This window comes from Bacteroides cellulolyticus, assembly GCF_025567135.1.
Taxonomy (GTDB): Bacteria; Bacteroidota; Bacteroidia; order Bacteroidales; family Bacteroidaceae; genus Phocaeicola; species Phocaeicola cellulolyticus.
Genome location: NZ_JAOQJJ010000007.1, coordinates 1 through 57,671 on the forward strand (window position 1 = coordinate 1; position 57,671 = coordinate 57,671).

Below are 57,671 nucleotides of genomic sequence, written 5' to 3' on the forward strand. Positions count from 1 at the left end.
TAAGGACTCGCTTTTCTATTGTACAAACAGGGCACTGGCATCTGTAGGTACGAACTTATTTGTGAATTACTCATATGTATAAAATTAATTTTGAATAGTTACTTATTTGATTAATTATATCTTTATATGTTACCATAATCACATAATTTCTTTTTATACTCCAGTCATCCTAACAATTTCGTAAATAATACAACCTTTATCCGAAACATTAGCCTTTTTCCCATTTGATATATATTTCCAGATACAAAAATAGTGATAAATAATTAATCTAAATGGAAACTACTTTATATATTAGTTTTCCATATTAATAATCTGATATCTATAAAAACTGCACTGCCATGCATTTGAGTTTACATATAAGAAATGACTATCCCATAGTAAACACCGGATTATCACCGGTACTTTCATGCTCATTATAACAAAATCCTTCCCATTCGAAAAGTTTAAGATGTTCAGGGTCTTCTATCCTGTTTTTCAAGATATAACGCGTCATTTCGCCGCGACACATCTTGGCATAGACAACCACTGTAGAAAGCTTACCGTTTTTGTAAACATGAAAATCAGGAGTTATTACTCTGACTTCACTGCACACACGTTTCCAGTCGAAAAGATCCTTCATCTCGCTACTGGCAAGATTTATAAGAATTCCTCCCTTTTTCTTAATTTCATCAATAAAGAAATCAGTCAAAACAGGTTTCCAATAATCAAACATTGTCACGTTATCCCTTTCCGGAAGTCTCACATCTCCTTCCAGACGATAATTCTTTATAACATCTAGCGGACGGAGTAATCCATAAAGAAAAGAAGTTATTAACAGATGTTTCTGCGCATATTTCAAGTCCTCATCCGAGAAATCCTTCACAGCAAGACGTTTGAACACCATACCTGTGTACGACAAGATGGCAGGAAGACCATTATTATCTTCCGAAAAGAAATTATGATATCTGAAGTAATTCTCGGCAGCAAGTTTGGAGTTTATTTTAAGCATTCGCCCTAGTTCCTCTTTATTGAATTGCGACATATACATCGCATTCTGCACAGCCTCGTTATAAAATACCGGTTTTGTGGTTAACGGTGCTTTTTGCTTACTTTGCGCTGTCATTGTTTTAGCGCAAGATATATAAACCAACATAATCAGAATAGTGTTTAATCAATATTATCTTTTATCTAATATCTAATCAGAAATATCTTCTGTGATGTTTCATAAAGTAATCTTATTGGGGAATATCAGTATATTCCTCAGATTTACAAAGATAACTCTTCTAATGAAACATTCACGTCATACAAACAGCAGCCGAGAGAATACTTTCAGAGAAGAAAAACATCCCGAAGCGACAAAAATCTAAATTCATTTATACATTTCATTTAAATCTTTCTCCCTGCACCTGTTGAAGAAATAATCCAGTATGAACCGGGCATTCTTCCTCACCAGCTCTTTACCGTGTTCCAGTCCTTGTGTGTTATTTAAGGCTGCATCCTTCAGGTATCCTCTATCAAGAAGTTCGCAAGCCAGTTCGTATGGTATCAATTGGTTATTTGTCAAGAAATTAAACGCATTCTTTTCTGCCATTTCCTTATTATAATATGGATTATCAGGAGAAGCGATACATTCACAATAGTTACGCACAACAGATATTCCTTGTTTAGGAGTAATACACAACATCAATACGTCATTTCCCGTATCAGGAATTTTCAGTCCTGAAGCTATTTTATATTTCATCTTGTTTGAAATGAAATCGTTCATCTCTTCTTTTCCTTTCAGGAATACAAAATGTTTTCCTTTAGTTGCCGCAACGAAGTCATCGTATGCCGCCTTTTTGTTAGCATCCGAGAGTTTATTCTTAATGTCATCAAGTTCTGGAAAATCTTTAATGCTATAGATATTCATAGCCCCGTTGTGTTGCCAATACTTTCCAAACTTGAACAGAGTTGTTGCAACTATCATATCACCCGGTATTAACTTTGGAGCGTTCAGTTCAATAGAATCTTTTGTTACTTTATAAGTTTCCTCCTTGCCTGAAACCTCTTTGAACACATAATAATCATCTGTATCGTCCGTCACCAGATAAAATGCTCTCATCCTGCTGTCCACATCCATATATGGTGCATCCACATGATTGACAGCCTGTTCCTCAAGAAGAAGTTTCAAATATTCAGGAGCAGTAATGGCAAGAAGAGGAGTTCTGCCCGACACCACGCTGTTCATCTTAAAGGAATATATCATCATATCCATCGTACGGTCATCAAAATCCTTACGCTTCTGATATTCCACTATTTCATCAGATACGGTATCCAGATAAGATTCATAACAACCCATGTTGATATATGAGTCAAAATAGAACCACTCTACTTTATTTCTGTATTCAATGAAATCACCCTCTGTCAAATAAGAGAAATCAAAGAAATCCTGAAGTCTTTCATTCACCGGAGCTGTCTCGAACTCCTCGTCGAAGATATCGTATATTTCATTTGCCAATGCCAAAATACCGGTATTCTCAGGATTATAGATTTTCTCCCCTATTTTATCTCTCTGAAAGCAATGCCACAGAATGAAGCGTACGTCTTCCACATTTATTTCGTCGGGATAATAATCTTCGCCCGTTTCATAGAAAGGCAATCGGCTGCCATAGCGTTTTTCGCACTGCGAAGTGAATACCTGCCAGACACCGGTCTGCGAAATAATATCTTCAAACCATCCGACAAGAAATATCGCCGTGTCTTCGTAAATCTCGTCTTCCGGCTCTGTTTCTCCCTCCATTATGTCATAATCATATAACAATTCAATTATTCTGTTTACCAATTTACAGTAATAATTGTCTGTCGCATCGGTTTTTGTATATGGATGCATAGACACCCATTCTCTAGGATAAATTTTTCTCATTATTACCAGTTTTTGATTATATTCAATAAATATCACGCCAATACCTCATTCACAATCTGCAACATCTTTTTGTTGTTAACCTGTGTTCTGAAATGTACTGTATAACCTTGCGAAGAAAGATTGTCGAAAAACACCTTGGCACACTCTATCTTGAGATTTTCCAATCCACGGGTTCCGGTCATATTGTCAACATCTTTAGACTCCACTACTATGTTCAGTTCCTTTTCACCATTTTTCTTTTTTACCACATACATAAAGTCTGGGCTATAAGTACCTCCTGCCACAGTAGGAATAGCTATACTGTTTCGCGGAATCTTGCCATAGACAACAACCTCGGCTATGTCAGCATTTATATTTTCCAGTTCCAATGGAGAATCAAACGCCTTAGTATTATACAGATATTTTGCCATAGGCTCTCCTTCTACTACCTTTGTACCTATCCTGCCCTGAGCTATTTCTTTTCTTACTGTGCCATCACTGTAAGTCAATGCCGTCGCTCCGATATTTCCATTCGTCTTTTTATATTTGAAATGCCCCATCAGGTTTTCCGCCTTCCATTCGGCAAATTTACTGATTATAATCCCAGCCGACTGCTCATTAAAGAAGGAGTTCTTCAGTCTACCATGCTTTTCCACATAATTGTTTAACGCACTGTGCAGCACAGGTATGGGAATATTGGTAGCCAACGAAATACGTTTCAGGAATACACCGTATGGCAGTGAGTTCTTTATCGTATATTGCACTCCCCCATCCATAAGAAGAGACATCTGTTCGCCGTCACTCTTCACCACATCCCTATGACTTGTGATGACCTGCTCGGAGAAAACACCTTCCGACTCTAAAATATATGCCAGAGCATCCCGGATTTTAGAATTTAGTTCTTCTTCATACCAGATGGTATATCGCCTGTTCAGAATACTCCACAATTCGCTGATTTCCTCAAAACGAGCTTTTCGTATTCCCACAGGCTTGTTTTTCAACTTATTATTATCCTTAATCTTGTCAGATACAACTCCCGAACGGAACAACGGATATTCATCAAAGAATTTTACCCTGTTTTCAGGAACAATGGAAAGCATATCCGAATCATCGGGATCCAAATATCTTTTTGTCAGAAGTTCTGCTATAAGGTCTCTCTTGTCCACTCTCATTTTTGCGGCTATCGTACCAATATGTCTGAATGAGATAAATACAGTTTCAGGAACCTCGCTGTTAATTTGCTCTACTAATTTGTCGGCAAAATCAGCTTCAGTGAAATCCACAATATAATTAAGCATGAAATCCTCATTTGAGATTCTGTTGCCACACTCATCAACCGGGAGACGCAATCCACGGCCTACCTCCTGAAGCTTTGAGTTGTCACTTCCGCTGGAACGTAGTTTGGCTATGGTGAATACGTTGGGATTGTCCCACCCTTCCTTTAGCGTCCATTTGGAAAAGAGAAATCTTCGCAATATATAATTACCGTCTTTATCCCTGAAAGAAAGAAGCTGTTTCTTACCGTTAAGGATATCGTCCACCTCGCGTGCTATATCCTCGTCCGAAGAGCTGTTGTCCTGCGCAAAATACCCTGCATGACAGGCTTTTATATCACTAAGGCTTGCTTCCAGATAATCCCTATATTCTTGTTCGCTGTCGCTCAGTACGGCTATAGTTTCTTCAAGCTTTTCTTTCAGCAACCGTTCGAAAGTTTGTAGCAGATAAGGTTTCTTGCCATCGGAACTTTCTCTATACGAAGTTATATCGTCAATAAAAAACAGGGCCAAAGTCTTGATTTTGAACTTCCTTCCGCTAAAATTTGAACGTTCGGTTTCAAAATGCCTTTCCAGTGCAAGACGGAGCATCTGCTCCTGATATGAATTCATGTATATGTCCACATCTATCTCCTCTCCCACATTCTTCGTCAATCCATTGGAGAGTTCTATACAGTTTCTGTCTATGGTTTCTATCATGATGCCGCTGAACTCTTCCGCCATTACGGACAGCGAATCACCGACATGCAGATGAAACGTACGTGTAGGCTTGTCAGCACTCCTATACTGGAAGGTAGCCACATCATTTTTCACTGCGGACAACAGTTTCACCTTTTCATTCTTCTTTGAGACAGGCTCGAAATGCTCCTTTGCAACCCCCTTTATCAGTCCCTGATTGAATGCCTGGCAGGCGTTAAGGTCATAAAGCAGGTTTTTATATTCCTGAATAGCCCTCTTGGTCTTACCTTTACCAATAGTAATTTCCGGGAAAGTGGCACCAAAACGTATTATACACTGTGGTGCAAGCTCATCCATTATCACACCGAAGGCTTTCTGTTCGCGCGAAAACTTGTGCGGTTCGTCTATTATGACAAACGGCCTTGTGGCACGCAGAGCATTAAAAGGACGATAAAAGCCCTCTACAACCGTTCCGTAATCATCACGGCTAAGCATATAACCTTTAGCCACTTTCAGCAGCTGCATATTAACCAGAAGAACATATATCTTGTTGGAATTGCGGCTTGAGCCTTTTACGAACTCACTTACAGCCGTAGGGAAATACTGCCTTCCCTTTTTCTTGTTCTTCGCAGGCTCCAATGTGAGCAATTCTATTTCAGCTTCATATCCGCAGACATCGCGGAAATGACGTTTCACTGCATAATCACCCATAAACTGCCTTGCTCCTGCCTTTATGGGAAGTGTAGGCACAGCCACTATGAATTTGTTGATACCGTAACGTTTGTGCAGTTCGTACATGGCATGGGTATATACATACGTCTTTCCCGTACCTGTCTCCATTTTTATATCCAGATTCAGGCACTTACTGTCATAGCTGTATCCCTTGTATTCCACAGACAGCCCATTGGCATCCTGAATATTCTTTATATTGGCTCCTACACCATCTATATATGTAGTTATCTGCGGATTGGCATAATATACTGATGGCGGCTCTATAGTGGTCTTATGAAATACATCGGCTATAGCGTCCACGGCTTTCTGCTGATGTGGCAACGATGGTTGAAGTATAAGTTCCATATATATTTATGTCAATAACGGATATCAAAATTAATACGCATATTCTTTTCCCCAGCCTGAACTGTCTGCATATTGTCTTTCAGTCCCTGCTGCTCATTCCAAGACAGCGCATATCCATATACCACTATATTCTGCGGATTGAATTCAGCCTCTGTCTGATATTTGTCAAGCAGTCCTCCTACAGCCTCATTCGTAAGTCCGGGGTTAATAATATAGAGGTGGTTAGGCATACAGTAAACCTCGTACCCGTCGAAATCGAGTGTTTCTATCTCCGGAGTCAATCCGTAGCCGTCCCTTACAAGCCATGTGGCAATAATGGCAGGTACACCGAACTCATCAACAAGCGTTTTGTCGCCAAATATATATTTCGGGTCATAATTTTCTATTTTTTCCACTGCTATGTCCGAAGGCTCTTGCAGAGTATAATGCCTGAATCCCAAATCGCCGTGGAACAGAGGATTTTCCTGTTTTATCTTGTTGGCGGCACGCTTGATGCGCTCCATACCTATTTCGTCTATGGTTCTGAAACCACATTTGAAAGCTTCAGAATCCTTTTCACACAACTCTTGCAACTGAACCAATATAAAAGTCCTGTCACCACCATCTTCAGAATTTTTCTTCATTAAAGCATGAGCCGTAGTAGAAGAGCCTCCAAAGAAATCAACAATAATGGAGTCTTTTTCCGTTGCTATAGTAATAATCCTATTCAATAAATCTATAGGCTTTGGAAAATCAAATACTTTTTTCCCGTCAAACAAATCCCTGACTTCTCTTGCAGCCTTCTTATTGCCCTCAAGGTCGTTCCATAATGGAGAAGGTCTCTTGGTTCGCCCATCAAGATAATATTTAACATACGGCCACCAAACTTCCTCATTATTGCGCATGGTCTTTTTCCAAAGAATCATATTGTTTTTCACGAGATTCTCATACGAAGTTTTCTCTACACGCCAACGACTGTCATACCCTGCAGTAGCCGAAGGATACAAAATTTCTCCATCAGGATTTTTTATTCCATAATATAGATTAGGACGATCTTCACGTTTATCATTAGAGCCGGTCTTTCTCAATTGGTCATATGCGTAAAAGCCTACATCATCCTTATCCTGGAAACGCTTTTTGTCTTTTTCAGAAAGTTCCAGCCCGTTCAATTCATAACCTTCCTTCCTTGAATATACAAGAATATAATCAAAAGAACTTCCAAGTCCGCCACTATCCTGCCCGGTAGTCTGACCGGTAGACCTGACGATATTACCAAGAAAATTCTCTTCCCCAAACACATCATCACACAACAACTTCAGATTACTCTGTTCATTATCATCTATGGATATAAAAATCACACCGTCGTCAGAGAGCAAGTCTCTGGCAAGCACAAGGCGGGGAAGCATGAACATCAGCCATGCAGAATGAGTGGCCGAGCCACGACGTGTCAAATCAAGAATTCTAATCGCTTGTTCCTCAGAAATACTAAGTTTGGAAGACAGTTCTTCGGGAGTAAACTTGAAAGAATCGTTATATACAAAACCGTCGGAACCGGTGTTGTACGGAGGGTCTATGTAGATGCACTTTATGCGTCCGGCATAAGATTTCAGCAAATGCTTCAACGCATCTATATTGTCACCGCTGATATATACGTTTTTGCTGTCCTTGTTCTCGGGCATGCTGTTATGTTTTTCATCAGGGACAACAACTGTTGTGGTATCGAGCGAAGCCAACAGTCTGGCATAATTCTTACCCAAAAAACGAAGTTCATACCCCTCATCCGTCACATTTATCTTGTCTTTCAAATATTCTTTAAAACGTTCTATATCGAAAGAACCGTCGGCATGGAAGCATGCTGGAAAATTTTCCCTCAGCACTTCCACTTCTTTAGCTCCGAGGGTGACATTATTATTCTTTTCAGTTATATCCTTTATCATTATTCATTTGAGTTATTATGCGACAAAATTAATATTTTTTTCACATATCTGTCCACCATATAAACACCAACCTAGCTTCAATCCTCGTTTAATTCCTCAAAGAAACCTTCCACACCGCCTTCAATCTGCTTACCCCAATCCTCTATCTGTTTTGAAAAATCTTTCAAGGCGTTTTTGGTCATTTTTGCATAAATCCTGCCTTTCAGCTTTCCTATCTCCTTCAGTTCGTCATCGGTAAACTCGTATTTCGACATTTCCTCTTCAATCTTCTCATACTCAGAAGCTATCTTTTCCCAATCTTCTTCCGTAAATTCATCATACCTGTCTTCCACCTGTTCTACCAGCGAAGACAGATGTTCTATCGGAGTTTTTGAGGTTTCGCATGACGAGATACATAACGAAAAAGCTATTGCAGCCAGGAATACATTAAATTTATTCATAATCAATGGTTTATATTTGGTTCTTAATATACATCGGCATATTCACTGTTCCCACATTCTTCAGCACTCCGTCTGCTACAAGAATTTTCAGAGTGCGCAAAGCTTTAGACTTGTTGAAACCAGTCAGCTTTTCAAAATCCGCACGGCGCATGAAACGGTTATACACAAAGTATCTGTCAATCTTGACTATTATATCAGCTTGTTCCATATTTCCGGAATGACGGGAATCATCAATATCATGTTCGAAATGAACCTTATTAAGCATTTCTAGCAATTTCTTGTCGGGAACAAAGCGGATACCTTTTACCTTTATGTCTTTGGAAGATACATATTTAGGATCTACATCGGGAGCGCATTTAAGACTGAGATTAAAACTGCCGATACCCTCCAAATTGACAGAATAACCCTCGCAGAAGGCATTATAGAATTCTGTCTGCAGGGCTGTCAGCACTCCCCATACATCAGAAGCGGTAAGGGAACATTTCTGGTTTACTCTCTCACCAAGGTTTCTTGTATTCACAACTCCTTTTGATATTACTTTGGCATGTAGTTTACGGGACGTAACTCCCTCTTTTTCAGGATTACTATACAAATCAAATTTTACAGGCATACTTTTATTCTTTTTATGTTTTACGCTTTTCAATTAAAAATTCCATATCAAAGATAGCGGAACACGTACGTGTAACGCGCGGAACACGAACGTGCAACGAGCGGAACACAAACGTGTAACGCGCGGAACACGAACGTGTCACGGTAAATATGGCAAGAAATTTTGACATAAGAAAGCATCCGCAAAATAAATATGTTTCGCCATGCAACAATTAACAATTAATAACAAGGGGTGGAGGATTTTTTCATTACCTTTGTTTTTAAGTACAAACTACACATTTTTATATGCAAAACAGTGACAGCATCATCATAATTCCTACTTACAACGAGAAGGAAAACATTGAGAATATAATCCGTGCCGTGTTCGGACTGGAAAAGTTTTTCCACATCCTTATTATAGAAGATAACTCGCCGGACGGAACAGCAGACATAGTGAGAAGGCTGCAGAAAGAATTTCCGGAAAGGCTTTTCATGATTGAAAGAAAAGGTAAACTGGGACTAGGAACTGCATATATCACAGGATTCAAATGGGCTATAGAAAAGAAGTATGACTATATTTTCGAAATGGATGCCGACTTCAGCCATAACCCTAACGACTTGCCAAGACTCTACAAGGCTTGCCATGAAGACGGCGGAGATGTGGCTATCGGTTCAAGATACATCAGCGGAGTGAACGTGGTTAACTGGCCTATGGGCAGAGTTTTGATGTCGTACTTCGCATCCAAATATGTGAGATTTATCACCGGAATACCTGTACACGACACTACTGCCGGATTCAAGTGCTACAGACGTGAAGTACTTGAGACCATCGATCTGGATAAAATCCGCTTCAAGGGATATGCTTTCCAGATTGAAATGAAATTCACTGCCTACAAGTGCGGATTCAAGATTATAGAAGTGCCGGTTATATTCATCAACCGTGAACTCGGAACTTCTAAGATGAACAGCAGCATATTCGGTGAGGCTGTGTTCGGAGTAATGAAACTGAAATGGGATAGTTGGTTCAAAAAATATCCTAAAAGAAAAGGTTGTTAGTTTTCAGACATTGGTTATTAGTTTTTAGAATTAGAAATCTAATCAATTAGTCAATTCTTAATATATAAAGATGAAAAGAATTTGGATAAAGAATGCTGTCATCGTGAACGAAGGCAGACAGTTTAAAGGCTCGGTTGTTACTGAGGATGAAACAATATACAGAATTATCGAAGGCGATGCTACGCCTGAATGTGATATAAACGAGACCATTGACGCAGAAGGTTGCTTCCTGCTTCCTGGAGTGATTGACGACCATGTGCATTTCCGCGACCCTGGACTTACACACAAGGCTGATATGGCTACAGAAACCGCTGCAGCTGCTGCCGGAGGTGTGACTTCGTTCATGGATATGCCTAACTGCAATCCGCAGACCACTACCATCGAGGCTCTGGAAAACAAGTTTGCCGATGCCGCTACCAAGTGCGTGGTGAACTATTCTTTCTATTTCGGGGCAACGAACAATAATGCCGACCAGCTTAAAGATCTTGACAAGACTCACGTCTGCGGCGTGAAACTGTTTATGGGCGCAAGTACAGGCAACATGCTTGTGGACCGCATGGAAGCTCTGAAGAAGATATTCTCCGAAGCGGGAATGCTGATTGCAACTCACTGTGAGGACCAGACCGTGATTAGCCGCAACACAGCCGAAGTGAAAGAAAAGTATGGCGAAGATGCCGACATTTCTCTTCATCCGATAATCCGCAGCGAGGAAGCTTGCTATAACTCATCATCTCTTGCCGTGAGACTGGCTAAAGAGACAGGAGCGCGTCTTCATATCCTGCATGTAAGTACAGCGAAGGAACTCGAACTGTTTGAGGATAAACCTCTGAAGGAAAAGAAAATCACTTCGGAAGCTTGCGTTTCGCATCTTATGTTCTGCGATGAAGACTACAAGACTCTTGGCGGACGCATAAAATGTAATCCTAGCATCAAGACACGTGCAGACCGTGACGCTCTGAGAAAAGCATTGAGCAGCAATCTTATAGACGTGATAGGTACAGACCACGCTCCTCACCTTCTCTCCGAAAAACAGGGCGGTGCACTGAAAGCTGTATCGGGTATGCCTAGCCTGCAATTCTCATTGGTAAGTATATATGAGCTTGTCAAGGAAGGTGTGTTGTCAGTGGAACAGCTTGTGCAGAAGATGTGTCATGCACCTGCCGAGCTGTATCAGATTAAGGACAGAGGATTTATCCGCGAGGGATATAAGGCAGACCTGGTGATACTGAATCCTGACCATGAATGGACTGTCACTGCCGACTGCATAAAGAGCCGTTGCGGTTGGAGCCCAATGGAGGGAAGAAACTTCCATGCCAAGGTTGAGAAGACCCTGGTAAACGGAACCGTGGTTTACGAAAATGATACCGTAAATACTGCCCACAGAGGTCAGGCACTGGTATTTAACAGATGATTTGTTAGTTTTTAACTATTTAATTTTTAATTATTAATTCCTCAAATGCGTACAGACATCACCGTAAAGGAATACGACATACACGAACTGGCTGACTACATAAACTGGATTTACTTTTTCCACGCATGGGGATTTCAACCCAAATATTCGTCAATAGCCGATATTCATGGTTGTGACGGCTGCCGTGCAATGTGGCTTGTATCTTTCAAGGAAGATGAAAGACCAAAGGCTTCCGAGGCGATGCAACTGCACAAGGAGGCACAGAGAATGCTAAACAGTCTGGACGGACGCTTCAAAGTTTATGCCATGTACCGCCTGATGGATGCCAATTCGGACGGCGACAATCTGATAATGGAAGGGACAAGATTTCCGCTGTTAAGGCAACAATCAAGAGTTAAAGACTCTGACCCGTTTCTGTGTCTTAGCGACTTCGTCAGACCTGCATCCTATGGTATGACTGATACTGTGGGATGTTTTGCCACCACAATTGACCCGGAAATGGAAAAGGAATTCGAAGACGATGACTACAAGCATATGCTATGCAAGACTTTGGCTGAAAGACTGGCTGAAGCGGCAGCAGAAAAGATTCATGAAACAATCAGAAAATCGGTCTGGGGATATGCTCCTGACGAAAACCTGAGTGTGAAAGAGCTGTTGGATGAAAAGTATTGTGGAATACGTCCTGCTGTAGGCTATCCCTCACTTCCAGACATCTCGGTGAACTTTCTGCTTGATGATTTGTTGGATATGAAGCGCATAGGAATAACTCTGACTGAAAACGGAATGATGCATCCTCATGCTTCAGTGAGCGGACTGATGTTCGCACATCCGCAGTCAAGATACTTCAGTGTCGGAAAAATAGACGAAGTGCAACTTGCCGACTATGCTGAGAGACGTGGCAAGACTGCCGATGAGATGAGAAAGTATCTGAGGGCAAATGTTGGGTAATCAGTTGTTAGTTATTAATTTTTAATTTTTAATTCTAAATGATCTTACTTAGAGTTGCAATATTTTTTCTGCTGATGCTGTTGTTACCGGACTGGTACATACACCGTGTATATATAAGGTGTAAGAAAAACAAGCTTTACAGCAGGCTTCTTTGGTGGCCTACCATAGGTCTGCTACTGCTGCTGGCTATCTTCATAGCCTTACACGACAGTCTGCACGACTATTTCGGCATATACCTTATCGTAACTTTATGTTTCTGCATTCCAAAACTGACGTTTGTATTATTCAGCCTTATACTGAGGAGTATCAATAAAATTGCTGGATTGAAAATACCTCACGCAACCATATCTACCCTGCCTGCTCTGGCTATGCTGGGGTACATTCTTTTCGGAGCAATAAAGGGAAAAGAAAACTTCAAGGTTAAAGAGGTAACATTCACATCGGCAAACCTGCCTGAAGTATTCGACGGCTACAGGGTTATGCAACTCTCTGACATACATTCCGGAAGCTGGAAAGGAAATCCGGAAGCCTTGAAAAAAGCCATAGACTTATGCAACAGACAAAACGCAGATTTGGCTTTGTTCACAGGCGATCTTGTAAACAGCCGTTCCGACGAACTTTTAGAGTTCACAGAAATTTTCTCTGAACTGAAAGCAAAAGATGGTGTTTACTCCGTATTGGGAAACCATGATTACGGGACATACGTCAAGTGGAATTCCGAAGCAGACAGGATTGCAAATATAGATTCTCTCATTGCCCGTGAAAACAGAATGGGATGGAGAATGCTGAACAACAGTCATACCATCATCAGAAGAGGTAATGACTCTATAGCAGTGATAGGAGTAGAAAACAGCGGACGCCCGCCCTTCCCAGACTATGCCCGTCTGAAAGAGGCCTCAGCAGGCACCGAAGGTATGTTCCAGATACTGATGAGCCACGACCCTACCCACTGGCGCAGGCAAATTCTACCGGAATCGGATATTGAACTCACACTGTCGGGGCATACACACGATATGCAGATTACGTTCTTTGGGTTGTCTGTATCATCGTTCATTTATCCTGAACACAACGGCATGTATATGGAAGGAGAAAGAGGACTTTACGTAAACATAGGACTAGGGCACGTACTGTTCCCGATGCGACTTGGAGCATGGCCGGAAATAACAGTAATCACACTAAAGAAAAAATAACAGAAACTCAAAAACTCATAAATATGAAATTATTGTACATCATCTATCAGATTTGCATTGGTTTGCCGATATTCCTTGTAACAACAATTCTTACGGCACTGACAACAATGATTGGATGCCATCTTGGCAACGGACATTTCTGGGGGTATTATCCCGGAAAACTCTGGTCACAAATAACATGTTACACTTTACTTCTGCCTATAAAAGTAAAAGGGCATGAAAATATAGACCAGAAACAATCATATGTGTTTGTAGCAAATCATCAGGGTTCGTTCGACATCTTCCTGATATACGGTTTTCTGGGAAGAAACTTCAAATGGATGATGAAGAAAAGCCTTAGAAAAATACCATTTGTGGGTAAGGCATGCGAATCGGCAGGATTTATCTTCGTTGACAAATCTGGACCTAGAAAAATACACGAAACAATAGAACAGGCATTCCATGTGCTGAAAGACGGAACTTCACTGGTGGTTTTCCCTGAGGGAGCTAGAACATTCACCGGACACATGGGTATTTTCAAGAAAGGAGCTTTCCAACTGGCAGACGAACTTCAGTTACCGGTCGTTCCTTTGACGATAGACGGCTCGTTCAATATACTTCCGCGTACTGGAAAACTGTTGTCATGGCATCCTATGAAGCTTACTATCCACAAGCCTATTTTCCCGAAATGCAAAGGTCCTGAAAACATCAAGGAGCTTATGGAAGAATCGTATAAGGTAATAGAAAGTGCGTTACCGAACGAATATAAAGGAAAAGTCGATAATCCTGACCAATAAATCTATAGCATAAAAAACAGCTCCGGCATATTGGAATTTGTTTCCTTATGCCGGAGCTGTTTTTTTATATAAAATCAATATGAATTGATTACCATTCTACGAATTTGCCACGAGCTCTGCGTTCTGCAAGAATTTCTTTCAGACGTTTGTTCTTCTCTTTTGCGATGTATTTACGTCCGAAGATGTTAGGGATGGCAACCCCAAGGGAAATACATAATATCACCATACCGGAAGTAATACCGCTCTGTATAGCCTTCATCAAGATTGAAATCTGTTCAGGCGATTCCACATTCATATTGATGATACCGAAAAGCATACGATACATAAGCACTCCAGGAATCATAGGAATGACAGAAGGGATAGTCAACACGTGGTTTGGACAGTGGAACCAGTGTACAGCCTTGATAGCTATAAGACTCACCAATACAGAACCGGCAAACGATCCTATCACTAGTCCCATATCAAGACCTATATTGTCTGTACTTGGACCGAGGTTCACAAAGTTACGTGTACAAACAGCTATTATACCTCCTATGGCAACAACCCACAAAAGACGGCGCGGTATATTGAATATCATAGAGAATCCCATTGCTGAGATGGCAGCAGCTATGGCATATTCAATATAATTGTGGTGAGGAACCATACTGATGGTCGGGAAGAAATTTTCAATATGACATATCTTAACGGCAAATGCTATACCGAAAGCCATGGCAGAAACCATAAGCAATGTATTGACCGCACGTACTATACCGACCTGAATATAATTGTCCAGCATATCATCAACAAAGTTTATCAACGGCACTCCCGGTACAATGAACAATGCACATGCCAAAAGCGGATGCCATGGAGTGGTTGTCCACGAAGCAGGCAATAATGTAGATGCCCATGCCAACATTGTAGAAATAAAAGCAGCAATAGCAATACCCATGTAATGATTTAGACCTGACTCATTACATTTGGCACGTACTCTCATACCGATAATGGCAGCTATTGACGCATAAAGGAAAGCAACCCAGTCGCAACCGAACTGGATACAGAATCCACCGCAGGCAAAACCGGCACCGACAGCAACCTGCCAAGGAGTATAGTTACGCTTGCGTTTACGAATTTCTTCCAGCTCCTCTTCATATTGGTCAAGGGTGTAGTCATTCTCGATTGCACGCCATGACAATTTGCTCACAGCCGATATGGCAGTCATGTTCACTCCATGACCATCTATCCTCTGGAATTTTGTGAATGAATAATCACCATCACTCACATTCACCATAAGCATGGTAAAGCTGACGTTGATGTGAAGTTTTTCTTCCGGAATACCTAGGAAAGCGGCAGTACGCTTCATATTCCTTACCACACGGTTGGTGTCTGCAAGGCTCTCAACCAGAAGTTTTCCGGTGCGTAAAAGTAAATCTACTCTTCGATGAAGCAACAGCTCATCGTGTACTTTTTCAGTCGTCTGAAGATGTTCCATATAGTCAAGTTTTGTTTTCGGCTGCAAAGGTATTAATTATTCCTATTTTATGTGTATCTTTGTAGCGCAATATTATACAAAAAAATATCCGGATTTGGTAAGAAACAGAAAAATCACATATCGTTTCCACAGTTTTGTGGAAAAATTACACACCTTTTAATAATAAAAACTACTTGACAATACATTTTAAACAGTTTATTTTCAGCAAATTAGATTCTCCGTCTCAATTATGGCATATGGATTGCCATTAATTTAACGGCATCTAAAATATTAACAGATTTGTATATGAAACGATTTTTGACAAGAAAGGACTTGAAATTCAAGAAGAAACAAGCCATTTACTCATGCATCTGCATTATCTTAGTAGTAGGTCTTTATCTTATCTTCAACAGAAAAGAAAAACCTGTTGTTGAAAGACCTATTGTATGTGTGCAACCTGTTGTACAGGAGAATGTTGAAATCTATGGAGACTATGTAGGACGAATCAGGGCACAACTTTTCGTTGAAGTAAGAGCCAGGGTAGAAGGCTTCCTTGAAAGAATGCACTTCGAAGAAGGTAGTTACGTTAAAAAAGATCAGATACTTTTTGTTATCAATCAGGACCAATACCGCGCAAAAGCCGATAAGGCTAGAGCACAGCTAAAGAAAGACGAGGCTACGGCACTGAAAGCCAAACGTGATTTGGACCGTATCCGCCCACTTTATGAACAGAACGCTGCCAGCCAGCTTGACTTGGATAATGCCATAGCCGCATACGAAACAGCAGAGGCAAGTGTAGGTATGAGTAAGGCTGACCTAGAACAAGCTGAACAGGAATTGGGATATACAATCGTACGCTCTCCTATTTCAGGACATATCAGTGAAAGACTTGTTGACCCTGGAACTCTGGTTGGTACCGGAGGTAAATCATTGCTAGCTACAATAGTAAAGAGTGACACTGTTAACGTGGATTTCAGTATGACAGCCCTTGACTATCTAAAAAGCAAGGAAAGAAACGTTACTTTTGGTCAGAGAGACACTACACGTACATGGAAACAGACAGTAACAGTTACACTGCCGGACAATACCGTATATGAACATAAAGGTCTGGTGGATTTCGCAGCTCCACAGGTTAACCCTAAGACTGGTACATTCCAGGTAAGAGCCGAATTGCCGAATCCTGAACATGTTCTTCTTCCAGGACAATTTACTAGCGTAAAAGTTCTTCTTGACGTAAGAGAGAATGCTACCGTAATTCCAAAGAAATCGCTTATCATCGAAAAAGGTGGGTCATACGTATTCGTGATGCGACGTGACTCCGTAGCAGAAAGACGCTTCATCGAGATAGGTCCGGAATTCAAGAACGATGTTGTAGTGGAAAGAGGTCTGGCACCGGGAGAAATGATTGTGACAGAAGGTTACCACAAGCTCACACCGGGAGTGAAAGTACAGGTAGCTCCTGAAGATATAAGCAATGAGGAAAACAAGGCTGACAATGACAGCAGCACTACAAGCAAGTGAAATTAACACAGAGGTAAACTAACCAAGCTACACATTTATGAAAGTAAGTTTCTTTATAGACAGGCCGGTATTCTCGGCTGTCATCTCAATACTTATTGTCATAGTAGGTATCATAGGATTGATGATGCTTCCTATCGACCAATACCCACAGATAACTCCGCCTGTGGTTAAAATCAGCGCCTCATATCCGGGTGCGAGTGCCGTAACCGTTTCTCAGGCGGTGGCAACTCCTATCGAGCAGGAACTCAACGGTACTCCGGGTATGCTTTATATGGAATCAAACAGTTCGAATACAGGTAGTTTCTCGGCTACTGTCACTTTCGACATTTCAGCCGACCCAGATATGGCATCCGTTGAAATACAGAACCGTGTGAAACTGGCTGAATCAAGACTTCCGGCGGAAGTTGTTCAGAACGGTATCGAAGTGGAGAAACAGGCAGCCAGCCAGCTTATGACTCTGACTCTGATGTCTGACGACCCGAAATTCGATGAGATTTATCTTAGTAACTTTGCTACACTATATGTACTCGACCTTCTTCGCCGTATTCCTGGTGTAGGCCGTGTATCGAATATCGGTAGCCGCTATTATGCAATGCAGATTTGGGTTGATCCGGCAAAACTTGCCAATTACGGACTGACAGTGCAGGATTTGCAGAGTGCTCTTAAAGACCAGAACCGCGAATCGGCAGCCGGAGTACTCGGCCAGCAGCCTATGTCAAACGGTATTGACATAACTATCCCTATTACAGCTCAGGGACGTCTTTCTTCGGCATCCCAGTTTGAAGAAATAGTTCTTAGAGCTAATCCTGACGGTTCTCTCATCAGAATGAAAGATGTGGCAAGAGTTTCTCTTGAAGCATCATCATACAGTACCGAGAGTGGAATCAACGGTGGTAACGCAGCGGTACTTGGCATATACATGCTTCCGGGAGCCAATGCGATGGAAGTTGCACAAAGAGTAAAAGATACAATGGAGGAAATCAGCCAGACATTCCCTGAAGGTCTGGAATACAATTTCCCGTTCGATATGACAAACTACATCTCGCAGTCTATCCATGAGGTGTATAAGACTTTGTTCGAAGCCCTGTTCCTGGTGATTGTGGTGGTGTTCCTGTCTCTTCAGAGCTGGAGAGCGACGCTCATCCCTGTGGTTGCAGTACCTATATCGCTTATCGGAACATTCGGTTTCATGCTGATATTCGGGTTCTCACTCAATATGCTTACACTGTTGGGACTTGTTCTTGCCATCGGTATCGTGGTGGACGATGCCATTGTGGTAGTGGAAAATGTGGAACGAATAATGGAGGAAGAAAAACTCAGTCCTTACGAGGCCACAAAGAAAGCTATGGAAGGTCTTGTTGGAGCCGTAATCGCAACATCACTTGTGCTGGCTGCGGTGTTCGTTCCTGTAAGTTTCCTTTCCGGTATCACAGGTCAGTTGTACCGCCAGTTTACTGTAACAATCGTAGTGTCAGTACTTCTTTCCACTGTTGTGGCATTGACATTAAGTCCGGTGATGTGTTCTCTGATATTGAAACCTACAGATCCGAACAAGCCTAAAAACAGGGTGTTCAACTGGATAAACAAATGGCTGGGTATCGGTAATAACCAGTACGTGAAATATATAAAACGTATAATCAAGAATCCTCGCCGGGTAATGGCAGGTTTCGGTATGGTTCTTGTATTCATATATGTATTCCACAGATTAGTACCAACCAGCTTCCTTCCGGTAGAAGATCAGGGATATTTCACTGTAGAACTTGAATTGCCTGAGACTGCCACACTTGAGCGTACACGCAAAGTTACTGACAGGGCAATCGACTTCATAATGAAAGATCCTGCTGTGGAATATGTACAGAACGTTACAGGTACTAGTCCACGTGTGGGAACAAGTCAGGCAAGAAGTCAGCTCACAGTCATTCTGAAAGAGTGGAAAGAGCGTGACAACACTACAATAAACGAAATTATGGACCGAGTTCAGAAAGAACTTGAAACATATCCAGAGAGCAAGGTGTTCCTTTCTACTCCACCGGTAATTCCGGGACTTGGTACAGCCGGAGGTTTCGAAATGCAGCTTGAAGCCAGAGGTGAGGCTACATACGATGATCTTGTGCGTGCCACAGACACTCTGATGCATTATGCTTCTATGCATAAAGAAATTGCAGGTCTGTCATCGTCACTGCAGGCTGAAATTCCACAGTTGTATTTCGATGTTGACCGCGACAAAGTAAAATTATCTGGAGTACCAATGGCAGATGTATTCTCTACGATGAAGACTTATACAGGTTCGGTTTATGTGAACGACTTCAACATGTTCAACCGTATCTACCGTGTATATATACAGGCTGAAGCTCCTTATCGTCAGCAGCGCGAGAATATAGGTCTGTTCTTCGTAAAAGGTTCGTCAGGCGATATGATCCCGCTTACAGCACTTGGAACAACAGATTACACAACAGGACCTGGTAGTATCAAACGTTTCAACATGTTCAACACATCAGTTATACGTGGTACAACCGCCAATGGCGCCAGTTCAGGTCAGGTAATGGAGATATTGGAACAGATAGCACGCGAAAAACTTCCTGACAACATAGGTGTGGAATGGAGCGGTCTGTCATATCAGGAAAAACAGGCAGGCGGACAGACAGGTATCATATTGTCACTTGTATTCCTGTTCGTATTCCTCTTCCTTGCGGCACTCTATGAAAGCTGGACAGTGCCTATCGCGGTATTGATTTCACTTCCGGTTGCAGTGCTCGGAGCATACGCCGGAATAACATTATGCGGACTTGAGAACGATACCTACTTCCAGATTGGTCTTGTAATGCTTATCGGTCTTGCAGCAAAGAATGCCATCCTTATCGTGGAATTCGCAAAAGACGAGGTAGATAAAGGCAGAGATGTGATAGAATCTGCCATACATGCGGCACAATTACGTTTCCGCCCTATCCTTATGACATCATTGGCATTTATCCTTGGTATGCTTCCAATGGTATTGGCTACAGGTCCGGGATCTGCCAGCCGACAGGCAATCGGTACCGGAGTATTCTTCGGAATGATTATAGCCGTTACAGTAGGTATCGTGCTTGTACCTTTCTTCTTCGTAATGATTTATAAGGCTACAGGCAAAATGAAACAGAAACGTATCAACATAAAGAAAGCATAACTTATGAAACATATAGCATCTATATTAAGACTGACAATCTTTTTCCTTATGGCTTCCACTATCGGTGGTTGCCAGTTAGGAAAGCACTATACACGTCCTCAGATTGAGATGCCTGAAGTGCTTGACAGCATGAGCATGGACAGTACATCAATGGGTGATTTCCCTTGGGAAGAACTTTACACGGACACTACACTGCAGGCTCTGATAAGAAAAACACTTGAATACAACAAGGATATGCTTATAGCCGGCGCACGTATAAAGGAGCTGGCTGCCATGAAGCGTATCGATTGGGCCAACATGTTTCCGGCTATAACCAACAGGATTTACGCCGAAGAGGAAGAGGAGAATTATGGTGGAAACAACCGTAAACCGGACGACCAGTTTGATATTAAACTCGGTGTTTCATGGGAACTTGATTTATGGGGTAACCTACGCTGGGCACGTGATAAGGGTATAGCTGATTTTATGGGATCTATAGAAAATCAGCGTGCTCTGAAAATGAGTCTCATAGCACAAATGGCACAATCATATTTCGAATTGGTGGCATTAGACAATGAATTATCCATAGTTCGAAAGACCGTCGATGCCAGACGTGAAAGTCTGTATCTTGCCAGAATCAGATACGAAGGCGGGTTAACAAACGAAACAGCGTTCAGACAGGCTCAGGTGGAATTAGCCAGGACTGCAACTCTTATTCCTGATCTTGAAAAGAAAATATCATTGAAAGAGAATGAAATAGCTTTCCTGACAGGCGAATATCCACATCATATAAACCGCTCAGTGCTGCCTGAAGATGTATTGCTGCCGGCGACCCTACCTGTTGGTTTGCCATCGAGTCTTTTGGAAAGACGTCCTGATGTAAGACAGGCTGAACAGTCGCTTATCGCCGCAAATGCAGCAGTTGGAATTGCATTCACAAATATGTTTCCAAGATTGACCTTGACAGCATCATACGGAGCTGAGAGTGAAGAATTAAAAGACATTTTCAAATCTCCGCATCATCTTATTGCCGGTTCGCTCATTACCCCAATATTTAATTTCGGCAAGAACCGCGCAGCGCTTAAAGCCAAGAAAGCCGCATACGAACAGGCTACATATGCCTATGAGAAAGCAGTGCTAAACGCATTCAAGGATGCAAGAAACGCTATCGTAGAATTCAACAAGACACGTGATATATACGAAACCAGATTGAGACTGGAACAGGCTTCAAAAAGCGCTCTTGACCTTGCCGAACTGCAATATATCAACGGTGTTATCGGATATATCGACTTGCTGGATGCGCAGCGTGGTTATCTGGATGCACAGATTGGATTGAGTAATGCCATACGCGACAAGCAGATTACTCTTGTAAATCTATACAAGGCTCTTGGCGGCGGATGGTCACAAGACGAAAAATAAAATAAAAGAATCCATACCTAAAGTTTTCAGGCGGTGTTCAGTGATAATATCACAGAGCACCGCCTGAAATGTTTTTAAATGACTTTTAAACTGTATTTAATTGAAGAACTTTATACCGATAAATATAGTTCTAGGCTGTGTAGGACCGTAGAAGTATTTTGAGTCACGTCCTATACCTTTATCCAAGTCTTTCTGGAAAGCATTGAACATATTGTTCACACCACCGTTCAACTGAAGTTTCAGATGGTCGTTCAATACAAAAGTGTAGTTAAGTTTCAGGTTAAGTTCCATAAAATCCGGAGTCTTTTCAAGAACATCTTTCTCTATATAACCGGCAAAGTGAGGTACCAGCATACGTCCTGTATATACACCAGACAATGAAAAATCAAAATTCTTGTTCTTGAATGGAGCAGAAGTAAACGTAAAATAACCGTACAGGTCAGGAGTACGCGTCATCTTCTTTGTAGGTGCCACATCTGCATCCTCGCTCCAATAAACAGCCTCTGTATATCTGCTTTGCTGTGCAGTAAAACCTAACTGCAACTGGGCATCCCTGCCATGAGCAATCTTATAGTCGATATTCGCTCCATACACTCTCGCTCCACGTCCGTTGCAACGCTCCTGTATGGTAGTTCCCTGCTGATCGCCTTCACCTATATTTTTAAGATAGAATACATCATTAAGCATTGTGTAGAAACCTTCAATCAAAAGGTTTGACTGGAAATGACCGAACGAAGCACTCCAATCTACCGAACCGCTGAAACTGTTTGAGCGTTCAGGCTTGAGCCCTTCCGCCAGACGTATAATCATAGCCTCACCACCTACCGCAGCTACGTGAAGATCCTCATCGTATGCCTGTGGAGCACGGAAACCTGTTGACCAAGTCAGACGTCCCTGTACCTTATCCGATGGTTTCCACAAGGCATTCACACGCGGACTGAATATCACATTATCCACAAGATTATGCTTGTCAAGACGGAATCCTGCCAACAAAGTGAACTTATCCATCTTCCATTCGTTCTGGGCGTATGCGCTGGCCACTTTTACATCCTGCTTTAAATCGCGGTTATATCCCGCCATGATGTCATGCAAGGCATTGTACTGATATTCCAGACCACCGGTAAAAGTAGCCGGAGAGAAAAGGCACTTATCCATATTACCTACATACATTGCTCCACCTACGGCAGTAAGGTCGTCAGTAGTTCCGTATGCCTTACCCGGATCATCAAGTTCCTGTGTACCATAATAGCTGTTACGGTCTGTATGCTGAACAGAACCGTAAACAGAGAGTTTATGACGATATTCATTGAAGAAAACATCATAAGTCAAGCCACCACTGTTTATTATATGTTTAGTCTGCTCACAAATATCTGCCTCATGAGGCTGCAGATTGAAATTGCTTCCTCCACGTCTGAATTCATTTGTTGTATGATATTCCAGGCTGATTCGGCTGAAATGAGTCGGGCGGTAATAAGCTCTGAGTCCGAATGTATTCATATTCAGTTTTCCCAGTTCCGAGAAACCGTCGCCATCAGCGTCATACGGATTTCTGTTTCTATAAGACTGATACAATGCTATACCGTATGTATTATCAGAAGATACGAGCGAGGCATTCGCTCCCATATACTGTTCCCAAGATTTTCCTCCAAGGTTAGACATATTGGTAGAAACCTGAAATGAATTGTTTACAGGATCTTTTGTTATGATATTGATAGTACCACCTACAGCGTTTGCACCGAAAAGAGCCGATCCACCGCCACGCACTACCTCTACCCTCTCTATCATATTCACAGGAATCTGCTCTAGACCATACACTCCAGACAATGCGCTCATCACCGGACGGCTATTGATAAGAATCTGCGAGTATGGCCCTTCAAGGCCATTTATACGAACCTGCGGGAAACCGCAGTTCTGACAATTATTCTCCACGCGCAATCCTGACTGATAGTTAAGCGACTTTGCCAAATCAGTAGAATTTACCATTTCGAACAGTTTATTGTTCATCACATTCACCACCACAGGAGCAAGTTTCCTGCTTGTTTCATTTCTGTTGGCAGACACCACGACTTCATCAGTCATGATTGTTTCTTCCGAGAGGACAAAATGCACATCTACAGTATATTCATCGCTCACACTCACCTCTTTAGTCTGTTGTGCATACCCAACAGAATTCACTTTCAACGTATATTTACCTGCAGGAACTTTTTTCAGCTTAAAATATCCGTCTGTATCAGTCACTGTTCCCTCACCCGTTTCAACAATAATGACTGTAGCATATGGAAGACTATTTTCCGTACCTTTTTCTATTACATGACCTGTAATTACGTTACCCTCTTTCACTGGGCTGTTATCGACCCCTGCCGCCATACTGACTATGGCGCACACAAGAGCCGAAATGAATATTGATAATTTCTTCATTTCTTTATTGATATAAATTTGATAAAAAGTTACAACGTATTTATTCCATGCCTATACAGAAATACAGGCACGAAAAGACAGGACACCATATATGGTGCCTTACTATACAAATAGAAATGAAGAATAAGGAGGTGCGCGCAGACCTATACCGGAATCAAATTCCGGCAACAGACATGTAGGAACATGTTCTGTATAATCAATAAGGAATACAGGTTGAAACGGTGTATCGACAATCAAAGGTTCCGAAGCTTCCAATGAATGGAAATCCGTAAGAAAATGAAGAACCAGAGTCTGTCCGGCCGTATGTGAATGCTGATCCGAGAATGGATGCGAATGCACTACCATTACACCGTTCACAACGTGTACATGGGCATAAGCAGAGACTATGGCATAATATGCCACAAACACAGTAAGAAATAGCGAGGCCATTATTCTAATCCATGCTCCAGTGCTTTTTGTCATAACTCTATTTATACTCATTATAAATTGCGCAGCAAAGATAAGCAAAATATTAAAGCATTCAATGTAATGGAACAAATTTTATGCGTTATATAATAAAGATGCCATGACAAAATCATATAATATGACATTATCATGGCATTCAGAAACTATTTTACATTAAATCTGACAATAGCCGTAACATATCAGACAGTAGAGTTTCACCTTAGAACAAAGAACATATCATACTGTTTACTTTTACCAACATATACCACAGTGAAACTTTATCGTTATCCATCATTTTCCATCGCTAATCTAGTCTTTGTTTACGGAAGCGGCAAGCATACTTAATGTTTCATATTGTCACATTAAATTAAAATAAAAGCTACACGGTTACCAATAAAAACCTCAGTCTTTTTACAGATAAATCCATAATGATATTTGCATTTACAAAAATATCACGACGAAAGAACAATGGCTCGGACATTATCGAAACAATGTTGCTTCAGATCAGAAGGAGAAATCAAGAAGTCAAGCACTCCTACATCCATAAAATTCAGGATGAAATCATCACCTTCGAACGAATCTACCTGCAATAAAATCTGCCAGTCCTCATAAGGATGATCCCAATTATCCCATTGTCTGAACTGCGGTTCTGCCAACAAAGCATGCTCGTCCGAATCATCATTTTTACTTAGACTGAAATCTATCTTTATCTCATTGGGAACAATAAACTCTGCATTTCCATTATCAGGCTTTACCTCGCGAACACCTTCCGACATAGGGAAATATATAACCTTAACAGCATTTGAATTGCTGACAACACCTCCAATGGGAGTTGCACTATTATAATCGCCAATATAACTTCCCATTATTGCAAAAAACGACAAAACACCATTATGAGGAAGAATATTATTTATATCGTACGGAGCAACATCTGCAAGATTAATCTGGCACAAAAAATTATAATTACATTTATTCCCTTCTTCATCCACATATTCAGGAAAGGAATAATCCGAAGGCAAATCAGGATTTCCCCAAAATCGTGAAGTACCGCAAGGCAACTTTTCACCAACATTTGACAATATAAGATGAACAGGTATCATAGTATTATTTTTTAGATATAAAAATATATATTACGTATATAAACAAAAATAACAATTATATTTATAATAATGAAGTTTTAGAACAAATTATTAGAAGAATTGTTGTATATTTGTTATAAATATACAAAAACGAGACCGATGATAACAAAAGTAACAGAAAACGATGCAGCCGAAATAGCTGCCATATATAACTACTATATACGCGAAAGCGTAGCCACTTTCGATACAGAAGAATGGCAAACAGAAAAGATGGAACAACGTATCATTACATTGTCCTCATCTTATCCATATATTGTTTACCGGACAGAAGATGGAAAAATTGCCGGTTTTTGCTATGCCCACCCATGGAAAGAAAAAGATGCATACAGCCGTACACTTGAAACCACTGTATATGTATCTCCAGAACATACTGGACGCGGAATAGGACAGAAACTAATGGAAGAACTGATTGATATTTGCCGTAAAAAAGGTTTTATGACACTTATAGCATGTATCACAGAAGGAAATGAAAACAGTTTCAGGCTACACCGGAAATTAGGATTTAAGCAAGTATCACATTTCAAGAAAGTAGGAATGAAATTCAACCGGTTTCTTGATGTGATAGATTATGAGTTAATTCTTTGAATAAAATAATTTACAAGAAGACACAAATATGTACGAAGATTTATTCCAAGTAAGATCAAACGACCTCACTCCTACGACAGGCAGAATTCTCATAGCATCGCCACTCATAAACGATTATCATTTTCAAAGATCCGTAGTAATGCTGATAAATAGCGAAGAAAAAGGTAATCTTGGGATAGTTCTGAACAAAGAACTAAAGGTTCAGATGTCGCTCAATGAACTTGTACACGAACTGGATGATGTTCCAAGAATTCCTCTATACAAAGGAGGTCCCGTGAACCGATACAATTTATCTTTCATCCATGACATTCAGGAGATAGACCAGTCCATACCTTTGGGAAACGGCCTGTTCTTGAACGGAAGTTTCAACCTCATGCTTAAATATATAAAGCAAGGAAATCCTCTAGAAGGCAGGGTACGCTTCTATATGGGACTTGCAGGATGGAATGAAGGACAGCTGCAGGCTGAAATAGATAATGACACATGGATTATAAGTAATCCACGAAAAGATATAATTATGGGAGAAGATATCGGTAATATGTGGAAAAATAGTCTGGATATAATGGGTGAGCCGTATAGTACATGGTCCAAATATCCGTTGATACCATCGATGAACTGATATCTTATAATTACAAGGCAGCTATCTTCTGATATAAGCACACATCATAATATTTGTTACCTCTTCTGATCCACGATTTGAGTACGGCAACTTCTGTAAACCCACACGAATCAAACACAGAACGTGCCGTAACATTATCGTTTCGGACATAAGAATACAACTGATTTATCCCTATAAATCCGAAACAATGTGCCTCCATTCGGGAGATTGCCGCCTTTGCTATACCCCTTCCTCGAAACTCCGGCAACACGACAATGCCAATCTCTGCCTTATTATTTCTGACATCGAAATCGAACACATCAACCATTCCTGCTATTCTTCCGTCCTGAAGCTCTATCATCATCCTCAATTGCCTGTCTGTAAATATATCATTAGTATTCTCGGCAATATACTGCTTCATCTGGTAGCGGGTATATGGTCCTGTATTTTCACTACTATGCTCCCACAGCAAAGGATCATTCTCCACAGCCAGCATTATTTCCAGATCCTCAGGCTCCGGTGCACGAAGAATAATGTCGCTCATCATAAATCCTCCCCTTCTGTTTTCTGCAAGTCAAGTTCAGAAAGCATACGTCTTCTGCCAGGAACGCATAACATAGTAGCCAAGACTGCCATGCCACCACAAAGAATACCTGTAGTATCCATTGTCCAATAATAAAGCGATATATTGAACACTGCTACTACAAGCAAAAGTATAATTCTAACCTCGCTCCAACGGCGATAACTCTTCAAGGCTTTTTCTATATTCAGGTTCTTTATATACTTTGTCAGAGACAGATTGAAAATACGAAGCGACATAGGAATAAGACATATGGCCAACAAGACTCCGGTCAGCTGTGCCACATATTCCGCATTGGCATTACCCACAAGAGCACCCTCTTCCAATACCTCACATTCATATCCTGCAATAAGAGCAATAATAACAACCCATGCCAATATAAATTCAATCTTTAATAATCTCAATAATCCTTCTATTTTCTGTTCCATCACAATTCCTTTTATTACATTTTTCCCGTAAACTCAATTCTGTTTACTATAGAACGTCCCAAAGTAACCTCATCTGTGTATTGCAGTTCGTCGCCTATCGAAATACCGCGCGAAATCACGGACACCTTCACATCAAGTCCGCTCAGTTTGCGGAAGATATAGAAGTTGGTACTGTCACCCTCCATAGTAGAGCTCAATGCCAGAATTATCTCTTTCACTCCACCTGCCTTTACACGATCTACAAGACTGTCTATCTGCAAATCATTCGGTCCCACACCATCCATAGGAGAAATCACACCGCCCAGCACATGATACAATCCGTTAAACTGCTGGGTATTCTCTACAGCCATCACATCGCGGATATTTTCAACCACGCACACGATTGAAGAATCGCGCGACGGTGTGGAACATATCCGGCAGACATCCGTATCCGAAATATTATGGCATACCTTACAGTATTTCACCTCATGCTTTAATGTGACTATCGCATTGCCGAACGCCTCTACAGCTTCGGTGTCCTGACGCAAAAGGTGCAGTACAAGACGCATCGCAGTCTTTCTTCCTATACCCGGCAATCGTGAAAACTCGTCAACGGCCTTTTCCAAAAGTACCGATGGATATTGTTGGTTCATTGTGTCTTTTTTTTGAGTTTGTTAGTTTACTTCAAGCCGCAAAAATACAAAAAATCTGATTATCTTTGTGCTTTAATTTACTATTAACATGAACGGCATATTCATTCTAATCACAATAATAATCTATTTCGGAATATTACTTGGCATATCGCGTATAACAGCCCGCAGACATTCGGACAACGATGCATTCTTCCGGGGCAACCGCCAGTCACCATGGTATATAGTATCATTCGGAATGATAGGCGCATCACTGTCCGGAGTAACATTCGTTTCTGTACCAGGCATGGTGAAAAATATAGACATGACCTACATGCAGACATGTATGGGCTTCTTTGTGGGCTATCTGATAATAGCTCACGTACTCCTCCCCCTATACTATAAGCTGAACCTTACATCAATATACACATATCTGGGGCAAAGGATAGGCAGATATTCATACAAAACGGGGGCTTCATTCTTCCTCATATCAAAAATGTTAGGAGCAGCTGCCAGGCTCTACCTGGTATGCATTATCCTGCAACACTACGTATTCGATGACTATAACATACCGTTTGCCGTGACAGCCATAGGAACCGTATTGCTGATATGGCTATATACACACAAGAGCGGCATACGTACGATAGTATGGACAGACAGCCTGCAGACACTGTGTCTCCTGCTGGCATTGGGACTGATATTATATAATGTAGCAGACAAGCTGAACCTTAACATTGGCGGAGTGATAGACACCATAAAGAACAGCAGAGAAAGCCGTATCTTCGTTTTCGACGACTGGCAGTCTAAACAAAACTTCTTCAAGCAGTTCTTCAGCGGGATATTCATAACCATAGTAATGACAGGACTTGACCAGGACATGATGCAGAAGAACCTCTCCTGCCGTAATCTTAAAGAAGCACAAAAAAATATGTACTGCTACGGAATATCTTTCGTGCCGGTAAATCTGCTTTTCCTTTCATTGGGTATCCTGCTCATGGTAGCAGCCACACAGATGAATATAACAATTCCGGCTAAGGGCGACGACCTCCTTCCGATGTTTGCGGCAGGCGGTCATCTGGGATATGCAGTACTGGTTTTCTTCACCATAGGAATAATAGCGGCAGCATTCTCCAGTGCCGATTCCGCTCTAGCAGCCCTGACGACAAGCTTCTGTATAGACATTCTGAATACGGACAAATATAGTGAAAAGAAAGCCGAGAGAGTAAGAAAAATCACTCATCTTGGTATAAGCATAGTGTTCGTGGCATGTATTCTGATATTCGAAGCCATAGACAGCCAAAGCGTGATAGACACTATATATACGCTTGCATCATATACCTACGGTCCTCTGCTGGGACTTTTCTGCTTCGGACTTTTCACCAAATTAAGGCCACGCGACAAATATGTGCCTTATATAGCAATTATATCACCTGCCATATGCTACATAATAGACATTCTCACATTCAATGCCACAGGATACAAGTTCGGTTACGAAATGCTGATGTTCAACGGTTTTCTCACATTCATGGGACTTACAGCATTGAGTTTGGGAAAGAAAAGGGTAAATTGTTAGTTTTTAATTGTTAGAAAATTTATAAAAGACATATATATGGAAATAAAAAGTGCAGAATTCACAATAAGCAGCTCAAGAGCTGATATGTGTCCAAAATCGGATATACCGGAATATGCTTTCATAGGCCGTTCCAACGTGGGAAAATCCAGCCTTATCAATATGTTGACAAAGAAGCCGAAGCTTGCCATGACTTCATCCACTCCAGGTAAGACTCTGCTTATCAACCACTTCCTGATCAACAAAGAATGGTATCTTGTCGATCTTCCTGGATATGGATTTGCATTGAGAGGCAAGAAGATGATGGAAAAGATCAAGAACCTAATAGAATACTACGTTCTTGAGCGCGAACAGCTTACCTGCCTTTTTGTACTAATAGACAGCCGTCATGAGCCTCAGAAAATAGATCTTGAATTCATAGAATGGCTTGGCGAAAACGGTGTTCCGTTTGCAATTATATTTACAAAAGCCGACAAACAGACTGTAGGCAAGACAAGACAGAACGTAAACAACTACCTGAACAAGCTGAAAGAGCAATGGGAAGAATTGCCTCCTCATTTCATTTCCTCATCTGAAAACGGTACCGGCAGACAAGAGATACTTGACTATATAGACGGTATAAACAAATCACTGAAAGAACAATAAAAAATTAATCCGCTATATACTTCTTTGATAGATGTATAAAGCGGATTAATTTTTATAATCGTTTTCTGAGCAAGAAATACAAAACATTACCTACACAAAACGTACATCTTTCAATATCTTCTTCATCACATTACGTCTGGCCGTTTTCAGTCCTGAAGATAAAGACTCAGCAGATATTATTTCAAGACAATTACTTAATTCAGACAGAAGTTCAGGAAAAAATCTGCACTGCTCGTACGCCAGCTTCATACACAAAGCACGGTTAGCATACGACTCATGCGATGACTGTATAGTATCAAAACAGAAATCAATAAAATCGGTACGCAAAGTATCACGGTCAAATGACTGTCTCAATATAAGAGTGAGCAACAAACGCCTCTTTCCCTCATGCTTTTCAGCTATAACCTTATCAATCAATTCGTCATGCTTTGCATACAGCCATTTATTGTTCGACAGGTCAAAATAGGTAAACACCCACAAGGCATTATATGAAACCCTGACATCCTCATCAGATATCAGGGTATATAGTTCTTCTTTCAGACTGTCGTTGTCCGTACCTTGAGTGAGAAAACATATCTCGTGTATGTCGTCCTGACTCAAACGCTGAAGGAGTCTCTTACGGAAATCCATATCCTATCCCTCAATTTCGCTGAGTTCCATCCAGCGCATGGTCTTCTCGTCAATCTCGTCAGTAAGTATCGGCAGACGCTTCGATTTCTCAGTAAGTTCGTCCACACTCAATGTACCACTGCAAAGAGCATCTTCTATAGCCTTCTTCTCCTCTTCCAGTTCAGCTATTTCCTTTTCCAGTTGCTCAAACTCCTTCTTTTCTTTGAAGGTCATGCGGCGCTTGTCGTTCAGGCGTACTTTCTGTGTCTTCTCCTCCTTTGGTTTGGCAGCTTCCTTTTCGCGATCCTGCTTTGCAAGTTTCCAGTCGCGATAATCAGAATAATTACCCGGGAAGTCACGAATATCACCCTGACCGTTGAACACAAGGATATGATCTACCACCTTATCCATAAAGTAACGGTCGTGGCTTACCACAATAACACATCCCTTGAAGTTCTGAAGATATTCTTCCAATACCTGCAAAGTCACAATGTCGAGGTCATTCGTCGGCTCGTCCAGAACAAGGAAATTAGGATTACGCATAAGTACAGTACAGAGATACAGACGTCGTCTTTCGCCACCACTCAACTTATATACGTAGCTGTGCTGAGTCTCCGGAGTGAAAAGGAAATGCTGCAGGAACTGCGATGCCGTAAGTCTCTTGCCATTACCCAACTCTATTACTTCGGCAATGTCAGTTATCACGTCTATAACCTTCATTTGCTCGTCAAACTGAAGTCCTTCCTGCGAATAATAACCGAAACGCACTGTCTCACCTATATCCAAGCGTCCGCTGTCAGGCTTTTGCAATCCCATAAGGATTTTTATAAAGGTTGACTTTCCTGTACCGTTGTTTCCCACGATACCCATCTTTTCATATCGCGCAAAGATGTATGAAAAATCATCAAGAATCTTCAGGTCGCCGAAACTCTTGTAGAGATGGTCGGCTTCAAATATCTTAGAGCCGATGTATGAAGCCTTCACGTCAAGCTTCACGTTCGAATCGTTCATTCTTCTTTTTGCCACCTTCTCCAGTTCATAGAAAGCTTCCTCCCTGTATCTTGCCTTATGTCCGCGTGCCTGAGGCATACGGCGCATCCATTCCAGCTCGGTACGGTAGAGGTTGTTCGCCCTTGCTATTTCCGCATTGGCGGCATCTATCCTCTCCTGGCGTTTCTGGAGATAGTAACTGTAGTTTCCTGTATATGAATAAACCTGCTTGTTGTCAAGTTCGATAATCTCAGAGCACACACGGTCGAGGAAATATCTGTCGTGAGTCACCATCAGCAGACTCAGAGTACCACGCTTGAGATATTCCTCCAACCATTCTGTCATATCGAGGTCCAGATGGTTGGTTGGCTCATCAAGTATAATCAGATCCGGCTCGGTGATAAGCACATTGGCAAGAGCCACACGCTTGAGCTGACCTCCGGAGAGTTGTTTTATTTTCTGGTCGAAATCCCTGATTTTCAACTGCGAGAGAATCTGTTTTGCTTTTCTTTCGTAGTCCCATGCCTTTTCGTGCTCCATGCGTGCCAGCAAGTCCTCCAGTCCGGGATTTCCTTCGGTCTCCATACATTTCTCATATTCCTTTATGAGCTGTACCACCGGAGTACCATGATAGAAACATGCCTCAAGCACAGTTATATCGTCAGGATACTGAGGGCTCTGTTCAAGATAGCCTACACGAAGATCGCGACGGAAAGTAATCTTTCCATCGTCATAACCTTCCTTTCCTGCAAGAATGTTAAGCAAAGTAGTCTTTCCGGAGCCGTTCTTCGCTATCAGACCGATACGCTGTCCCTCGGCCACTCCGAAAGATATTGAATTGAATAGAACCAAATCGCCGAAGGATTTGGTAAGATTTTCTACCTGTAAATATGGAGTCATTTGAGTTTTTAATTATTAATTATTTATCGCCTTTTCAACCTCAGCCTTGATTTTATCGAATTCGGCTTTCAGGCTACATGACTTACCGTTCTTAACCCTGCTCCATACCAACTGCTGCGGATACACCATAACATCAGTTTCGGCAAACTTCAGTGCAGGATACTCTTTCTGTCCGTCAACCACAGTCACCCATTCCATACCGTCCATCTCATTGACAAGTATGGCGCCGAAAGCCATACCGAAAGACTCCCAGGCCTGGCGCTGGCTGTTGTTGAACTTGCCACTGTCCATCACTTTCTGAATGCTTGCAATATCAGCCTCTGATGAAGTAAAATCTTTTGTAAGCTGTTTCTTGATAGTCATTACAGCCCAGTCGAAGCTCTCGTTTATGGCATTGATTTCAAGTACACGCACAGGGATGACCCCTTTCCAAGGTTTCTCTCCCTCGCATCTCACCTTCAACGAAGTTATAATGCTCTCTGCAGGTTTCATACTTTCTCCTTTAGCCACAGTAAAAGAACATTCCACAGAAATATCACCCTTTCCTGTAATCCACAGATGCGAAGTGTACCAGTTTCCGTTTTCCTGGAAATTCTCAGTTGAATAGACACACGACCACTCTCCCACCTTCACCAGTCGTGAAGTACGGTTGTTCTTCAATTCATAATCCATACACTCTTCGGCATACTTCTTGTCCTGCCCTTTGAAAGCAGAGATTCTGAAATTACCGTTCCACTTTTCAGGATTGTAAAAAAGGAAGCTGTCTTCTGTATCTTCAAACTCATGCCATCCTGCCGGATATTCCAGCGAGAACCATGAACCGGGAGAAATATATTTCATATAAGAGATAGTTTAGATGTTAATACTTAATTCTGTATGCAAATATAATGCTTTATAGAATAAAATAAAAAACTTTTCCACCGTCAAAACAAGTTTTCGTGCCAGTATAAAATCATTATCTCCAAAGCCCACTAGCCCCAATTACAAAACGCAATAAAACCATTAAATAATACAGACTAAAAATCAAGGCATTAGACTATACACACTACAAAATAACTTTTTCCGCCATAAAACGAAGTCATTTTGTAATATCGTAAAAAAGTATATCAATATCACAAATAAATATTATTTTTATTTTGATTTAAGTTTTTTTTCGATTACTTTTGTAAAATAGGTTTAAGAACAAACTAAAAAAGATTATTATGAAAAAATTACTTATGGCAGTTGCAATGGCCTTCATTTCAGTAGCAGGCTTTGCACAATCAGGATCCTGGTCAGTTGGTTTGAACTTCGGTTATGGTACAGACATCAGTAAACCATTCCTTGGAGGTAGAGTAATGTACGGCATCAACGACGCGTTCGATGTAGCAGGAAGTTTCAATTACTATTTCAAGGATAAATATGATTTTGGATACGGTGATGATTTTACAATGAAATGGTGGGACATCAATGCCGACGTTCATTGGAATGCTTTTAGAGGTGAAAAGTACAAACTCTACCCATTGGCCGGTCTGACATTTATGCAAGCAAAAGCTTCATCCGGCGGTGTGAGTGATTCTGACGGTAAGTTCGGAGTAAACTTGGGTATCGGCGGCAGCTATGATTTTACTAGCCATTTTGCCGTTGGAGTTGAGTTGAAGGCACAGATAATCAGTGGAACCCAGTTTGTTCCAATGGCATCTTTTATGTATAAGTTCTAAAATATCATTAAAGGAAGCAGTTTCATAATAGAATAGTTAAAGTAAAAATCATATAGATTTAAACTTGAAAATAAGAAATCTCCTGTTTTAGTCATTTATATGGCTAAAATCAGGAGATTTTTTATGTAGTAACCCACAGACGAACGATCGCAAAACTTGTAGTTTATGTAGTATAAAATAATTTACGTGCCGGCATAAAACTGATTTTATGCCCGTAAAATTCATAAATACAACTTGCACTTTTATAAACCACACTGCGATTTGTAGAAACCACAGTGTGATTTATAAAAACAACACTGTGGTTTATAGAAAATATAAGCAAACCTATAAAATTCTTCTGACTTGATAAACAAACCTTTGACTAGATAACGAATATTTCAAAGCTTTTTAAAAACAAACAAATTACTAAGTAATTAATAAGCGTAGATTGGATTAGAAAACAGGCAATATATTATAAAGGAATGCTTCAAAATTCAATAAATGCATTTCACTACAGTCCTAATGGGAAGATTTGGCAAATAAATGATGAAATTATCTCTCCATAGTAAAAGAAGATTTTGAAAAAGCAATGAAATGTTAGCATATAAATGGATATACCGAAATTGATGAACTTAAATCCAGCTTAGAATATATTTTATAACATTAGTACAAAAAAACAACCTATACAGATATTTTTTCAAAAAAAAGACTTATCATATTTAAAAAGAAATTAACTTTGCAACGTCCAGTTAGCCCGGAGGGGCAGCGGGATGTTTTTTTTAAAAGAAAGGCGTTTACTTTGACGTAAATCTTCTGAACTCAAATCTCGCAAATTTGTATCTGTAAGAAGAGACGGCAACGAGTAACGCCCGTTCAGGTGTCGTATCCGGCATCAAGCCATACATGTATATGTTATGGTAAGGTGTTATTGTATACTCACTCTGGCATGGGCTAACTGCGTTGCTTATCCTTACAGATGGGCAATGCGAGAGCCTGAGTTCGGGATAAGCAAGAAGTACAGACTCCCATGCCTTTTTTTATTTATAGCCCAATGAGGGGAGACTACGGGCAAATAAAAAATTCAGATGCTATGACACTCAAGAATGTTAACGCTTTCTGCAACAGAAAGAATTTTTCTTTAATTAAAACCATTTCTGCGGGACTTTTATGCACAACAATTTTCTTAACCACCTCATGTGGCAGCAAACAAGTGGCGATGATGACTACTCCACCCCCTACACCTGCTCCAGTGGCAAATGATCCAACGCAACCAGTAATGGCAAATGGAGAACAAGTACTAATTACTTTTTGCTTAGACGAAGCATACGATAAACCAGGTGTATATATGGCAGGACTAGGTATTGCTGAAGATCGTAGCGAACGTCCACGTGCAATTGCTGACGCTAACAGAATGGCCTCTGTAGATATTATGACCAGATATATCGGTATGATAAAGAATGCTATAGAAGACTATACTAAGGATGTTAACGTACCAAGTGGAAAAAAAATGTATGAAAGTGAACTGGAAGGAGGCGCACAATCAATCGGTACAGCGGTAATTAACAAATATTCAAATGTGGTATGCCGTAAACTAACACAAAGTGCGACAGGTGGATATACCTGCTATGTTGCTGTACAAGTATTATTAGAAGATGCTCGGAAAGGTTTGGCTGAAGAATTGGAAATACGAAAAGTTGATTATGATAAAAAGAAATTCTTCGAAAAGATGGACGAAGAACTAGCCAAAGAAGCAGCCCGCAAACAAGCAGAATTGGATGCAATGCAATAATTTATATTTATGAGAATTATTTCACTGACTATATTATTGATAACATGCACCTTGTTTTCATTTGGGCAAGGTGCTATGCCTTCATGGGTACAATGCCCACCAGCAAAAACAACAAGCTATTATTACAGGGTTTCACAAGGTACGGGGCTTACCGAAGAAGCTGCCACGAAAAAGGCTTTTGCTATGGCCATTTTCGAAAGTGCTTTTGCCATTGGTATTCCTGTAGATATACAGAAAATGGAACAAATGGAAGGAGACAGTTTGTTGGTAGAAGCTTCACGTTATGTAAAAATACCTATTAATAAAGTATGTCAATATACCAGAGAACTAACTACCAGACGTGGCTATAAAGTTTACATATTATGCCAAGTAGCCAATGACGTACACCAAAGGCCAAAATTCAAATCTTTCAATTGTATAACAAACAAAGAAGAGGAATGAAAAATATTATTTATAGTATATTGTTGCTTTTTGCGACAAATATAACCGTTTTAGCACAATCATCAACAGAGTTAAGACCATCATGGGCATATTCTACACCTGTACCTCCTGCCGGCGCTAATTTTTTCTTGAGTTGGGGTGTTGGAGAAGGTCATGACGAACAGTCCGCAACCAATGCCGCATGGGCAGATGCGTTGAGAAAATCACTTCATGAACTAGGTCTGATTGGAATTACCGAACAAGACATTAGTATGGTAGCCACTCAAGGCATCAACGCAGCTGTAAAATTCAATCGGATGAAACGCCGTGTTGTAAGCGCGACCGAACCTATTTACTTAGGGGAGAACAAAATGAAAATATATATACTTATACAGGTGCAACGTAACGTTAATGGAGCTGATGATTTTTATCAGCTGAATACCAATTATTTCCGTGATAAAAACTTCGATAAGCAACTAAGGAGCTACAATGCTTCTCTTACCGGACGTTACCCCTTCTCCGGAAGAGTATTCATACCCGGATGGGCACAAATACATAAGGGTAGCAAAGGCAAAGGTGTATTTTTCATTTTAGCCGAAGCGGCATGTATCGGTGGTATAGTAGCGACTGAAAGCATGAGATCATCCTACGAATCCAAATTCAGTTCCACCAATAATGCGGACAAGAGAAGAAGCTATGCCAACAAGGCCGACAACTGCGCTAACATAAGAAACGGATGTATTGCGGGTGCCGCTGTTTTCTATATATGGAACGTCATTGACGGAATTGCAGCAAGAGGAAAACGCAAACCATTCATGTTGGGTGAGGCTCAAATGAAAGTATCTCCATACGTAACAACACAATCAGGCGGATTTGCAATGTCTTTCAATTTCTGATACTGAATTTACCCATAATAAAAATTTATTTCTATAATGAAAAGATATAAACTTCTCAGGTATATATATATAATATGTATATTTTTTTCAATGATAGCATGTAGCGACAAGGACGAACCATTAATAGGTCGCTGGGAGATGCCTGTAGAAATGGATGGTGAAAAGTTCTCTTATGTAATAGAGTTAAATTCCACAGAAAGGACATATGAACCTTTTAACGACCTTAACGGACGAAAGAGTTATGGCTTCATGAATTTCAGCAATCTCAGGCGTATTTATCAATACGATATTGATTCTATAGCTTCGCTCGGAAACGGATTGTTTGTGGTAAAAACTGTTGACTCCAATAATCAAGTGTTTGATCCATCATTGGCTATATCAATAGATACTTTACGTCTCAATGCTGACAACAGGCAACTTGTATATCAAAGCGATTGGGTTTTCAACTACATAAATCCAGAAACAGTATCAACGCCGAAAGACAGTCCTGAAAAGAACGAGCCTTTTGGAAGTACCTGGAAAGATAAACTGCTAATCATATGGGGAATAATTTTTTTAGTAATCATTTATTATCTGGCAAAGATTCTCTTGGGATATGTTTTATCGACATTATTGGCAGGTGCAATTGGAGCCGCGGCAGGCGGATTAATATTATGGTTGCTTATGGGTGGGTTTGACCTGGATTTGCCACGTTGGCTGATTATAACCATCATGTCAGTCACAACAGTTCCTATGGCACTGTTCGGATTGTGGAGTGCCATATTAAGTACAAAAGACTTGGCAAAGGCACCTTTAGCGTCACGGTTGGCCCATGAAATAATGAAAGAAAATAAAAAGGGCGGATATATCGTTGACGAATATGGAAATAAATCCAAAATAAGAAAAACGGAACGAGGTATCCTCGGTGAAAAGTACATCGAGACTGAAGATGGAAAACATTATGAAGGAGGCTGGGGTTCCGATGAAGTGAGAGAGAACGAATAGCAATCTGAATTTTCAATTTAACTTTAACAAAAAAACAACAATGAAACGTATAATTAATTTCTTTATCATAATAACCTTATTCTTAGCTTCCTGCACGGAAGAGGAAAGGGACTATACAGGAAATATTCAGGGTATAGTGACCGAATCGGGAACAACCAATCCGATTTCTGGTGTACAGGTGAGTGTGGTGGATTTAGGCGCCAGTACAACAACAGGTAGTGACGGACAATTCCGTTTCAGCGATTTGGAAGCACAAAACTACCAATTGCAATTCAAAAAAAACGGATACATAACCAATACGCGCAACGTAAACGTGTTAGTAGGCGAAACTGCAAAATGTGATATGCAGCTTGAGAAAGAAAAAGAAGAGGCAGAAATAGAAATCACACCTTCAACCCTCAACTTTGGCACTGCCCAAACAGAATTATCAGTAACTGTAACCAATCATGGCAATGCCGCTACAGAATGGGCTTTGGACATGGGAAATAATGCCTGGCTTACTGCATCACCTCTTTCAGGCAACATTGCAGGCAACAAGACACAGAGCATTGTCTTTACTGTCAACCGCGACAAATTATCAGAGACAAAAAACGTTAAAGTCACTTTATCGGCATTTGGAAACTCATACACTATCTCTGTATCGTGCGCTCCTGTCAATGCCAAATCTGAAATGGCAATAACTCCAACATCCATAGATTTTGGTGATACCGACAATGAAAAAAACATAACCATTAAAAATACAGGAAACGCTCCTCTCACATGGAACATTTCAGGTATCACGGAAGAAAGCATATCTGTTTCAGAAACAGAAGGTACTGTGGAGTCTGAAGGATCAAAAGTAATAAAAGTGAAACTTGACCGTACAAAACTGAACAACAATCTGAATACATCTTTTGTTATCTCAGACGGCATAAAAGAACAGACCGTTACTGTAAAGGCTACAAAGGTGGAAGAGAAAGCTGAAATGAAGATAGAACCTACCCTACTTGATTTCGGACATTCATCAACAGAATTACCATTAACTGTAAGCAATACAGGAAAGGCAGAACTGAAATATTCTGTTTCGGGAATATCTGTTAACTATATAACTGTTACCCCTATGGAAGGAAGCGTAGCGGCTGAGGGTAATCAAGTGTTACAAGTAAAACTTGATCGTGAAACTATGCCGGAAAATGCCAACACAACATTTAAAATTTCTGATGGCACAAACGAAGAAAGTATTACAGTTAAAGCCACTAAACCTGTTGCAAAAATGGAAGTATCTCCGCTTTCTTTGGATTTCGGAGAAGAAGCTACTGAAAAAGTATTTACAATCAGTAACACAGGTACTGCAGAATTTACATGGAATATAACCGTCCCAACAGGAACAGGCTTAACAGTATCTGAAACAAGCGGAGTAACCAAACCGGCCGAAACTAAACAGATAACAGTAACGTTAGACCGTTCCATAATGCCGGAAACATTAAACACAACAATAGAAGTTTCAGACGGTGTTAATAAAGAAAAAATATCAGTTAACGCAATAAAAGGCAGTGCTATAGCCGGAACAGTCGTTACTCAAGGATTATATACATATTATAAGTTTGACGGTAATTTTGAAGACGCTACAGAAAACGGTATAAACGGTTTCGGTTCACCGGCTCCAAGCTTTGTAGAAGGTGTAATACCTGAAGGAAAAGCTATAAAATTCAGCAAAACAGACAATAGTACATTTGTCGTTTCCAAACCGATAATTGATTCAAAAGAAATGACGATTAGCTTCTGGGGAAAGGATTTCAGTGACGGACATATTTTCCACCTAAATTCTTCATATGAAAACTATCCTATGCTATCGTTAAGTATAGTTAACGGAGCCTTAAAATTCGCTGTTGATGGATACCGTAATCATTATCAGTTCGAAAATGATGTACAACCATTTGTTCATCCGACATTAACCGATGGAAAATGGCATCATATTGCTATTATATCGGATTATCATATTACAACAATATACAAAGTAACGGCTACTCTTTATGTTGATGGTATGGAAGTATATACAATAACACAAAATTACACTGACAGTTATGGTGGATATGGTACCGGCACCAGCTTCACAATGGGAGGTAGCCTTAAACTGAACAATAGCCTTACACTTCCAGCCACCAACATGAGTGTAGATAATTTCCGTGTTTATGATACTCGACGTCTGTCAGCTAATGAAATCAAGGAAATATACAACAACAAACAATAGTGAAAATGAAGAAAACATTTTTTCTACTAATAATAATCTTGTTCCCCGGCATTAGTCGGGGACAAGTTTATATAGAAGACGACTTTGAACGGTATTATAGGGAACAAAAAGCCGCCTTCAATAATTATGCCCAAAATGAAGATAAAAAGTTTAAAGCTTATTACGATTCTATAAACCAGGAGTTCGCTAAATATCTGGCTGAAGCATGGCCGGACTATTCACTAAAGAAAAAAGAACCGCCAATTGTAAAACCTGTTCCACCTACAGTTTACAAGCCTGACACACCGCAACCCAAGCCGATAATACAACCTGTAAAAGAAGTCCCCAAACCTACAACTCCGGATATTCCCTCCAAAGATGAAGAATCAAGTAAATCTATAAAAAAAGATTTATCACCAAAAATTCCTATAAGTAATGCGACAAACAGTATGAACATGATTTTTTATGGTACACCGGTAGCTATCTCCAAAGTCAATTATAATCTGCCACGTCTAACAGGAATAGACGAACAATCAGTAGCCAAATATTGGAATGCGATGACCAAACTTCCATATACAGACTGGACGGAAGAAATAAAACAAAAACGTAATGCATTAAATTTAAATGACTGGGGTATGTATATTCTCATAAACCAAACATTTAAAACAAAATTTCCTGGAAGAAATTCAAACGAACAGACTGCATTCGTCATATTTCTTCTTAACCAATTGGGATATAAAGCAAAAATAGGTCGCTCACAACAAGAGCTAATTCCGCTTATAGCATTCAAGTGTAATGTATTTAACAGTTCATTCTTTAAATTCGGCAATGCCAACGGAACCATATATACCGTATTGAACCCTAAACATACGGATTTATCAAGTATAAGAAGTTGCGGTATGGAATTCAAGAGTGCCACACGCCTAATGGATATGTCCTTATCCTATTTTCCGTCTCTACAGGCAAATGCCACATTACAACCATTGAAAGCAAAAGACCAATCATACAATGTATGGTATGACAAGAACTATATGCAGATGCTCAGCACATACCCATGTGTAGATTTCAAGTTATATGCAGAATCAGTTCCAAGCGAAACGTTTCTAAAAAGCGTAGAAGAAGAACTGCGTCCATTAGTTAAGAATAAATCGCAAGAAGAATCTATTAATGCTTTGTTGCATTTTGTGCAATATGCATTCAAATATAAAACCGATGATGAACAATTTGGTTATGAACGATGGTTCTTCCCTGAGGAAACAATTGCCTCCTCGTATTCTGACTGCGAAGACCGTGCAATCCTATTCAGTCAATTGGTACGTTATTTATTAGGAATGGAAGTTGCATTAGTGTATTACACCGGAAAACATTTGGCGACAGCTGTAAGATTCGATAATCCAAATACATCAGGAGATTATTTGAAAATTGATGGTAAGAAATTTCTGATTTGCGATCCTACATATATAGGAGCACCTTTAGGAAAAGAAATGCCAAACCTGAAAAATTCACCCAAAGAAATAATTCGCCTAGAAAAATAAGAACTGCTTTAAACAGCATTTAAACGGTATTTAAGCACCGTTTAAATGCTGTTTAGATTAAAATTATATTTGCAAGCCTTTTGCAAAACATTTGCAAAGCCATAATTCATCAATACTCTATCACCATTCCGTCGTAAGTCTGATGCATGTGCTCCGGCAGCATTTTCTCCACATCTGCGTGCAGACCTATATGATGGCTGGCATGTATGAAATATGTTTCCTTGGCAGAAATCTTGTTTGCTCGCTCAATAGCCTCCGGAAGACTTTGATGTGTCCAGTGAGGTTCAAGACGGAGTGCGTTCATTATGAGACAATCCAGATTTTCCAGAAAGACATTGCTTTCTTCAGGCATTTCAGTCATATCAGTAACCCATGCCATATCTCCTATTCTGAAAGCGAGGATAGGCATCTTGCCGTGCATGACTCTGAAGGGAGTGATTTCCACAGTATTGCCATGCATTCCTTCCACAGAAAACGGTTTGCCTGGTTCTATCCTATGCAGAGGTATTCTGGGAACACCCGGATACGGATGTTCGACAAAACAATATGGTATGCGCTGCTGCAGGCGTTCGGCTGTATAATCTTCGGCATAGACAGGCACATCCTTGAACTGGCAGAAAGGACGAAGGTCATCAAGTCCGCCCACATGGTCGTAATGTTCGTGGGTGATAAGCACGGCATCGATAGGTCCGAAATCCTCCAGACGCAACATCTGCTCACGAAAATCAGGACCACAGTCTATCAAAATCCTTACTCCGTCAACTTCTACCAGCCCTGAGCACCTGAGACGCCTGTCGCGAGGGTCGGTACTGGTACACACCGGACATGTACACCCCACTTGAGGTACTCCGGTAGATGTTCCGCTTCCTAATATTGTTATCTTCATAATAGTCGTACTTTATATTGTATTATGTATTATCAGGTCAATAAATATAATTCACTTCGGGATGTATATCTATTCCAAATTTATCTTTTACTGACTTTATAATTTCATTTGCGAGATTTGAAATGTCATTTCCTGTAGCGCCACCAAGGTTTACCAAAACAAGGGCCTGTCTTTGATATACTCCTGCTGGTCCTATGTTGCGTCCCTTCCATCCGCAACGGTCTATCATCCATCCGGCAGGAACTTTCACCGTATTATCATCTACAGGATAATGCGGCATGTCAGGATATTCCTCCTGCAACTGTCTGAACTTCTGCGCTGAAACCATAGGATTCATAAAAAAGCTTCCGGCATTACCTAATTCAGATGGTTCCGGCAATTTGGAACGGCGCACATCTATTATTACGTTTCGCACATTTTCCAGCGATGGCTCTAGACCTCTTCTTTCGAGTTCGGCACTGATATTTCCGTACGAGAGATGATATTCGGCTTTCTTACTGAGACGGTATGTGACGTGCGTAACTATGTATTTTCCTTTTAGTTCTTCCTTAAAAATGCTGTTACGGTAAGAATAACGACATTCACCGTTTGTGAAGACGCGTTCGGATGCATCAGAGACACTGACCGTGTGGACTTTCAGGATTATGTCTTTTGCCTCTACCCCGTATGCACCTATATTCTGTACGGCAGACGCTCCTACTTCACCGGGTATGATTGAAAGATTTTCTGCTCCATACCAACCTTCGGATACGGTATATGCCACAAAATCATCCCATACCTCGCCCGCTCCGACCTTTATGTCTATCCACTCGTCGGACTCACCCTCTATGCTGAAGCCTTTTATTGCAGAATGTAATATTGTACCCTTGAAATCGGAAAGGAACAGAAGATTACTTCCACCGCCAATATGCAGCAAAGGTGACGCAACATCACGTGATGCAAGAAACGTTTTAAGCTCGCCAACGGATGAATATTCCACAAAACGGGATGCCTTGACATCCATTCCGAATGTATTGTATTTAAGTATAGGATAATCTGTATATTCTTTCATTATTTCTTCGGTTATATTTATCAGTCGCCCAAATCTTCAAATTTATATAGTTTCCACTTTCCGTGAATTCTCCTGAAATAAAGAGTGTTACTCAGTCCGTTTCCCAAGCCTTTGAATTCTACGATTTTAGTATTAGACTCCTCTGTTTCCTTCTGTCCGTAACGTATATTAGTAAGTTTTTCGGTTGGCATTGGAGGACGGAAAGCAAACCACTGACCTCTTTCCAATGTGGTCTCAAGAACAGAAAATTCGTCCTCGGGGTCAACAGTGGAGAACAGCAAAGGTTCTGACAATCTTTCAGACTGGAAAATTGAATCAGAAGCAAACCGATGATAGAAATCATAGAAATTTTCTCCTCCGTGTTTCGTACGCGTCATCTTTTCCTTATTTACCGCTTCCAGATACCAACGGTCGTCCTTCAGTTCGAAATAATATCTCCTGATATGATAATCCGACAAATAAATCCAGTCAATCTGTACGCTTGTTGTTGACGAACCGTTCTCCAACTCCAAATCTTCTTCCTTGTCGAATATCACTGTGTATAACTGGTCGGAGTCAAACATAGGATCGAAAACCCACTCATCGGAAGTAAGCCTTGTCACTGCAGTTTCATCATAGAAAGATACGGGAAACTGGACACGGGAATGCTGGAATTCCTCATCGGAAATGAAATAATAAAGAAAATCGATGAAACTGGCATCGGCGGTGGTCGGCACCACTTCATCCACAACGATTAATGTATCCGACAATTCCTCATCGGATATTGAAACAGAATCAGTCTGAACCAGTTCAATTCCCTGCTCGTCCGACAATGATTCGGACCTTTTATGCTGCCCTACACACGACACAACCATGAGCAACAAGACATATCCCAATAGAATACTTTTCATTTAATTATGTCTAATCTAAAAATACGTGACAAAAATACCTATTTTTTTCTTTCGTAAACGAATATAAGTCAAGTTTTCTTTTTTATTACCTGAAAAAGAAATTATTTCAGTTTAAATAATTAACTTTGCGCCAATGTAAAATACTTAAAACAGTAATATATGTTAGCAAAAATAGAAGAGTTACTAAAGGAAATAGAAGATTTAAAGGCTTCGAATGCAGAAGAACTGGAAGCTCTGAGAATAAAATACCTTAGTAAGAAGGGAGCTATCAATGCACTGATGGCTGACTTCAGAAACGTGGCAGCAGAACAGAAAAAGGAAGTGGGAATGAAGCTGAATGAGCTGAAAAACCGTGCGCAGGAACGTATAGCAGCTCTGAAAGAAGCTTTCGAAATGCAGGACAACGGTGCCGCAGAACTTGACCTCACTCGTACTGCCTACCCTATCGACCTGGGTACACGTCATCCGTTAAGCATTGTAAAGAATGAAATCATAGATATATTCAGCCGCATGGGATTTACCATCGCCGATGGTCCTGAAGTGGAAGACGACTGGCATGTATTCTCTTCTATGAACTTCGCTGAAGACCATCCGGCACGCGACATGCAGGATACATTCTTCATTGAAAGCCATCCTGACATTATACTTAGAACACATACTTCATCAGTACAGAGCCGTGTGATGGAAGTTTCACAACCTCCTATCCGCGTAATCTGCCCGGGACGTGTTTACAGAAACGAAGCTATCAGCTATAGAGCACACTGTTTCTTCCATCAGGTAGAAGGTCTTTATATCGACAAGAATGTTTCATTCACCGACTTGAAGCAGGTACTTCTTCAGTTTGCACAGGAAATGTTCGGCGAAGGTACAAAGATACGTCTTCGTCCGTCATACTTCCCATTCACAGAACCTAGTGCAGAAATGGATATCAGCTGCGATATCTGTGGCGGCGAAGGTTGTCCGTTCTGTAAATACACTGGTTGGGTGGAAATTCTTGGATGCGGTATGGTGGATCCTGCCGTGCTCGAAGCTAACGGAATAGACAGCAAGGTTTATTCAGGTTACGCATTCGGTATGGGTGTAGAACGTATAGCAAACCTGAAATACAAGGTGAAAGACTTGCGTATGTTCTCTGAAAACGATACAAGATTCCTGACTGAATTCGAGGCTGCCAACTGATAAACGGTACTTCGAAAACATATAATTTATATCAAGGCACGGTGACCGCAATATGGCGATTCCGTGCCTTTGGATTATAAAACAGGCAAATCACATAATATAGATATGAGTAAAGATAAACTTATCACACCAAGCTATTGCTGCATCCTGGCTGCTAACTTTCTGCTTTATTTCGGTTTCTGGCTGCTTATTCCGGTACTGCCTTTCTATCTTGAAGAGATATTCGGTGTATCAAACACCACAATCGGAATAGTGCTGTCATGCTATACCATTGCGGCTTTGTGCATACGACCTTTCTCCGGATATTTTCTTGATACCTTTGCCAGAAAGCCTCTTTATCTTGTGGCATATTTTATCTTCACGTCTATATTTGCAGGATATATGCTTGCCGGCACTCTTACCTTTTTTATTATACTGAGGGTTATACATGGACTGTCGTTCGGAATGGTTACAGTAGGTGGAAACACTCTGGTGATTGACATCATGCCTTCTTCAAGAAGAGGTGAAGGATTGGGATATTACGGACTGACAAACAACCTGGCCATGTCTATAGGTCCTATGTTCGGACTATTCCTGCACAATGCTGGAGCGTCATATACAACAGTATTCTCGTATGCCTTGGTTTCAGGAATGCTGGGAATAATAATGGCATCGTGTGTGAAAACAGAATATCGTCCGCCCGTAAAACGTGAGCCTATTTCGCTGGACAGATTTATTCTAATAAAAGGGCTACCGGGAGGATTGAGTCTTCTGTTGCTCTCTATTCCATACGGAATGACTACCAACTATGTGGCTATGTATGCAAAACAGATAGGTATTACTGCAGAAACGGGATTGTTTTTCACATTCATGGCTGTAGGAATGGCTGTAAGCCGTCTGTTCAGTGGCAAACTTGTAGATAAAGGAAAAATTACAGAAGTAATAATGGCCGGTATGTATCTTGTATCTTTCTGCTATTTCGGACTAACGGCCTGTGGATGGACTATTGAATGGAATTACATGTTTACTACCGTATTCTTCTTCGCAATATCACTTTTGCTTGGAATCGGTTTCGGTACAATGTTTCCGGCCTACAACACATTATTTGTAAATCTAGCCCCGAACAATCAGAGGGGTACTGCGACAAGTACTTATCTGACATCCTGGGACGTAGGTATAGGTATCGGAATGCTGACTGGAGGAAGTATTGCAGAGATCTCGTCTTTCAAATATGCCTACCTGTTTGGCGCCGTATTAACTTTGGTTTCTATGTTCTATTTCAAATTCAAGGCAGGACCTCATTTCATCAGAAACAAAGTAAGATAAGGGATATCAATCTTTATAAGTAAAAACATAAATGTGCGAATATCTTCCGTTTATCTCTGTAACCTGTGATGATATTATAAAAGAACGGAAAAGTCCGATATTGTCGCAAATAAATCCGGGAATGTAAGGTGAATATTGTTCTATATTCTCGGCAACCTTATCCATATCTGCAACCATAATATAAGAAGCGTCTCTGGAGAGATTGGAGAGACATTGGTCAAAAATTCTATTCTTAGGTTTTGAAATGGCATTTGTTATACATGAATCTACCTTTTCATGACCGGAAACTATAAGGATACTGTCTGACGAAATATTATGGATATTGTCCAGACGTAAAGCTATATCATGAGAACAGCTGTCAGGTTCGTACATTGAGCCGCTAAGATATAAGACATCACTATTGAGATGAAGTTCAAACTCGCTCCATACATTATTGTTGTCTGCCAACAAAGGGAATGATGCAGTACGTCCGTAGAACGTCATATAATTGGCAGATTTTTTCATCTGATAGTTTTTGAAAACAGCATCGTTAGCCAATGAGGTGCCATCCTTGATAGCATCAATGACACGTTCAATCAGCATTTTATGATAACTTACAATTATATATCCATCACCGCTTAACACAGAAAGGAAGTTTGCTGTTTTACCCAACGGATATATTTCTATCTTCTTTCCTCTATATTCTTCAGTTTTAGGATATATATCCTGACCATATTTCTGGCGAAGAATATCGAGCAAGAACTTATTTCCGCCACCTGCTATCTTAAAATATGCAACAACGTCTTTAGTAGAAGTAGAATTATGAAAACTAATCATAAGACGCTTGATCTGGTTTGAAAGACCATGCGTATTAACAGATGTGTACTTGGAAATGTCTGTAAGGATATTATTTATCAGTTCAGAGTGATGTAATGTATCAAGATCTATTGCATATGAGGTACGCGGAAATTCGCTGGTATAAAAAAAGATATTATCAGTATCAAGAACGCCATTACAATCATCAGGAACCAAGGCAAACATATTTACATCTTTACCCTTTTCTGCGTCCGTAAGACTAAGAAAACTATAAAATGCTACTCCTATACAGAATAACAAGACCGATAATCCAACCCCTATTTTTACGACCGTACGAAACCTCATATAACTCTTTTTGGCAAAGATAATAAAAACTTTATAAAAAAGTACAAACAAAGCCAAATATTTATATACAAAAAAAGTCCTGCATTGCAGGACTTACTAATTTTTATGAAGTTGGGGTGACTAGTGGGACTCGAACCCACGACATTCAGAACCACAATCTGACGCTCTAACCAACTGAACTATAATCACCATGTTTGCTTTAGTAAAGGAGGGTGACTAGTGGGACTCGAACCCACGACATTCAGAACCACAATCTGACGCTCTAACCAACTGAACTATAGTCACCATTTGTTGGCTTTCCTTTCAAAAGCGATGCAAAGGTACGCATTATTTCCATTTATGCAAACTTTTATCCCATTTTTTTTCATTTTTATCCGCATTTTACTGAAAGACCTTCTTACTCAATATTTGCCCGGCATCCTCAATAAAACGCCTAATCCTCTGTCTTTCACTATCATTCAGATATTTTTTATCAATATTGCAAGGATATAATATAAAATCGGATTTTCCACTCAAAACAGGTCTTGAAGTCCAGACCAACGAGTTTTCATAAGAAATCAATCTGGTTATCCCATTTATCTTTTTAAAAAACAGTTTTACCGACAAACCGCCATCAGTATTTCTGGCACTCATATTCGATATATAATTACCTAACGAGAAAACTACAAGATGTTTTTGAGGTGAAAGCGTATCCCCTATCATAGAAACAGGCTGGATGACATGAGGGTGGGAACCTATAACATGATCAACACCCATACTTATCAACCATTCAGCCATATCAATTTCATTATCGGATGGCATCGTTTTATATTCCTGCCCCCAGTGCATAAACGCTATTATTACATCAGGCCTCATAAGACGGGCTTTCATAATATCAGACTTTATCTGTTGCCTCTCAATATAATTCACAATATTAGGTTTTTGAACAGACATTCCATTTGTGCCATATGTAGCATTAAGGAAAACAATCCTAAATCCTTTTTTCTCGACCAACAATGGATAATTATGAATTCTTTCTTCTTTATTTTTATATGTGCCGGCATGTTTTAATTTAAGAGAGTCAAGCTTTTCTATAGTTCTTGTCAGTCCTTTTGAGCCCCTGTCCAGACAATGATTGTTTGCTGTCATAAGCACATCGAAGCCGGCATCCTTAATGGCATAAAGGTATTCATCAGGAGCACTGAAAGCAGGATACCCCCTATAAGGCTTATCCCCCAAAGTTACTTCCAAATTCGCTACTGCTATATCAGCAGAACGGACATACGGCTTGACGTACGTAAAACAATTACTGTAATCATATTTCCCATCAGCTCGTCTTGCAGCATTTATTTGCGCATCATGCTGCATAAGATCACCGGCAAAAAGAATTGAAAGTGTATCCGAAACTGCAAAAACAGTTGTTGCCGACAGCCACAAGGCTATCGGCAACAATTGTGATATATACTTATTTAATCTGTTCATATATCAAAATACATATACAAAGAATTAAGCGGTATTCAAACATCGTTTAATCAATGTTTAGCATACTTGTTTAAACAAGAACGATACAAATCAAACTATTTATAAATAGCTTTTTTTCCGGCAAGGAGTGTATTTTTCATGAGAGATACTATTGTCATTGGACCAACTCCACCAGGAACAGGAGTTATATATGAACATTTTGGTGACACCTCATCAAACTTCACATCACCTGTAAGTTTAAATCCGGACTTTCTGCTTGCGTCTGGAACTCTGGTTGTACCAACATCTATTACTACAGCACCTTCCTTAACCATTCCGGCTGTTACAAATTCCGGCTGACCTAAAGCTGCAATTATAATATCAGCCTCACGGCATTCTTCAACCAGATTTTTACTTCTGCTGTGGCAGACTGTAACAGTGGCGTCTCCAGGGTATGCTTTCTGCATCATCAAGGTAGCCATAGGCTTTCCTACTATGTTGCTTCTACCCAAAACCACACACTTCTTTCCACTGGTTTCAATATTATATCTTTTCAGCAATTCCAGAATTCCATTAGGCGTTGCAGATACATAGCATGGCAAACCTATTGACATTCTTCCTACATTGATTGGATGAAAGCCGTCAACATCTTTCCTATAGTCAATTGTCTCAATCACCTTCTGCTCTGAAATATGTTTAGGAAGAGGCAATTGTACTATAAATCCATCGACATCATCATCTGCATTCAATTCCCTTACTTTAGAAAGGAGTTCATCTTCTGTCACATCCGCTTCAAACCGTATCAATGTTGACTTAAAGCCACATACCTCACACGCTTTAACCTTGTTAGCCACATACGTTTCACTACCACCGTCGTGACCTACAAGAATTGCCGCAAGATGCGGACGTTTTCCACCTGAAGCTACAATCTGGGCAACTTCCTGAGCAATTTCCTGCTTTATCTGTTCGGATATTGCCTTACCATCTATCAATATCATAAGCAATAATTTTAATAATTACAAAGACTTATATTTATATATTTCCCATTCAAATTAAGCAATATGACAAAGATAAGAAAAAAAGTCATAATATCAGATGAAATAGTATATTTTACTGTTTTTAGCCGATAAAATATAAAATCTTAAAGATTACAGCGGAAATAATACGCAAAAATATTAACTTTGCACCGATTTGTTTACATTATTATATAGAATGAATATTTTTAACAGAATACTTTTATTCCTTTGTTTATTCGCATGTTCCTATCCTGTCATAGGGAATACCATAAACGACAAATTCATTGTCGTCATAGATCCCGGACACGGCGGGAATGACCCGGGAGCTGTAGGTAAAAAAGGAAAAGAAAAAAACATAAATCTTAATGTAGCAAGAAAGCTAGGAAAACTTATAGAAAACAATTGCAATGATACAAAAGTCGTATATACAAGAAAATCAGACATTTTTGTGCCATTACACAGAAGAGCTGAAATAGCAAACAATGCAAAAGCCAACCTTTTTATATCTATTCATACCAATGCTGTAGCAAAAAAGAATTCATACGTAAAAGGAACTGAAACATACACTCTTGGATTACATAGAACTGAAGAAAACCTTGAAGTTGCAAAAAAGGAAAACTCTGTTATCCTTATAGAAGATGACTACAAACAAAGATATGCAGGTTTTAACCCAAACTCTTCTGAAAGCTATATCATATTTGAATTCATGCAAGACAAAAACATGTCGCAAAGCGTGAATTTCGCCACACTGATCCAACAGAATTTCAAGAGTTATAACAGAATAGACAAAGGTGTGCACCAAGCTGGTTTTCTTGTGCTAAGAGAGACATCTATGCCAAGTGTACTTGTAGAATTAGGTTATATATCCAACCCGTCGGAAGAAACATATTTATTGTCGGATAAGGGAACAACCGATTTGGCAAATGCAATTTACAGAGCTTTTATCAATTATAAGGGAAACAGTTCTAAAATTAAGCCTACTACTGTTACTTCGAATACCAGACAGGAAATAACTACACCAAAAGAAGAAGAAGAAACAAAAGAAACATCAAAAATAAAATTTAAGATCCAGATTTTAGCTTCAGATAGAGTCCTGCCGCAGAACAGCAAGCAATTTAAAGGCTTGAAACCGGTATCATGGTACAAAGAAAACGGATTGATTAAATATACATATGCTGAAGATGAAGACTATAACAAGATATTAAAGATAAAGAGGAAAATAGTAGATCCAAAATTCAAAGACGCATTCATCATCGCATTTAAGAACGATACAAAAATAAATATCAATAAAGCAATAAAAGAATTTAAGAATAACAATAAATAATTACATGGCAATTATGAGAAAAGAATTTACAATAGGAATTGCAGCTATAGCCGCATTGGTAATCCTTTTTGTTGGAATAAACTACCTTAAAGGTATAAACATGTTTAAAGCTGAAAGCTATTACTATGTTGACTATACACAAGTAAACGGTTTGGCTCTTTCAAGTCCGGTATATGCAAACGGATTTAAGGTAGGATTAGTAAGAGATATACAATATAATCACAATAAACCAGGACATATCACTGTAGGTATTGAAATGGATGAAAACATAAAGATACCGGTTGGAAGTAAAGCGGAACTAGTTACAGAAATGCTAGGTACAGTTAAAATGAACCTTATCATGAACTATAGCGAGAGTAACACTGTAACCCCTGGCGACACAATCGAAGGATACGCCAACAATGGCATTATGGCTAAAGCAGAAGAAGAGTTATTGCCTCAAATGGAGAAAATGATGCCTAAACTAGATTCTATATTATCTTCTCTAAATATGCTGCTGTCTGACCCGTCTTTAGGAAATACTATAAAGAATGCTGAAAAAATCACAGCATCATTAAGCCAGACAAGCAACCATCTGGAAAAACTAATGGGAAATGACATTCCTAAAATAACAAGTAATGTCACTACTATTACAGAAGACCTCAAAACCATAAGCGGAAATCTAAAAGAGATAGATTATTATGCTACATTCCAAAAGATAGATGAGACATTGAAGAATGTTTATGCACTTACTGATAAATTAAACAATAAGGACAATACTATTGGATTATTATTAAATGACCCAGAGCTTTATAATAACCTGAATGCAACATCAGCTAACGCTGCATCATTACTAAAAGACCTGCAGGAACACCCTAAAAGATATGTTCATTTTTCTTTATTCGGAAAGAAGGACAAATAAGCATTACATAGAAACAATCTAAATAACAAGCATTCTAAATATTATACTTGTTATTTAGATTAGTAGTTGATTATCAGTGCTTTATATTTATACACACAAAATATATCATATTATTTAAAGAATAAACAATCTTCTAATTTTCAATATATTACAAATACATTGCAATATTATTCCGACAAAGCTTAGAACAAATAACAAGCAATTGACAATCAAGTACTTATAGTATTTTTCAGAAAAACAAGAAAAAGTTGATTTGTTTTTCTGAAATTTCATGCCGAAATTTGCACCGTAGATAATTTGCTAAAAAAGAAATTAAGATATTAGATTAAGAAATATGATTGAAGGGAATCAAGCAATTGCATTATGGAACAAATGTCTCATGTTTATAAGAGATAACGTTAATGCAACTGCTTTTAAAACATGGTTCGAGCCTATTGTTCCACTGAAATACGACAATAAGGCATTGACTATAGGGGTACCAAGTCCTTTCTTCTATGAATACTTAGAAGAAAAGTACGTAGGTTTACTCCGTGCCGCTATATATAAGGAAATAGGAGAAGGTACGGAACTGATGTACTCCATTCTTACAGACAAAACAAACCAAATAACAGTAAATATAGAGGGGACAAAACGTTCACAGGCTGTACAGCAAAACAATGTGCAGAATGCAAACAAGACTCCAAACCCTCTACAAGCCCAAGTTGTACAGGATCTGGACCCACATTTAAATCCTAACTACAATTTTGACAATTTCATCAAAGGTACTAGCAATGAGTTTTCGAGAACTGTAGCTGAAACAGTTGCACAAAACCCTGCCAGAACTTTTAACCCATTATTTATATACGGTCCTTCAGGAGTTGGCAAGACACATCTTGTCAATGCTATTGGTACGCGTATTAAAGAGCTATACCCGGAAAAAAGAGTTTTATATGTATCTGCACATTTGTTCCAGGTGCAATACACAGATTCTGTAAGAACCAATCATTTCAATGATTTTATTACTTTCTATCAAACTATTGACGTACTCATCATTGATGATATACAAGAGTTTGCCGGAGTAACAAAAACTCAGAACACCTTCTTTCATATATTCAATCATCTACACCAAAATGGCAAGCAGCTAATCCTGACTTCTGACCGCGCTCCGGTAATGTTACAAGGAATGGAAGACCGATTGCTGACACGTTTCAAATGGGGTTTAGTAGCCGAATTAGAGAAGCCTGATACAGAACTGCGAAAAAATATCTTACGTAATAAGATTCGTCGTGACGGTCTTACTATATCAGAATCGGTTATCAGCTATATAGCCGAAAATGTAAATGAAAGTGTACGTGAACTTGAAGGTATTGTAAACTCATTATTGGCACAGTCTATACTATTCAAACGTGAAATAGATATTGATTTAACTCAAAGAATAGTAAGAAAGGCTGTAAAATGCGCTGAAGTTAAACCTGTTACTGTTGAAGATATAATCGAAAAGGTATGTGAATACTACAAGGTAGATACTTCAACAATACATACAAAGACAAGAAAAAGAGAAGTTGTTCAGGTTAGACAGGTAGCTATGTATCTTGCCAAGAAACATACAGAAACCTCTTCATCAAAGATTGGACAGCTTATAGGTAAGAAAGACCATGCAACAGTATTGCACGCATGCAAAATTGTTAAAGATCAGGTTGACGTAGATAAAGCATTCAAAAATGAAATTGACGAAATAGAGGCTAGTATAAGAATGAAATAAACTATTTCAATATAAACATAAAAAATAAAGACCACATTTACTGTGGTCTTTATTTTTTATACTAATTCTATGTTACTCAAAAAATCCCTGACGTTTTAACACATTAATCAAGCCTGCTGACATCATTTCATTATCAGCCTTTCGATATCTTATATCTGTAAATATCTGTGCCAAAGTCTCTTTTTTATTAATTTCAATAAAATGCTTGTTTTCTGGAAGTGATTCCTTATAAGCATATATCTCATCTATATCTTCTGGAGTGTACTGTGAATAAACTTCATTATGAATAATACCGTTCAAAGGAAGTCTATCAGGCTGTGAAGGACATTCATCCGGATAACCCACCGTTATAGTTGCTACAGGAACGACCAGCTTAGGTAATTTCAGCAAATCTATTATAGGTTCAGGATTATAAATGGTTGTACCCAAATAACATATTCCCAATCCATTTTCCTCGGCTAGAGTACAAAAATTCTGAGTTACCAACAATGCATCTGAAAGAGCATTTATAAATGAAAGGAAATTGTCATATCCCGGCTCAGCATTCCGCTGCTTACACCACAGGCTAAAGCGATTAAAATCTGCACAGAAAGTCAGAACAACAGGAGCTCCCATCACCATAGGCTGGTTAAAATGCATAGGAGCAAGTTTAGATTTCATTTCATTACTACGAGTTACAACTACACTGTACAACTGCATATTTCCCATTGTAGAGGCTCTGAAAGAATCCTCCAACAGCCCATTCAACAAATCCTCCGGAATATCCTGAGATTTGTATTTACGTATCGTTCTTCTATTCTTTATTGAATCCATATTTATATTTTTTCTTATTTCACAAAGATAATATAAAAAATAAACATTGTACGTTTTTTCAAGACTAATATTCTACAAAATAGAAACAAGTTAATCAAAATGGAAAACTTTACAGATATATAAAACATACAACAAACTGAAAATCAACACTATAAGCAATAAAAATGGAAAACTTTCAAAAAGCTGTTGATAACTTTATATACTTTTTCTTTGCCGATTAAAAAAACATTGATAGTTTTGCAGCATCAATCATTTCTCTAATATCTACATAAAACTGATACAAACTTATTCTTATAATATCGTGGAAAAAAAAGTTTACAGCTACAATGAAGCATACGAAGCCTCATTAGAGTATTTTAATGGAGATGAACTCGCCGCACGTGTTTGGGTAAACAAATACGCAGTGAAAGATTCATTTGGAAACATCTATGAAAAATCCCCAAGGGACATGCATTGGCGCCTTGCCAATGAAGTTGCCAGAATTGAGGCAAACTATCCTAACAGCATGACTTCACAGGAATTGTTTGACTTGTTCGATCACTTCAAATACATTGTTCCACAGGGTAGCCCGATGACAGGTATAGGTAACGAATACCAGGTTGCTTCCTTGTCAAACTGTTTCGTAATCGGACTTGACGGAAAAGCTGACTCATACGGTGCAATCATCCGTATTGACGAAGAGCAGGTACAGCTTATGAAACGTAGAGGTGGCGTAGGTCACGACCTGTCACACATACGTCCAAAAGGATCGCCTGTAAAGAACTCCGCACTTACATCCACAGGACTTGTTCCTTTCATGGAACGTTATTCAAACTCTACAAGAGAAGTAGCACAGGACGGACGTAGAGGCGCTCTTATGCTGAGTGTTTCAATCAAGCATCCCGATTCTGAATCATTCATCGATGCCAAGATGACAGAAGGCAAGGTTACAGGAGCCAACGTTTCTGTAAAGCTTGACGACGAGTTCATGCAGGCAGCCGTTGAAAACAAGCCATATATACAGAAATTCCCTATAGATTCGGATAAACCACAGTTCGTAAAAGAAATCAATGCTAACGAATTATGGAGAAAGATTGTGCACAATGCATGGAAATCAGCCGAACCGGGTGTTCTGTTTTGGGATACAATTTTAAGAGAATCTGTACCTGACTGTTATGCAGACCTAGGATTCAGAACTGTATCAACAAACCCTTGCGGTGAAATTCCATTGTGTCCA

49 protein-coding genes and 2 tRNA genes (1 of these 51 running past the window's edge) are annotated in these 57,671 nt (G+C 39.8%); 26 read left to right on the plus strand and 25 right to left on the minus strand.

Features of this window, described 5'->3' with window-relative positions; genetic code table 11:
- Nucleotides 1-367: 367 nt before the first annotated feature.
- From yaaA to OCV82_RS08365, 6 genes are all read right to left on the minus strand, one after another.
- The gene (gene yaaA, locus OCV82_RS08340) at nt 368-1,132 is read right to left on the minus strand and encodes a peroxide stress protein YaaA (protein ID WP_154043988.1); all 765 of its coding nucleotides are present in this window, start codon (nt 1,130-1,132) and stop codon (nt 368-370) included.
- Between the two features lie 216 nt (nt 1,133-1,348).
- Complete coding sequence (locus tag OCV82_RS08345) at nt 1,349-2,881, minus strand: DUF3843 family protein (protein WP_154043989.1); 1,533 nt, start codon at nt 2,879-2,881, stop codon at nt 1,349-1,351.
- Nucleotides 2,882-2,913: 32 nt separating this feature from the next.
- Nucleotides 2,914-5,889, minus strand: a complete 2,976-nt coding sequence (locus tag OCV82_RS08350; RefSeq protein WP_154043990.1) for a type III restriction-modification system endonuclease — start codon at nt 5,887-5,889, stop codon at nt 2,914-2,916.
- Nucleotides 5,890-5,900: 11 nt separating this feature from the next.
- Nucleotides 5,901-7,805, minus strand: a complete 1,905-nt coding sequence (locus OCV82_RS08355) for a site-specific DNA-methyltransferase (RefSeq protein WP_154043991.1) — start codon at nt 7,803-7,805, stop codon at nt 5,901-5,903.
- Nucleotides 7,806-7,882: 77 nt separating this feature from the next.
- Nucleotides 7,883-8,245, minus strand: a complete 363-nt coding sequence (locus tag OCV82_RS08360; RefSeq protein WP_154043992.1) for an outer membrane protein assembly factor BamD — start codon at nt 8,243-8,245, stop codon at nt 7,883-7,885.
- Nucleotides 8,246-8,255: 10 nt separating this feature from the next.
- Nucleotides 8,256-8,855: an HU family DNA-binding protein gene (locus OCV82_RS08365; RefSeq protein WP_154043993.1), complete on the minus strand. Its 600-nt coding sequence runs from the start codon at nt 8,853-8,855 to the stop codon at nt 8,256-8,258.
- Nucleotides 8,856-9,139: 284 nt separating this feature from the next.
- On the opposite strand from OCV82_RS08365, the gene OCV82_RS08370 reads away from it, so the two are divergent.
- From OCV82_RS08370 to OCV82_RS08390, 5 genes are all read left to right on the plus strand, one after another.
- Entirely contained in the window at nt 9,140-9,889 is a 750-nt protein-coding gene (locus OCV82_RS08370; protein ID WP_154043994.1) for a polyprenol monophosphomannose synthase, read from the plus strand.
- A 70-nt stretch (nt 9,890-9,959) separates the two neighbouring features.
- Entirely contained in the window at nt 9,960-11,300 is a 1,341-nt protein-coding gene (locus OCV82_RS08375) for a dihydroorotase (RefSeq protein WP_154043995.1), read from the plus strand.
- 45 nt (nt 11,301-11,345) lie between these two features.
- Nucleotides 11,346-12,248: a vitamin B12 dependent-methionine synthase activation domain-containing protein gene (locus OCV82_RS08380; protein ID WP_154043996.1), complete on the plus strand. Its 903-nt coding sequence runs from the start codon at nt 11,346-11,348 to the stop codon at nt 12,246-12,248.
- 38 nt (nt 12,249-12,286) lie between these two features.
- Entirely contained in the window at nt 12,287-13,438 is a 1,152-nt protein-coding gene (locus OCV82_RS08385) for a metallophosphoesterase (protein ID WP_154043997.1), read from the plus strand.
- Between the two features lie 23 nt (nt 13,439-13,461).
- A complete protein-coding gene (locus OCV82_RS08390) occupies nt 13,462-14,214 on the plus strand; it encodes a lysophospholipid acyltransferase family protein (protein ID WP_154043998.1) in 753 nt (250 codons plus the stop codon).
- A gap of 88 nt (nt 14,215-14,302) precedes the next feature.
- Here the strand turns inward: OCV82_RS08390 and OCV82_RS08395 are convergent, their stop codons facing one another.
- Nucleotides 14,303-15,682, minus strand: coding sequence for a threonine/serine exporter family protein (locus OCV82_RS08395; RefSeq protein ID WP_154043999.1), 1,380 nt, complete (start codon nt 15,680-15,682; stop codon nt 14,303-14,305).
- A gap of 285 nt (nt 15,683-15,967) precedes the next feature.
- Between OCV82_RS08395 and OCV82_RS08400 the strand changes: the two genes are divergently transcribed.
- Genes OCV82_RS08400 through OCV82_RS08410 form a run of 3 tightly spaced genes read left to right on the plus strand, consistent with a single transcriptional unit; the run spans nt 15,968 to nt 21,743 of the window.
- Nucleotides 15,968-17,182, plus strand: coding sequence for an efflux RND transporter periplasmic adaptor subunit (locus OCV82_RS08400; RefSeq protein ID WP_154044000.1), 1,215 nt, complete (start codon nt 15,968-15,970; stop codon nt 17,180-17,182).
- Nucleotides 17,183-17,219: 37 nt separating this feature from the next.
- Nucleotides 17,220-20,345, plus strand: coding sequence for an efflux RND transporter permease subunit (locus OCV82_RS08405; protein ID WP_154044001.1), 3,126 nt, complete (start codon nt 17,220-17,222; stop codon nt 20,343-20,345).
- A 3-nt stretch (nt 20,346-20,348) separates the two neighbouring features.
- Entirely contained in the window at nt 20,349-21,743 is a 1,395-nt protein-coding gene (locus tag OCV82_RS08410) for an efflux transporter outer membrane subunit (protein ID WP_154044002.1), read from the plus strand.
- Nucleotides 21,744-21,839: 96 nt separating this feature from the next.
- On the opposite strand, the gene OCV82_RS08415 is transcribed toward OCV82_RS08410, so the two are convergent.
- On the minus strand, nt 21,840-24,161 hold the full coding sequence (locus OCV82_RS08415) for a TonB-dependent receptor (protein ID WP_154044003.1): 2,322 nt from the start codon (nt 24,159-24,161) through the stop codon (nt 21,840-21,842).
- Nucleotides 24,162-24,263: 102 nt separating this feature from the next.
- Nucleotides 24,264-24,623, minus strand: a complete 360-nt coding sequence (locus OCV82_RS08420; RefSeq protein ID WP_154044004.1) for a hypothetical protein — start codon at nt 24,621-24,623, stop codon at nt 24,264-24,266.
- 132 nt (nt 24,624-24,755) lie between these two features.
- Here OCV82_RS08420 and OCV82_RS08425 point away from each other — a divergent pair, with 132 nt between their 5' ends.
- Entirely contained in the window at nt 24,756-24,950 is a 195-nt protein-coding gene (locus tag OCV82_RS08425) for a hypothetical protein (protein WP_154044005.1), read from the plus strand.
- A 107-nt stretch (nt 24,951-25,057) separates the two neighbouring features.
- Here OCV82_RS08425 and OCV82_RS08430 read toward each other — a convergent pair whose 3' ends face one another.
- A complete protein-coding gene (locus OCV82_RS08430; protein ID WP_154044006.1) occupies nt 25,058-25,705 on the minus strand; it encodes a YwqG family protein in 648 nt (215 codons plus the stop codon).
- Nucleotides 25,706-25,843: 138 nt separating this feature from the next.
- Here OCV82_RS08430 and OCV82_RS08435 point away from each other — a divergent pair, with 138 nt between their 5' ends.
- On the plus strand, nt 25,844-26,329 hold the full coding sequence (locus OCV82_RS08435) for a GNAT family N-acetyltransferase (protein WP_154044007.1): 486 nt from the start codon (nt 25,844-25,846) through the stop codon (nt 26,327-26,329).
- A gap of 28 nt (nt 26,330-26,357) precedes the next feature.
- A complete protein-coding gene (locus OCV82_RS08440; RefSeq protein WP_154044008.1) occupies nt 26,358-26,948 on the plus strand; it encodes a YqgE/AlgH family protein in 591 nt (196 codons plus the stop codon).
- Between the two features lie 10 nt (nt 26,949-26,958).
- Here OCV82_RS08440 and OCV82_RS08445 read toward each other — a convergent pair whose 3' ends face one another.
- Genes OCV82_RS08445 through recR form a run of 3 tightly spaced genes read right to left on the minus strand, consistent with a single transcriptional unit; the run spans nt 26,959 to nt 28,567 of the window.
- Nucleotides 26,959-27,474: a GNAT family N-acetyltransferase gene (locus OCV82_RS08445; protein WP_154044009.1), complete on the minus strand. Its 516-nt coding sequence runs from the start codon at nt 27,472-27,474 to the stop codon at nt 26,959-26,961.
- A complete protein-coding gene (locus tag OCV82_RS08450) occupies nt 27,471-27,935 on the minus strand; it encodes a hypothetical protein (protein ID WP_154044010.1) in 465 nt (154 codons plus the stop codon). Before OCV82_RS08450 ends, OCV82_RS08445 begins: the two co-directional genes overlap by 4 nt.
- A 14-nt stretch (nt 27,936-27,949) precedes the next feature.
- Nucleotides 27,950-28,567: a recombination mediator RecR gene (recR, locus tag OCV82_RS08455; protein WP_154044011.1), complete on the minus strand. Its 618-nt coding sequence runs from the start codon at nt 28,565-28,567 to the stop codon at nt 27,950-27,952.
- Between the two features lie 88 nt (nt 28,568-28,655).
- Here recR and OCV82_RS08460 point away from each other — a divergent pair, with 88 nt between their 5' ends.
- Nucleotides 28,656-30,116: a sodium:solute symporter gene (locus OCV82_RS08460; protein WP_154044012.1), complete on the plus strand. Its 1,461-nt coding sequence runs from the start codon at nt 28,656-28,658 to the stop codon at nt 30,114-30,116.
- 36 nt (nt 30,117-30,152) lie between these two features.
- Nucleotides 30,153-30,758, plus strand: a complete 606-nt coding sequence (yihA, locus tag OCV82_RS08465) for a ribosome biogenesis GTP-binding protein YihA/YsxC (protein WP_154044013.1) — start codon at nt 30,153-30,155, stop codon at nt 30,756-30,758.
- A 90-nt stretch (nt 30,759-30,848) separates the two neighbouring features.
- Here yihA and OCV82_RS08470 read toward each other — a convergent pair whose 3' ends face one another.
- The 3 genes from OCV82_RS08470 to OCV82_RS08480 are packed head-to-tail and all read right to left on the minus strand — an operon-like array spanning nt 30,849 to nt 34,097.
- Complete coding sequence (locus OCV82_RS08470; protein WP_154044014.1) at nt 30,849-31,388, minus strand: hypothetical protein; 540 nt, start codon at nt 31,386-31,388, stop codon at nt 30,849-30,851.
- A gap of 3 nt (nt 31,389-31,391) precedes the next feature.
- A complete protein-coding gene (locus tag OCV82_RS08475; RefSeq protein WP_154044015.1) occupies nt 31,392-33,257 on the minus strand; it encodes an ABC-F family ATP-binding cassette domain-containing protein in 1,866 nt (621 codons plus the stop codon).
- A 15-nt stretch (nt 33,258-33,272) separates the two neighbouring features.
- The gene (locus OCV82_RS08480) at nt 33,273-34,097 is read right to left on the minus strand and encodes a DUF3805 domain-containing protein (protein ID WP_154044016.1); all 825 of its coding nucleotides are present in this window, start codon (nt 34,095-34,097) and stop codon (nt 33,273-33,275) included.
- Between the two features lie 362 nt (nt 34,098-34,459).
- Here OCV82_RS08480 and OCV82_RS08485 point away from each other — a divergent pair, with 362 nt between their 5' ends.
- From OCV82_RS08485 to OCV82_RS08515, 7 genes are all read left to right on the plus strand, one after another.
- Nucleotides 34,460-34,957, plus strand: coding sequence for a porin family protein (locus tag OCV82_RS08485; RefSeq protein ID WP_154044017.1), 498 nt, complete (start codon nt 34,460-34,462; stop codon nt 34,955-34,957).
- Nucleotides 34,958-36,026: 1,069 nt separating this feature from the next.
- Nucleotides 36,027-36,725: a hypothetical protein gene (locus OCV82_RS08490; RefSeq protein ID WP_262543300.1), complete on the plus strand. Its 699-nt coding sequence runs from the start codon at nt 36,027-36,029 to the stop codon at nt 36,723-36,725.
- A 9-nt stretch (nt 36,726-36,734) separates the two neighbouring features.
- Nucleotides 36,735-37,166: a hypothetical protein gene (locus OCV82_RS08495; RefSeq protein WP_154044018.1), complete on the plus strand. Its 432-nt coding sequence runs from the start codon at nt 36,735-36,737 to the stop codon at nt 37,164-37,166.
- A complete protein-coding gene (locus OCV82_RS08500) occupies nt 37,163-38,041 on the plus strand; it encodes a hypothetical protein (protein WP_154044019.1) in 879 nt (292 codons plus the stop codon). Before OCV82_RS08495 ends, OCV82_RS08500 begins: the two co-directional genes overlap by 4 nt.
- Before the next feature lie 36 nt (nt 38,042-38,077).
- Complete coding sequence (locus OCV82_RS08505) at nt 38,078-39,025, plus strand: hypothetical protein (protein ID WP_154044020.1); 948 nt, start codon at nt 38,078-38,080, stop codon at nt 39,023-39,025.
- Between the two features lie 40 nt (nt 39,026-39,065).
- Nucleotides 39,066-41,255, plus strand: coding sequence for a BACON domain-containing protein (locus tag OCV82_RS08510; RefSeq protein WP_154044021.1), 2,190 nt, complete (start codon nt 39,066-39,068; stop codon nt 41,253-41,255).
- A 5-nt stretch (nt 41,256-41,260) separates the two neighbouring features.
- Entirely contained in the window at nt 41,261-42,769 is a 1,509-nt protein-coding gene (locus tag OCV82_RS08515) for an energy transducer TonB (protein ID WP_154044022.1), read from the plus strand.
- Nucleotides 42,770-42,878: 109 nt separating this feature from the next.
- Here OCV82_RS08515 and OCV82_RS08520 read toward each other — a convergent pair whose 3' ends face one another.
- Genes OCV82_RS08520 through OCV82_RS08530 form a run of 3 tightly spaced genes read right to left on the minus strand, consistent with a single transcriptional unit; the run spans nt 42,879 to nt 45,596 of the window.
- A complete protein-coding gene (locus OCV82_RS08520) occupies nt 42,879-43,655 on the minus strand; it encodes an MBL fold metallo-hydrolase (protein WP_154044023.1) in 777 nt (258 codons plus the stop codon).
- A gap of 37 nt (nt 43,656-43,692) precedes the next feature.
- Nucleotides 43,693-44,706: a UDP-N-acetylmuramate dehydrogenase gene (gene murB / locus OCV82_RS08525; protein ID WP_154044024.1), complete on the minus strand. Its 1,014-nt coding sequence runs from the start codon at nt 44,704-44,706 to the stop codon at nt 43,693-43,695.
- 20 nt (nt 44,707-44,726) lie between these two features.
- A complete protein-coding gene (locus OCV82_RS08530) occupies nt 44,727-45,596 on the minus strand; it encodes a DUF4348 domain-containing protein (protein WP_154044025.1) in 870 nt (289 codons plus the stop codon).
- 159 nt (nt 45,597-45,755) lie between these two features.
- On the opposite strand from OCV82_RS08530, the gene pheS reads away from it, so the two are divergent.
- A complete protein-coding gene (pheS, locus tag OCV82_RS08535) occupies nt 45,756-46,775 on the plus strand; it encodes a phenylalanine--tRNA ligase subunit alpha (RefSeq protein WP_154044026.1) in 1,020 nt (339 codons plus the stop codon).
- A 105-nt stretch (nt 46,776-46,880) separates the two neighbouring features.
- The gene (locus tag OCV82_RS08540) at nt 46,881-48,080 is read left to right on the plus strand and encodes an MFS transporter (RefSeq protein ID WP_154044027.1); all 1,200 of its coding nucleotides are present in this window, start codon (nt 46,881-46,883) and stop codon (nt 48,078-48,080) included.
- A 6-nt stretch (nt 48,081-48,086) separates the two neighbouring features.
- Here OCV82_RS08540 and OCV82_RS08545 read toward each other — a convergent pair whose 3' ends face one another.
- The 5 genes from OCV82_RS08545 to folD all read right to left on the minus strand — a co-directional run bounded on the left by OCV82_RS08545 (nt 48,087) and on the right by folD (nt 51,658).
- Nucleotides 48,087-49,220: a hypothetical protein gene (locus tag OCV82_RS08545; protein ID WP_154044028.1), complete on the minus strand. Its 1,134-nt coding sequence runs from the start codon at nt 49,218-49,220 to the stop codon at nt 48,087-48,089.
- A 112-nt stretch (nt 49,221-49,332) separates the two neighbouring features.
- A tRNA-His gene (locus OCV82_RS08550) sits at nt 49,333-49,409 on the minus strand.
- A gap of 22 nt (nt 49,410-49,431) precedes the next feature.
- A tRNA-His gene (locus OCV82_RS08555) sits at nt 49,432-49,505 on the minus strand.
- Nucleotides 49,506-49,601: 96 nt separating this feature from the next.
- Nucleotides 49,602-50,681, minus strand: coding sequence for a CapA family protein (locus OCV82_RS08560; RefSeq protein WP_154044029.1), 1,080 nt, complete (start codon nt 50,679-50,681; stop codon nt 49,602-49,604).
- 95 nt (nt 50,682-50,776) lie between these two features.
- A complete protein-coding gene (gene folD, locus OCV82_RS08565) occupies nt 50,777-51,658 on the minus strand; it encodes a bifunctional methylenetetrahydrofolate dehydrogenase/methenyltetrahydrofolate cyclohydrolase FolD (protein ID WP_154044030.1) in 882 nt (293 codons plus the stop codon).
- Between the two features lie 214 nt (nt 51,659-51,872).
- Between folD and OCV82_RS08570 the strand changes: the two genes are divergently transcribed.
- From OCV82_RS08570 to dnaA, 3 genes are all read left to right on the plus strand, one after another.
- The gene (locus OCV82_RS08570; RefSeq protein WP_154044031.1) at nt 51,873-53,000 is read left to right on the plus strand and encodes an N-acetylmuramoyl-L-alanine amidase family protein; all 1,128 of its coding nucleotides are present in this window, start codon (nt 51,873-51,875) and stop codon (nt 52,998-53,000) included.
- A 4-nt stretch (nt 53,001-53,004) separates the two neighbouring features.
- Entirely contained in the window at nt 53,005-53,901 is an 897-nt protein-coding gene (locus OCV82_RS08575; RefSeq protein ID WP_262543307.1) for an MlaD family protein, read from the plus strand.
- 334 nt (nt 53,902-54,235) lie between these two features.
- Nucleotides 54,236-55,642: a chromosomal replication initiator protein DnaA gene (gene dnaA, locus OCV82_RS08580; RefSeq protein ID WP_154044033.1), complete on the plus strand. Its 1,407-nt coding sequence runs from the start codon at nt 54,236-54,238 to the stop codon at nt 55,640-55,642.
- A 72-nt stretch (nt 55,643-55,714) separates the two neighbouring features.
- On the opposite strand, the gene OCV82_RS08585 is transcribed toward dnaA, so the two are convergent.
- On the minus strand, nt 55,715-56,455 hold the full coding sequence (locus tag OCV82_RS08585) for a nitroreductase family protein (protein ID WP_154044034.1): 741 nt from the start codon (nt 56,453-56,455) through the stop codon (nt 55,715-55,717).
- 301 nt (nt 56,456-56,756) lie between these two features.
- Between OCV82_RS08585 and OCV82_RS08590 the strand changes: the two genes are divergently transcribed.
- Nucleotides 56,757-57,671 carry the start of an adenosylcobalamin-dependent ribonucleoside-diphosphate reductase gene (locus tag OCV82_RS08590; RefSeq protein ID WP_154044035.1) on the plus strand. It continues 1,644 nt past the right edge of the window, so only the first 915 of its 2,559 coding nucleotides appear in the window; the start codon lies at nt 56,757-56,759; its stop codon lies off the right edge, out of view.

Bases quoted from the DNA above. Each gene is read 5' to 3' on its own strand.
- OCV82_RS08530 (WP_154044025.1), bottom strand. From the start codon at position 45,596: ATGAAAAGTATTCTATTGGGATATGTCTTGTTGCTCATGGTTGTGTCG.
- OCV82_RS08440 (WP_154044008.1), top strand. From the start codon at position 26,358: ATGTACGAAGATTTATTCCAAGTAAGATCAAACGACCTCACTCCTACG.
- OCV82_RS08355 (WP_154043991.1), bottom strand. From the start codon at position 7,805: ATGATAAAGGATATAACTGAAAAGAATAATAATGTCACCCTCGGAGCT.
- OCV82_RS08510 (WP_154044021.1), top strand. From the start codon at position 39,066: ATGAAACGTATAATTAATTTCTTTATCATAATAACCTTATTCTTAGCT.
- OCV82_RS08375 (WP_154043995.1), top strand. From the start codon at position 9,960: ATGAAAAGAATTTGGATAAAGAATGCTGTCATCGTGAACGAAGGCAGA.
- OCV82_RS08365 (WP_154043993.1), bottom strand. From the start codon at position 8,855: ATGCCTGTAAAATTTGATTTGTATAGTAATCCTGAAAAAGAGGGAGTT.
- OCV82_RS08500 (WP_154044019.1), top strand. From the start codon at position 37,163: ATGAAAAATATTATTTATAGTATATTGTTGCTTTTTGCGACAAATATA.
- OCV82_RS08575 (WP_262543307.1), top strand. From the start codon at position 53,005: ATGGCAATTATGAGAAAAGAATTTACAATAGGAATTGCAGCTATAGCC.
- yaaA (WP_154043988.1), bottom strand. From the start codon at position 1,132: ATGTTGGTTTATATATCTTGCGCTAAAACAATGACAGCGCAAAGTAAG.
- OCV82_RS08450 (WP_154044010.1), bottom strand. From the start codon at position 27,935: ATGGAACAGAAAATAGAAGGATTATTGAGATTATTAAAGATTGAATTT.
- pheS (WP_154044026.1), top strand. From the start codon at position 45,756: ATGTTAGCAAAAATAGAAGAGTTACTAAAGGAAATAGAAGATTTAAAG.
- OCV82_RS08585 (WP_154044034.1), bottom strand. From the start codon at position 56,455: ATGGATTCAATAAAGAATAGAAGAACGATACGTAAATACAAATCTCAG.
- OCV82_RS08520 (WP_154044023.1), bottom strand. From the start codon at position 43,655: ATGAAGATAACAATATTAGGAAGCGGAACATCTACCGGAGTACCTCAA.
- OCV82_RS08490 (WP_262543300.1), top strand. From the start codon at position 36,027: ATGACACTCAAGAATGTTAACGCTTTCTGCAACAGAAAGAATTTTTCT.
- murB (WP_154044024.1), bottom strand. From the start codon at position 44,706: ATGAAAGAATATACAGATTATCCTATACTTAAATACAATACATTCGGA.
- OCV82_RS08405 (WP_154044001.1), top strand. From the start codon at position 17,220: ATGAAAGTAAGTTTCTTTATAGACAGGCCGGTATTCTCGGCTGTCATC.
- OCV82_RS08445 (WP_154044009.1), bottom strand. From the start codon at position 27,474: ATGATGAGCGACATTATTCTTCGTGCACCGGAGCCTGAGGATCTGGAA.
- OCV82_RS08545 (WP_154044028.1), bottom strand. From the start codon at position 49,220: ATGAGGTTTCGTACGGTCGTAAAAATAGGGGTTGGATTATCGGTCTTG.
- OCV82_RS08390 (WP_154043998.1), top strand. From the start codon at position 13,462: ATGAAATTATTGTACATCATCTATCAGATTTGCATTGGTTTGCCGATA.
- recR (WP_154044011.1), bottom strand. From the start codon at position 28,567: ATGAACCAACAATATCCATCGGTACTTTTGGAAAAGGCCGTTGACGAG.
- OCV82_RS08400 (WP_154044000.1), top strand. From the start codon at position 15,968: ATGAAACGATTTTTGACAAGAAAGGACTTGAAATTCAAGAAGAAACAA.
- OCV82_RS08385 (WP_154043997.1), top strand. From the start codon at position 12,287: ATGATCTTACTTAGAGTTGCAATATTTTTTCTGCTGATGCTGTTGTTA.
- OCV82_RS08475 (WP_154044015.1), bottom strand. From the start codon at position 33,257: ATGACTCCATATTTACAGGTAGAAAATCTTACCAAATCCTTCGGCGAT.
- OCV82_RS08380 (WP_154043996.1), top strand. From the start codon at position 11,346: ATGCGTACAGACATCACCGTAAAGGAATACGACATACACGAACTGGCT.
- OCV82_RS08470 (WP_154044014.1), bottom strand. From the start codon at position 31,388: ATGGATTTCCGTAAGAGACTCCTTCAGCGTTTGAGTCAGGACGACATA.
- OCV82_RS08410 (WP_154044002.1), top strand. From the start codon at position 20,349: ATGAAACATATAGCATCTATATTAAGACTGACAATCTTTTTCCTTATG.
- OCV82_RS08420 (WP_154044004.1), bottom strand. From the start codon at position 24,623: ATGACAAAAAGCACTGGAGCATGGATTAGAATAATGGCCTCGCTATTT.
- OCV82_RS08425 (WP_154044005.1), top strand. From the start codon at position 24,756: ATGGCATTCAGAAACTATTTTACATTAAATCTGACAATAGCCGTAACA.
- yihA (WP_154044013.1), top strand. From the start codon at position 30,153: ATGGAAATAAAAAGTGCAGAATTCACAATAAGCAGCTCAAGAGCTGAT.
- OCV82_RS08505 (WP_154044020.1), top strand. From the start codon at position 38,078: ATGAAAAGATATAAACTTCTCAGGTATATATATATAATATGTATATTT.
- OCV82_RS08540 (WP_154044027.1), top strand. From the start codon at position 46,881: ATGAGTAAAGATAAACTTATCACACCAAGCTATTGCTGCATCCTGGCT.
- OCV82_RS08515 (WP_154044022.1), top strand. From the start codon at position 41,261: ATGAAGAAAACATTTTTTCTACTAATAATAATCTTGTTCCCCGGCATT.
- OCV82_RS08480 (WP_154044016.1), bottom strand. From the start codon at position 34,097: ATGAAATATATTTCTCCCGGTTCATGGTTCTCGCTGGAATATCCGGCA.
- OCV82_RS08560 (WP_154044029.1), bottom strand. From the start codon at position 50,681: ATGAACAGATTAAATAAGTATATATCACAATTGTTGCCGATAGCCTTG.
- OCV82_RS08350 (WP_154043990.1), bottom strand. From the start codon at position 5,889: ATGGAACTTATACTTCAACCATCGTTGCCACATCAGCAGAAAGCCGTG.
- OCV82_RS08570 (WP_154044031.1), top strand. From the start codon at position 51,873: ATGAATATTTTTAACAGAATACTTTTATTCCTTTGTTTATTCGCATGT.
- OCV82_RS08485 (WP_154044017.1), top strand. From the start codon at position 34,460: ATGAAAAAATTACTTATGGCAGTTGCAATGGCCTTCATTTCAGTAGCA.
- OCV82_RS08345 (WP_154043989.1), bottom strand. From the start codon at position 2,881: ATGAGAAAAATTTATCCTAGAGAATGGGTGTCTATGCATCCATATACA.
- OCV82_RS08395 (WP_154043999.1), bottom strand. From the start codon at position 15,682: ATGGAACATCTTCAGACGACTGAAAAAGTACACGATGAGCTGTTGCTT.
- OCV82_RS08495 (WP_154044018.1), top strand. From the start codon at position 36,735: ATGAGAATTATTTCACTGACTATATTATTGATAACATGCACCTTGTTT.
- OCV82_RS08430 (WP_154044006.1), bottom strand. From the start codon at position 25,705: ATGATACCTGTTCATCTTATATTGTCAAATGTTGGTGAAAAGTTGCCT.
- folD (WP_154044030.1), bottom strand. From the start codon at position 51,658: ATGATATTGATAGATGGTAAGGCAATATCCGAACAGATAAAGCAGGAA.
- OCV82_RS08460 (WP_154044012.1), top strand. From the start codon at position 28,656: ATGAACGGCATATTCATTCTAATCACAATAATAATCTATTTCGGAATA.
- OCV82_RS08360 (WP_154043992.1), bottom strand. From the start codon at position 8,245: ATGAATAAATTTAATGTATTCCTGGCTGCAATAGCTTTTTCGTTATGT.
- OCV82_RS08415 (WP_154044003.1), bottom strand. From the start codon at position 24,161: ATGAAGAAATTATCAATATTCATTTCGGCTCTTGTGTGCGCCATAGTC.
- OCV82_RS08370 (WP_154043994.1), top strand. From the start codon at position 9,140: ATGCAAAACAGTGACAGCATCATCATAATTCCTACTTACAACGAGAAG.
- dnaA (WP_154044033.1), top strand. From the start codon at position 54,236: ATGATTGAAGGGAATCAAGCAATTGCATTATGGAACAAATGTCTCATG.
- OCV82_RS08435 (WP_154044007.1), top strand. From the start codon at position 25,844: ATGATAACAAAAGTAACAGAAAACGATGCAGCCGAAATAGCTGCCATA.